At 67.6% G+C, this 40,789-nt stretch carries 37 protein-coding genes and 3 tRNA genes; 14 read left to right on the top strand and 26 right to left on the bottom strand.

The genetic code is table 11. The annotated features are described in order from the left end of the window. Positions 1-127: 127 nt before the first annotated feature. Positions 128-200: transfer RNA gene (locus tag ACTIL2_RS08395), tRNA-Glu, on the bottom strand. 133 nt (positions 201-333) lie between these two features. Here ACTIL2_RS08395 and ACTIL2_RS08390 point away from each other — a divergent pair. After that, positions 334-1,353, top strand: coding sequence for a winged helix DNA-binding domain-containing protein (locus ACTIL2_RS08390; protein WP_442337004.1), 1,020 nt, complete (start codon positions 334-336; stop codon positions 1,351-1,353). Between the two features lie 21 nt (positions 1,354-1,374). On the opposite strand, the gene ACTIL2_RS08385 is transcribed toward ACTIL2_RS08390, so the two are convergent. The 5 genes from ACTIL2_RS08385 to ACTIL2_RS08365 form a co-directional block, all read right to left on the bottom strand. Continuing rightward, positions 1,375-2,190 carry a histidine phosphatase family protein gene (locus ACTIL2_RS08385; RefSeq protein WP_442337005.1) on the bottom strand — a complete coding sequence of 272 codons (816 nt, stop codon included), beginning with the start codon at positions 2,188-2,190 and terminating at the stop codon, positions 1,375-1,377. 103 nt (positions 2,191-2,293) lie between these two features. Continuing rightward, positions 2,294-2,366, bottom strand: a tRNA-Glu gene (locus ACTIL2_RS08380). A 36-nt stretch (positions 2,367-2,402) separates the two neighbouring features. Further along, positions 2,403-2,474: transfer RNA gene (locus ACTIL2_RS08375), tRNA-Gln, on the bottom strand. 111 nt (positions 2,475-2,585) lie between these two features. Further along, positions 2,586-4,076: a glutamate--tRNA ligase gene (gene gltX, locus ACTIL2_RS08370; protein WP_442337003.1), complete on the bottom strand. Its 1,491-nt coding sequence runs from the start codon at positions 4,074-4,076 to the stop codon at positions 2,586-2,588. A gap of 27 nt (positions 4,077-4,103) precedes the next feature. Further along, positions 4,104-4,856: a TIM barrel protein gene (locus ACTIL2_RS08365; protein WP_442337002.1), complete on the bottom strand. Its 753-nt coding sequence runs from the start codon at positions 4,854-4,856 to the stop codon at positions 4,104-4,106. Positions 4,857-4,991: 135 nt separating this feature from the next. Between ACTIL2_RS08365 and ACTIL2_RS08360 the strand changes: the two genes are divergently transcribed. Further along, entirely contained in the window at positions 4,992-5,711 is a 720-nt protein-coding gene (locus ACTIL2_RS08360; protein WP_442337001.1) for an SDR family oxidoreductase, read from the top strand. A 56-nt stretch (positions 5,712-5,767) separates the two neighbouring features. After that, positions 5,768-6,910 (top strand): isochorismate synthase, encoded by a 1,143-nt coding sequence (locus tag ACTIL2_RS08355; RefSeq protein ID WP_442337000.1) that lies wholly within the window; start codon positions 5,768-5,770, stop codon positions 6,908-6,910. Here ACTIL2_RS08355 and ACTIL2_RS08350 read toward each other — a convergent pair whose 3' ends face one another. The 3 genes from ACTIL2_RS08350 to ACTIL2_RS08340 form a co-directional block, all read right to left on the bottom strand. Next, positions 6,911-7,717, bottom strand: a complete 807-nt coding sequence (locus tag ACTIL2_RS08350; RefSeq protein ID WP_442336999.1) for a fumarylacetoacetate hydrolase family protein — start codon at positions 7,715-7,717, stop codon at positions 6,911-6,913. It lies immediately after the preceding gene. Positions 7,718-7,808: 91 nt separating this feature from the next. Continuing rightward, on the bottom strand, positions 7,809-8,537 hold the full coding sequence (locus ACTIL2_RS08345) for an exonuclease domain-containing protein (RefSeq protein WP_442336998.1): 729 nt from the start codon (positions 8,535-8,537) through the stop codon (positions 7,809-7,811). Beyond that, entirely contained in the window at positions 8,534-10,459 is a 1,926-nt protein-coding gene (locus ACTIL2_RS08340; protein WP_442336997.1) for a DUF294 nucleotidyltransferase-like domain-containing protein, read from the bottom strand. Before ACTIL2_RS08340 ends, ACTIL2_RS08345 begins: the two co-directional genes overlap by 4 nt. A gap of 130 nt (positions 10,460-10,589) precedes the next feature. Here ACTIL2_RS08340 and ACTIL2_RS08335 point away from each other — a divergent pair, with 130 nt between their 5' ends. Further along, on the top strand, positions 10,590-11,198 hold the full coding sequence (locus ACTIL2_RS08335) for a PadR family transcriptional regulator (RefSeq protein ID WP_442336996.1): 609 nt from the start codon (positions 10,590-10,592) through the stop codon (positions 11,196-11,198). Then, positions 11,195-13,276: an FAD-dependent oxidoreductase gene (locus ACTIL2_RS08330; RefSeq protein WP_442336995.1), complete on the top strand. Its 2,082-nt coding sequence runs from the start codon at positions 11,195-11,197 to the stop codon at positions 13,274-13,276. The genes ACTIL2_RS08335 and ACTIL2_RS08330 overlap by 4 nt, the downstream gene beginning before the upstream one ends. Positions 13,277-13,451: 175 nt before the next feature. Here ACTIL2_RS08330 and ACTIL2_RS08325 read toward each other — a convergent pair whose 3' ends face one another. The 7 genes from ACTIL2_RS08325 to ACTIL2_RS08295 all read right to left on the bottom strand — a co-directional run bounded on the left by ACTIL2_RS08325 (position 13,452) and on the right by ACTIL2_RS08295 (position 21,245). Then, positions 13,452-14,636, bottom strand: a complete 1,185-nt coding sequence (locus tag ACTIL2_RS08325) for a uroporphyrinogen-III synthase (protein WP_442336994.1) — start codon at positions 14,634-14,636, stop codon at positions 13,452-13,454. Then, positions 14,633-15,916, bottom strand: a complete 1,284-nt coding sequence (gene cobA / locus ACTIL2_RS08320; protein WP_442336993.1) for a uroporphyrinogen-III C-methyltransferase — start codon at positions 15,914-15,916, stop codon at positions 14,633-14,635. Before cobA ends, ACTIL2_RS08325 begins: the two co-directional genes overlap by 4 nt. A 433-nt stretch (positions 15,917-16,349) precedes the next feature. Next, positions 16,350-18,248 (bottom strand): hypothetical protein, encoded by a 1,899-nt coding sequence (locus ACTIL2_RS08315; RefSeq protein WP_442336992.1) that lies wholly within the window; start codon positions 18,246-18,248, stop codon positions 16,350-16,352. Continuing rightward, positions 18,245-18,937 carry an ABC transporter ATP-binding protein gene (locus ACTIL2_RS08310; protein ID WP_442336991.1) on the bottom strand — a complete coding sequence of 231 codons (693 nt, stop codon included), beginning with the start codon at positions 18,935-18,937 and terminating at the stop codon, positions 18,245-18,247. Before ACTIL2_RS08310 ends, ACTIL2_RS08315 begins: the two co-directional genes overlap by 4 nt. Positions 18,938-19,027: 90 nt before the next feature. Further along, complete coding sequence (locus tag ACTIL2_RS08305; protein ID WP_442336990.1) at positions 19,028-19,294, bottom strand: hypothetical protein; 267 nt, start codon at positions 19,292-19,294, stop codon at positions 19,028-19,030. A gap of 68 nt (positions 19,295-19,362) precedes the next feature. After that, positions 19,363-20,625 carry an FtsX-like permease family protein gene (locus tag ACTIL2_RS08300; protein ID WP_442336989.1) on the bottom strand — a complete coding sequence of 421 codons (1,263 nt, stop codon included), beginning with the start codon at positions 20,623-20,625 and terminating at the stop codon, positions 19,363-19,365. Next, positions 20,622-21,245 (bottom strand): ABC transporter ATP-binding protein, encoded by a 624-nt coding sequence (locus tag ACTIL2_RS08295; protein ID WP_442336988.1) that lies wholly within the window; start codon positions 21,243-21,245, stop codon positions 20,622-20,624. Before ACTIL2_RS08295 ends, ACTIL2_RS08300 begins: the two co-directional genes overlap by 4 nt. A gap of 111 nt (positions 21,246-21,356) precedes the next feature. Between ACTIL2_RS08295 and ACTIL2_RS08290 the strand changes: the two genes are divergently transcribed. The 5 genes from ACTIL2_RS08290 (at position 21,357) to ACTIL2_RS08270 (ending at position 24,389) form a co-directional block, all read left to right on the top strand. After that, complete coding sequence (locus tag ACTIL2_RS08290; RefSeq protein WP_442336987.1) at positions 21,357-22,559, top strand: histidine kinase; 1,203 nt, start codon at positions 21,357-21,359, stop codon at positions 22,557-22,559. Then, positions 22,556-23,203 carry a response regulator transcription factor gene (locus tag ACTIL2_RS08285; RefSeq protein ID WP_442336986.1) on the top strand — a complete coding sequence of 216 codons (648 nt, stop codon included), beginning with the start codon at positions 22,556-22,558 and terminating at the stop codon, positions 23,201-23,203. Before ACTIL2_RS08290 ends, ACTIL2_RS08285 begins: the two co-directional genes overlap by 4 nt. 73 nt (positions 23,204-23,276) lie before the next feature. Beyond that, the gene (locus ACTIL2_RS08280; protein ID WP_442336985.1) at positions 23,277-23,543 is read left to right on the top strand and encodes a hypothetical protein; all 267 of its coding nucleotides are present in this window, start codon (positions 23,277-23,279) and stop codon (positions 23,541-23,543) included. Continuing rightward, positions 23,540-23,797: a CopG family transcriptional regulator gene (locus tag ACTIL2_RS08275; RefSeq protein WP_442336984.1), complete on the top strand. Its 258-nt coding sequence runs from the start codon at positions 23,540-23,542 to the stop codon at positions 23,795-23,797. The genes ACTIL2_RS08280 and ACTIL2_RS08275 overlap by 4 nt, the downstream gene beginning before the upstream one ends. Before the next feature lies 1 nt (position 23,798). Then, on the top strand, positions 23,799-24,389 hold the full coding sequence (locus ACTIL2_RS08270) for a GNAT family N-acetyltransferase (RefSeq protein ID WP_442336983.1): 591 nt from the start codon (positions 23,799-23,801) through the stop codon (positions 24,387-24,389). A 43-nt stretch (positions 24,390-24,432) separates the two neighbouring features. Here the strand turns inward: ACTIL2_RS08270 and ACTIL2_RS08265 are convergent, their stop codons facing one another. After that, positions 24,433-24,612 (bottom strand): hypothetical protein, encoded by a 180-nt coding sequence (locus ACTIL2_RS08265; RefSeq protein WP_442336982.1) that lies wholly within the window; start codon positions 24,610-24,612, stop codon positions 24,433-24,435. 77 nt (positions 24,613-24,689) lie between these two features. Further along, positions 24,690-25,751, bottom strand: a complete 1,062-nt coding sequence (locus ACTIL2_RS08260; protein ID WP_442336981.1) for a 3-isopropylmalate dehydrogenase — start codon at positions 25,749-25,751, stop codon at positions 24,690-24,692. A 162-nt stretch (positions 25,752-25,913) separates the two neighbouring features. Here ACTIL2_RS08260 and ACTIL2_RS08255 point away from each other — a divergent pair, with 162 nt between their 5' ends. Next, positions 25,914-27,233 carry a glycosyltransferase 87 family protein gene (locus ACTIL2_RS08255; protein WP_442336980.1) on the top strand — a complete coding sequence of 440 codons (1,320 nt, stop codon included), beginning with the start codon at positions 25,914-25,916 and terminating at the stop codon, positions 27,231-27,233. Here the strand turns inward: ACTIL2_RS08255 and ACTIL2_RS08250 are convergent. From ACTIL2_RS08250 to ACTIL2_RS08215, 8 genes are all read right to left on the bottom strand, one after another. Then, a complete protein-coding gene (locus ACTIL2_RS08250; protein ID WP_442336979.1) occupies positions 27,181-28,401 on the bottom strand; it encodes an MFS transporter in 1,221 nt (406 codons plus the stop codon). The two genes, ACTIL2_RS08255 and ACTIL2_RS08250, sit on opposite strands and share 53 nt — an antisense overlap. After that, on the bottom strand, positions 28,398-28,871 hold the full coding sequence (locus tag ACTIL2_RS08245) for a MarR family winged helix-turn-helix transcriptional regulator (protein ID WP_442336978.1): 474 nt from the start codon (positions 28,869-28,871) through the stop codon (positions 28,398-28,400). The genes ACTIL2_RS08250 and ACTIL2_RS08245 overlap by 4 nt, the downstream gene beginning before the upstream one ends. A gap of 85 nt (positions 28,872-28,956) precedes the next feature. Further along, positions 28,957-30,552: a phosphoglycerate dehydrogenase gene (gene serA, locus ACTIL2_RS08240; protein WP_442336977.1), complete on the bottom strand. Its 1,596-nt coding sequence runs from the start codon at positions 30,550-30,552 to the stop codon at positions 28,957-28,959. 174 nt (positions 30,553-30,726) lie between these two features. Further along, on the bottom strand, positions 30,727-31,701 hold the full coding sequence (locus ACTIL2_RS08235; RefSeq protein WP_442336976.1) for a cation diffusion facilitator family transporter: 975 nt from the start codon (positions 31,699-31,701) through the stop codon (positions 30,727-30,729). 389 nt (positions 31,702-32,090) lie between these two features. Next, positions 32,091-32,294: a cold-shock protein gene (locus ACTIL2_RS08230; RefSeq protein WP_442336975.1), complete on the bottom strand. Its 204-nt coding sequence runs from the start codon at positions 32,292-32,294 to the stop codon at positions 32,091-32,093. A gap of 233 nt (positions 32,295-32,527) precedes the next feature. After that, positions 32,528-33,541 (bottom strand): ketol-acid reductoisomerase, encoded by a 1,014-nt coding sequence (gene ilvC, locus ACTIL2_RS08225; protein WP_442336974.1) that lies wholly within the window; start codon positions 33,539-33,541, stop codon positions 32,528-32,530. A 68-nt stretch (positions 33,542-33,609) separates the two neighbouring features. Beyond that, on the bottom strand, positions 33,610-34,116 hold the full coding sequence (ilvN, locus tag ACTIL2_RS08220) for an acetolactate synthase small subunit (protein ID WP_442336973.1): 507 nt from the start codon (positions 34,114-34,116) through the stop codon (positions 33,610-33,612). Continuing rightward, positions 34,116-35,978, bottom strand: coding sequence for an acetolactate synthase large subunit (locus tag ACTIL2_RS08215; protein WP_442336972.1), 1,863 nt, complete (start codon positions 35,976-35,978; stop codon positions 34,116-34,118). Before ACTIL2_RS08215 ends, ilvN begins: the two co-directional genes overlap by 1 nt. Positions 35,979-36,324: 346 nt before the next feature. On the opposite strand from ACTIL2_RS08215, the gene ACTIL2_RS08210 reads away from it, so the two are divergent. The 3 genes from ACTIL2_RS08210 (at position 36,325) to ilvD (ending at position 40,667) form a co-directional block, all read left to right on the top strand. Beyond that, positions 36,325-38,007 (top strand): mechanosensitive ion channel family protein, encoded by a 1,683-nt coding sequence (locus ACTIL2_RS08210; RefSeq protein WP_442336971.1) that lies wholly within the window; start codon positions 36,325-36,327, stop codon positions 38,005-38,007. A 67-nt stretch (positions 38,008-38,074) separates the two neighbouring features. Next, positions 38,075-38,713 (top strand): PH domain-containing protein, encoded by a 639-nt coding sequence (locus ACTIL2_RS08205; RefSeq protein WP_442336970.1) that lies wholly within the window; start codon positions 38,075-38,077, stop codon positions 38,711-38,713. A gap of 100 nt (positions 38,714-38,813) precedes the next feature. Continuing rightward, positions 38,814-40,667 (top strand): dihydroxy-acid dehydratase, encoded by a 1,854-nt coding sequence (gene ilvD, locus ACTIL2_RS08200; protein WP_442336969.1) that lies wholly within the window; start codon positions 38,814-38,816, stop codon positions 40,665-40,667. Positions 40,668-40,789 lie beyond the last annotated feature (122 nt).

Below are 40,789 nucleotides of genomic sequence, written 5' to 3'. Positions count from 1 at the left end.
TGGGGTGGCCTGCTGTGTAGTGCCGAACCCGGACACGCATTCTGACCATTAACCCACCGAAGCCATGGCTCCCCCGGAAACAGGAGAAGTCCCACACCACCAACGTGATGCGGGACTTCCCGTCTTGTACCCCGTACGGGATTTGAACCCGTGTTACCGGCGTGAGAGGCCAGCGTCCTAGGCCGCTAGACGAACGGGGCAGGACGTGCACTTTGCGGCCCGTGGCCGCGCTGTGCAACGGGAAGAACTATATAGGACACTCCCCGACTGCACCTAATCACCATTGTGACCTGCACTGACATGCCCTCCTGATTCGGTCTAGGCTGGTCGGTTGTGAACACAGTGAACCCGGAGTCCCCGGCGATGCCCGCTGCCGATATCCGCGCCCGCCGACTGATCGCCCAGTTGCTCGCGCCCTCGGCGGCGCGTCCTGCCGTCGGGACCGTGGTGCAGGACGTTGCCTCGCACATGCTCGCCGTCCAGGCACAGAACCACTCCGCGGGCCTCGACGCCCTGTCACTGCGCAGCGGGGCGGACCGGGACGCCGCGCAGGAGGCTCTGGCGGGCGGCAGCATCCTCCGCAGCTGGTCCCAGCGTGGTACCCACCACTACCTCGCAGCCCGGGACGTGCGGTGGATGACCCTGCTGTGCTCACCGCGTGTCCAGGTCGCGTCCGCGAAACGCCGGGCAGGGATCGGGCTGGGAGATGCGGACATCGACGTGTGCCGCACCGCACTGCTCGACCACCTCGCCGCATCCGGGGGCACCGGCACCCCGGTCACCCGCAGCGCGGCCTACGGGGTCTTCGCTGCCGCGGGGGTGGATCCCACAGGCAACCGTGGGCCACACATGCTCCGCCATTTCGGCGGCGAAGGGGATATCGTCCAGGGCCCGCGCAGCGCCGGGGAGGACACGTTCGTCCTCCACGACGCGGTTGTCCCCGACCCGGTCGACCTGACGGGTGAGGACGCCCTGCGCGAGCTCGGCATCCGTTACCACCGCTCCCGTGGCCCGGCAACCGTCAAGGACCTCGCCTGGTGGTCGGGTTTGACCGTTCGGGACGCGACGAAGGCCACCGAGCTCGCCGTCGCGTCCGGATCGGTGGTGGCGGCGGTGACCGGGGGCGGGCGCACCGTCCACCTCGCCGACTGGCAGCAGGACGTGACGCCCTCCGAACTGGCGGACGCACTGGACCTCCGGGCCGCACTGCCGGCCTTCGACGAGTACCTTCTGGCGTACACCGACAGATCCGACGTGATCACGCCCGGGGTCGCAGCACAGGTGGGACCGACGAAGAACGGGCTGTTCCACGCGTGCCTCGTGCAGGACGGGATGGTCACCGGACGGGTGTAGCCCACTCTGCTGCCGCCCCGGCTACTCCTCCGACAGCAACCGGGACTGTTCCTCGGCGATGGCCGCGAGGTCCCCGTTGCTCAGGTAGTCGCGGTCGAAGAACTCCCAGTCCTCCTCGACCATCCGCCACCCGCCGTTGACCCGGTCGGGCCATGGGTGCGCCTGGCGCACCCACCGCATCCACGGGGCGATCTCCCCGGTGACCGGGTCCACCCGCGTGTAATGGACCACCGTGCAGTTGAAGATCGTCAGGGAGGGGTCCTGGTCGTAGTGCAGGAACTCCTCGTCGCTCCAGCGTTCCAGCACCAGACGGGTCGACCACATGAAGTCGCCGTGCGTCACCACCAGCACGTTCTGCTCGCTGGACTCGCGGTGCAGGGTGCTCAGCAGGTTGCGCACGCGGTTCTCCGCCACATTCGCGATGGACTCCCCGGCCGGGGGAGCCCAGTACAGCGGGTCCCGTTCCTTCAGCAGTGCATTGTGGGCGTACTGCTCCTCGAAAACCTTCCTGGGCAGCGGGGAAATCTCACCCCAGGACCGCTCGCGGACCACGCGGTTCTCCTCCCACCGCGCCTCCGGCAGCCCCAGGTTCGCCGCGGTCTCACGGGTACGGACGAAGGGCGAGGTGATGCAGCGGTCGAGGCCCTCCACATTGCGTTGGATCCAGTCCCCCGCCGCCTGCGCCTGCGCCACCCCGGCCGCGGTCAGCCGCCAGGAACGGTCGGCGACCAGCATCGTTTCCTCGCTGAACAGCGCCTGGTCACCGGCCTTGTCGGCCTTCTGGATGACATTGGCTTCACTCTGCCCGTGGCGGACGAGGATCAGGTTCTTCGGCATGGTCACCTGGCCCACCCTACCCGCGGTGCACGGCCCCCATGCACACGGGAAAGCCCCGCACCGTCGACACGGTGCGGGGCTTTCCCGACTTCTAGCGTTGTTGTACCCCGTACGGGATTTGAACCCGTGTTACCGGCGTGAGAGGCCAGCGTCCTAGGCCGCTAGACGAACGGGGCAAGAAAACAAACTGCACATCGTGTTCAGCGTTTCCGCTGGCCTACCAGGACTCGAACCTAGAACGACGGTACCAGAAACCGCTGTGTTGCCAATTACACCATAGGCCATTCATTGCCGGACACCGCAGGTTCCCCCGCGCTGCGCTGCAACGGTGGATACTATAACCAGCACGCACCCCGACAGGCAAACTGCCAGGTCAGGGAACCACCGTCAGCGGACTACTCCGCCACCTGGTAGGGCGTGAGCGCGCGGGCGGCCCGCAGCCGGGCCAGCGTCGAATCCTTGCCCAGCAGCTCCATCGACTCGAACAGCGGCGGGGAGATCGCCTCCCCGGAGATCGCCACACGCAGTGCCCCGTAGGCCTTGCGCGGCTTGAGTTCCATGGCCTCGATCAGCCGTGCCGACAGAGCAGCCTCCAGCGTCGCGGTCACGAACTCCCCCTCACCGATGCCGGACAGCTCCTCGATGGCCGCGTCCAGGACCGCCACCGCGTCCTCCTTGAGGTTCTTCTTCGCGGCCTTGGCGTCCAACTCCAGGTCACCGTCCGCGGTGATGAGGAAGCGTAGCAGACCATCGGCGTCCGACAGGGTCTTGATGCGGGTCTGCACCAGCTCGGCGGCGAAGGCGAACTTCTCTGCCGGGTAGGACGCCGGGAACCCCTTCTGCTCCTCCAGGTAGCTGCGCAGGCGTCCCGTGAAATCATCCAGCTCCAGCAGACGGATGTGGTCGGCGTTGAGCGCCTCGAGCTTCTTCTGGTCGAAGCGGGCCGGGTTCGGCTTCACGTCGGCGACGTCGAAGTTCTCCACCAGCTCCTTCACGCCGAAGACGTCCTCGTCCGCCGACAGGGACCAGCCCAGCAGCGAGAGGTAGTTCAGCATGCCCTCGGGGATGATGCCGTTGTCGCGGTGGTTGAACAGGTTGGACTCCGGGTCCCGCTTGGAGAGCTTCTTGTTGCCCTCCCCCATCACGAAGGGAAGGTGTCCGAAGGTCGGGGTGGCCTCGGCAACCCCGATGCGCACCAGCGCCTCGTACAGGGCGAGCTGGCGGGGGGTGGACGGGAGCAGGTCCTCGCCGCGCAGGACATGGGTGATCCGCATCAGGGCGTCATCGACCGGGTTGACCAGGGTGTACAGCGGCTGGCCGTTGGAGCGGGCAACCACGAAGTCCGGCACGGTGGTCCCGTCGACCTCCATGTCGCCGCGCACCAGGTCGTGCCAGGCCCAGGTCTTCCGCGGCATCCGCAGCCGCCAGACCGGCGCACGTCCTTCCGCCTCGAACGCGGCGATCTCGTCGTCGGTGAGTTCACGGTCGTGGTTGTCGTAGCCCAGCTTCGGGTCGCGTCCGGCGGCCTTGTGCCGCTCCTCGACCTCCTCGGCGGTGGAGTACGCGGGGTAGACCTCGCCGGCCTCCTTCAGCCTGGCCAGGACATCGGCGTAGATGTCCATGCGCTGGGACTGGCGGTAGGGGCCGTGCGGCCCGCCGGGCTCGCCGACACCCTCGTCCCAGTCCAGGCCAAGCCAGGTCAGGGAGTCGACGATGGCCTGGTAGGACTCCTCGGAATCACGGGCGGCATCGGTGTCCTCGATGCGGAACACCAGTGAGCCACCGGTATGGCGGGCGTAGGCCCAGTTGAACAGCGCGGTGCGGACCATGCCGACGTGCGGGGTCCCGGTCGGCGACGGGCAGAATCGGACGCGAATGTCACTCATGGTTGTCTATTCCACCACATGCGCCCGTCACCACACCCACTCCCCTGCGACGTCTCCGGTGTACCCGGCCTCCCGCAGGGGCCCGACCCAGTCGCCCAACGGCAGCCACCCGGAGCCCGGCGCACCCCGGTCCGGGTCGTCGGCGATCTGGACGTGGGACGGCAGCTGGCCGGAGTCGGTGATGGCGTCCAGCCAGTGGAGGATCCCCTCGGCACCCTCGGTCTCGTTCAGGTGCCAGAAATCGGCGAGCAGCCCGGTACCCGGGGTGGTGACGATGATCTCGTAGGCGTCGTCGAAGGTCTGGACGGGGTAGTCCGCCGGACCCTCCCCCGGGCTCATGCTCGGTTCGACGAGCACCGTTCCCAGACCACGGTCACGGACGGAGGCAGCGACGTCCGCCACCCGGTCTCGCTGGGCGCCCGTGGCAGCACGGCCACCGCGTCCGACCAGCAGGTTGAACATGTCGGCGCCGGTCTTCCCCGCCAGCCTGGCGTGGGCGTCCAGGTGGCGTTGGCTCAGCGCCCGGTCGTGCAGGACGCCGCGTTCCCCGGCGGAGGTGTCGCCGCCCCAGAAGTTCAGGGCGGTCAGGGTGAGGTTCCGCCGTGACAGTTCGTCGACGAGGTCATCCACCTGGGCATCGGTCGGTTCAGGTGTGTCCCACGGCCACCACAGCTCGATGCGGTCGAGACCGAGCACGTCCGCCCGGTCAAGGTCCGGGTCACCGAGGGGGCGTCCGACCGAGCAGTTGATCGCGGTCACGAGGTTGGCGGTATCGTCCATCCCCCCAGTATCCATGATGGCCCGGGCGGGAATCATCTCCTTTTGACCGGATCCGTGGCACTGATCCCGGGAATCCGTGATGCTAACCTCCCGGCCTGCCCCGGCGGAGGACACGTGACCACATAGACTCGTCCCATGACCACCAACACCAGAGTTGCCCTAGTCACCGGCGCCGCCGGCGGTATCGGCAGCGCCTTCTGCACGGCCCTCACCGACGCCGGATGGACCGTCGTCGGCTGGGGTCGCACAGCGTCGACGCTCCGGAAGCTCACCGACAACGGCTCCGCTGACCACGTCACCGTCTGCGACATCACCGACGACGCGTCCGTCCACCGCGCCCTGACGGAACTCACGGACCGTTACGGCCGCCTCGACCTGCTGGTCAACAATGCCGGCACGCCGGGGCCGAAGGGCCGCATCGACACAGTCGACACCGCCGGGTTCGAGAGGACCATCACCACCAACCTCACCGGCACGTTCCTGTGCACCCGGGCCGTGTTCGCCTGGATGGCGGACCACGGCGGCGGGCGGATCATCAACAACGGTTCGATCGCCGCCCACGCGCCGCGGGCCGGGGCAGCGTCCTACGCCGCGTCCAAGGCGGCCGTGGCGTCCCTGACCGTGTCCACCGCCCTCGATGGACGGGACGTGGGGATCACCGCCACGGAACTGGATATAGGCAATGTGCGCACTGACCTGCTCGGGACATTCAATTCAGCGTCGAACCCCGAGCCGGTCTTCGATGCCGGTGACGCCGCCCGGCTGCTGGTCACCGTCGCTGACCTCCCCGGTGACGTCAGTGTGGACCATGTGACTGTCACGGCGGCCGGCATGCCGTACCTCGGCCGGGGATAGCGGAACGGGAGCAAGACAATTCGGTCTACTCCGTGCCACTGGGTACGGTTGGATGCGTGATCCACCATGATCGCCCGTCAACGGCGCCGGACTTTCTCCTGTCCCGCGCCTCGGGCAGCATCCGCACCCAGGGGAGCACTGCGTCCTACCCCGACCCGTTCGAGGCGGCGACCGCACTGCGCGACGGGCAGATGGGCCTCCTTGTCGGCGCGGTCCCCTTCGACACGGGTAACAGGGCGGCACTGTCGGTTCCGGAATCCGTGGTCAGGTCCGAGGGGCCCCTGGAGCCGCCGGCGCACTACCGCGGACTCGACCACGGGAACCAGTTGGACGTTGTCAGTGTCACCCCGTTGACCAGTCCGGAGGAGCACCAGTCGACCGTCGCCGCGGCGATCGGGACGATGCAGTCCACGGGGCTGCAGAAGGTGGTCCTGGCCCGGGCGGTGGACGTCGAGTTCGCCGAGGAGATCGACCCGCTGCTCATCGCCGCGCGCCTGATCGACCTCTCCGCCCACCGCGACGGCTACGCGGTGGACCTGTCCACCACGGGGCGTGCCGACGACCGGGGGACGATGCTGGTCGGCTCCTCCCCCGAGGTGCTGATCCGGCGCAGGGGCCACACCGTCGAGGCACAGCCGCTCGCCGGGTCCGCGGCGCGCCTGGCCGACCGGGACGCCGACACGGCGGTGGGCCGCATGCTCCAGGAATCCGCCAAGGACCTCACCGAGCACCGTCTGGTCGTCGACCACTACCGGCAGGTACTGTCCGGGGTCTGCACGGAACTCAGCATCCCCGATGCGCCGGAGCTGGTGAAGACCAACGAGATGTGGCACCTGGCCACACCGGTCCGGGGCGTCCTGCCGGACCTGAATTTCTCGGCGCTGGACCTGGCGCTGATGCTGCACCCGACCCCCGCGGTCGGCGGCACGCCCACCGGTGACGCCATCGGCATCATCAACGAGGTCGAGGAGGAACGGGAATTCTACGCCGGCTTCGTGGGCTGGTGCAACGACGACGGCGACGGCGAGTACATGGTCTCGATCCGCTGCGCCGAGATCGCCGGGGCCATGGCCCGGGCGTGGGCCGGCGGCGGGATCATCGCCAGCTCGTCGCCGTCGGCGGAGGCCGCGGAGACCACCGCGAAGCTGCAGACCGCACTGCGGGCGATGAACGTGCCCGCGGCGATGCGCGCGGTCTAGCTAGTACGCCTCGACCGGGTTCACCAGGTGCCCCAGGCCCGGGATCTCGATGTTGATGGAGTCCCCCGGGACCATTTCGGCGGTGCCGGCCGGCGATCCGGTGCAGATGACGTCGCCGGGCAGCAGGGTGAACGCCTGGGAAACCCACTCGACGATCTCCGGGATGTCCTTGATCATCTGGTCGGAGTTCGAGTCCTGCTTCGTCTCCGTGGTGTCCTCGTGGGTCAGGTGCGCCTTGATCGGCAGGTTGTCGAGGTCGGTGAAGTCCAGGTCGGTCTCGATCCAGGGACCCAGCGGGCAGAAGCTGTCCAGGCCCTTCGCCCGGGACCACTGGCCGTCGGCGAACTGCAGGTCGCGGGAGGAGACGTCGTTGACGATGGTGAAGCCGAGGACCACGGACTTCCAGTCCGCCCGGCTGACGTCCTTGCAGGGCTTGCCGATGACGATGGCGAGCTCGCCCTCGAACTCGACACGTGTGGCCCATTCCGGCTTGCGGATCGGCGCGCCGGTGCCGACGACGGCTGTCGGCGGCTTCAGGAAGATCGTCGGCGGCAGGTGCTCGGCCGACTTGTTGAAGACCTCCTTGACGTGGTCGGCGTAGTTGCGTCCCACGGCGACGACCTTGGAGGGCAGGATCGGGGCGAGCACCCGGACGTCCGCGATGGGCCAGCTGCGGCCGGTGAACTCCGGCTCGCCGAAGGGGTGGCCCGCAATCTCACGGCAGGTAGCACCCGTGCCGTCCGGCTCCCCCCCTTCCAGAACAGCGAAGGCCATGCCTTCGGGATGGGCAATTCTAGAGATTCGCATGGTCACACACACTACATAGGGCAGACTGCCCCGGGCGACCCCGCCCCGCCTGTTGCGGGCGCCCCCTGCCGGCGGTCCTGCGGCCGCGCGGTCAGTCCTGCAACGACCCCAGTGTGGAGTACCGGGACTGCGGGGCGTGCTCCCTGTCCGGGACCGACTCCGGGGCGGTGATGGCCAGGTAGAGTTCGGCGCACGCCAGCGCATCGGTCACTGCCCGGTGACTGTGGTAGACGGGCAGTCCGTAGCGTTCCCTGACCCGTGGCAGGCGCAGGTCCTCCCCGCGCGGCATGGTGGAGCGCCGTTCCATGCGCCGTCGCTCCAGTGCCAGCGTGTCCACCACGGGCACCTCCAGTTTCGCCCCGAAGAGATGCTGGCACGCGGCGGACAGGAAGCCGGTCTCCATGGGTTCGAAGTGCACCAGCATGGCGCGCCCCGCCATGGCCTCCAGCAGCCGGCCGAGGGCGTCCGCGGGGGCGGCCCCTCCGGCCACGTCGTCGTCGGTGAGACCGTGCACGGTGGCGGACTCCCCGACCCCGTCATCGTCCGTGTCCTCCCCCGCCGGCTCCCCGAGGACGATCTCGGTGGCCCCGGCCAGGTCGATGACCTTCCCGTCGACCGGCACCCAGCCGATCGACAGCAGCCGCTCGTTGCTGGGGTCCAGGCCGGTGGTCTCAACATCCACCGCCAGCAGCGGAAGGTCAGCCAGCCGGGTCCGGTCACCGGGGAACGGCACCGCGTAGAAGTCCGCCAACGGGCCGGTGGCGTTCCCGGCCGCCCGGGACACGGCGCGGTCGAACCGGCGTCGTCTGCCCCAGCTCATGTGTTCCGCACCGGGTAGTTGACGGCCAGCGACCCCTGGATCTCCTTCACGATTCCGAAGGCGTCCCGCAGATTCACCCGGTCGAGCTTGCCCAGGCTGTCCGGTGCGATGCGGTAGTCGGGCTTGTTCCCGCGGCGCAGCTGGGAGGCCTGGTGCCGCAGTGACAGGGACGTCAGGAACTCGAAGGCGTCGGCGAGGTCGCGGGCACCCTTGCGGGAGAGCACCCCGGCCTCGACCGCGGCCGTCAGCCGTGCCCTGGTACCGACCTCCGGGGCACCGGCGACGATCCCGTAGAGCCTGGCGATCTGGACCAGCGCCGCCGTGCCACCGGCCTTGACGTGAAGTGTCTTGGCGTACTCGCCCTTGCGGTCGACCACCAGGCCACGGAACACGCCCAGCGGCGGCTCACTGCGCACCGCCAGGGCGGCGAGTTGCGCGTGGAGCCGGCGGGAGCCCAGCGCGGTCTCCACGGCGTAGCGGTGCACCTGGTCGACCAGGTCCGGCGGGCCGTGGACGATGCGCATGTCGAAGAAGATCTGGGCGTAGAGCAGGGCCTCGGGCTTCGGCGCGGTGATCCATTCGTGGAATGTGGCCCGCCACTGGGTGACCGTCTTCCGCCACTTCGGGTTCGAGGCCATCATGTCGCCCGGGCAGTAGACCTGCCCGGCCTCGTTCAGGCTGTCGCACACCCGGCGGGTCAGGGTGGCGAAGTACTCGCCGTGGGCGTCGTCGTCGTAGTCGTCGGACAGGACCAGGGCGTTGTCCTGGTCGGAGGCGAAATTGATGGCACGCCGCCCCTGGGAGCCGACGACCACGAAGGCGTAGGGCACCGGCGGTGGCCCCAGCTCCTGCTCCGCCAGGGTAAGCACCCGGCGGGCCAGGGAGTCGAGACCGACGGTGAGCAGGCCGGACACCTCGTCCGGGGACGCGCCCCGCTCGATGAAGCCGGCGGACATCTCGGCGGTGTCCTCGACGATGCGGTGCAGTTGCGTGGGGTCGGACGCCTTGGCCAGGTCCGTGGTCAGGTAGATGGGGTCGGTGCGCATCTGGCGTACCACGTCGGTCGCGGCGATCACGGAGAGCACGCCGCCGTCGGGGCCCAGCACGGGCAGGTGGTGGATGCCGATGTCGCTCATCTGCAGCATCGCCTCGAAGACGGTGGCGTCCAGGTCGGCGCCGACGGGGTCGGGGGTCATGATCTCGGAGATCGGAGTGTCGCCGGGGCGTTCGGCGGCGACCACGCGACGGCGGAGGTCGCGGTCGGTGACGATGCCGACGAGGGTGTCCGGGCCGTCCCCTTCCCCCGTCCTCACCACGGGCAGGCAAGAAACGTCCTCGCGGACCATCACCTGAGCGGCGCCGGTGACGGTTGTCACCAGCGGGATCGTCACAGCGGGACGCAGGCCGCGTTCGGTACCCGGCAGCAGGTCGGCGAGCCGGGTGCGCAGGACGTCCGCCCCGGAGCGCTGGCGCAGGCGGTCGGCGGTGGCACGGATGCGGGCGGACAGCCCGGCGAAGTAGCGGGCGACCTCCGGGTGGCGTTCCACCAGTGCGGTGACCTCCCCGCGGGGCGCTGTCAGCAGCAGGCTGTCCTCGACGGCGACCATGGTGTAGCGCGAGGGGCCGGGGGTCCAGTCCGGACCGGCATCCGGCCCGGCGGGCAGGATCGTGGAGTAGCCGAAGGAGCGCCCGGTTTCCCTGCGATCGAGCAGGACGTCCTTGTCGTCGAGGACGTCGACAGCCCCGGAACGGATGAGGTAGAGGAGATCATTGGGGCGTCCGGCGGAGATGATGGTTTCCCCCCGCCGGACGTAGATGATCTCCATCCTCGCCGGGAGGGTGTCGAGTTCATCCTCCGGGAGGTGACTGTAGGGCTCCTGTTCGGCGAGGAACCGCCGAACCTCGTCGAGTTCCACGCTCATGTCCCCGAGTCTAGTGGTGTGCCCGGTTCACCCGTCGACACTGCCCGATCGGGGGTGATATGCAACTCGTTGCACAACAATTCATGGAATAGTTCGGTTCCACGCTGTGACGTGGATTACGGTGAGGACCATGGCGTTGGAACATGCGATCATGGTCTCCCTGGCGGAGCGCCCCGGCACCGGCTACGAGTTGGGCGGGCAGTTCTCGACCTCCCTCGGCCACTTCTGGCCGGCGACCCGCCAGCAGATCTACCGCACGCTCGCCCGCCTGCAGGACGGCGGCTTCATCACTTGCCGTGACGTCGCCCAGGACGGCCGCCCGGACAAGAAGATCTACACCCTGGCACCTGCCGGACGCGACGCCCTGCACGACTGGATCGCAGAACCCTCGGCGGTGATGAAGATCCGCGACGACCTCGCGGTGAAACTCCGCGGTGCCGAGCACGGGGACATGGACGATGTCCTCGCCGACGTCCGCAACCACCGGCAGGCCCACACCGACCGTCTCGCCCTCTACCGCAGCTACGAACGCACCCAGTTCGGCACCGACAGCGCAGACAGCACCGCCGGCACCGACCACTCCGGCACTGCGCCCCTGACCGGCCGCAGACTCCACCAGTTCCTGGTCCTGCGCGGAGGCATCCGCATCGAACTGGCCTTCGTGGACTGGTGCGACGAAGTCATCGACGCCCTGTCCACTACTGCCCTGACCACGACCGCACAGAGAAGAACACCATGACTGCACCCACCTCATCCACCGCGTACCCGAACCTCTTCCGCCCCCTGACCATCGGCGGCATGACCCTGCCCAACCGCTCCGTGATGGGCTCCATGCACACCGGAATGGAGGACCGCATCTGGCACGCCGGCGAGCTCGGCGAGTTCTACGCCGAGCGTGCCCGTGGCGGTGTGGGACTGATCGTCACCGGCGGTATCACCCCGATCCGCAGCGGCGACCTGATGCCCTTCGGCGGGCGGATGGCCACTCCCCTCTCCGTCCTGCACCACCGGCGGGTCACCTCCGCGGTCCATGAGGCCGGCGGCAGGATCGCCATGCAGATCCTGCACGCCGGACGCTACGGCGTGACCCCGTTCAAGGCCGCACCGGGCTCCGAGCCGTCACCCATCCACCCGTTCAAGCACATCCGGATGACCGAGTCGATGATCCGCCGGACGATCCGTTCCTACGGGCGGGCGGCACGCCTGGCCCGCAAGGCCGGCTACGACGCCGTGGAGATCATGGGCGGCGAGGGCTACCTGATCAACCAGTTCCTCTGCCCGCACACCAACGACCGCACCGACCGCTGGGGCGGGTCCACCGCCAACCGGCAGCGGTTCCTGGTCGAGGTCATCGACGAGATCCGTCGCCAGGTACCCCGGGAATTCCCGGTGATCCTGCGCCAGTCCGTCGCCGACTTCGTGCGTGACGGGCAGACCTTCGACGAGATCGCGATCATGGCCCGGCGCGCCGAACGCCACGGGGTCGACGCGATCAACACCGACATCGGCTGGCACGAGGCCCGCGTGCCCACCATCGTCACCTCCGTGCCGCGCGGGGCGTTCGTGACCTTCACCGAGCGGCTGCGCGACGAGGTGTCCATACCGCTGATCGCCTCCAACCGCATCAACACCCCCGAGGTCGCCGAGGATATCCTGACGAACCGGCGGGTGGACGCCGTCTCCATGGCGCGGCCCTTCCTCGCCGACCCGCACTTCATGTCGAAGGCCTCGGACGGACGCGGCGACGAGATCAACACCTGCATCGGCTGCAACCAGGCCTGCCTCGACCACGCTTTCGTGGGGAAGAAGGTCTCCTGCCTGGTCAACCCACGTGCCGGGCGGGAGACCACGCTGGTGCTCTCCCCCACCCGCAGCGCGAAGAAGGTCGCCGTCGTCGGCGCCGGGCCCGCCGGACTGTCCGCGGCGGTCTCCGCCGCCGAGAAGGGACACACGGTGACGTTGTTCGAGGCCCGCGACGCCATCGGCGGGCAGTTCTCCATCGCCGCCCGGATCCCCGGCAAGGAGGAGTTCCACGAGACGATCCGCTACTTCTCCACCCAGCTGGAGCGCCGTGGGGTGGATGTCCGCCTGAACACCAGGGCCTCGGTGGAGGACCTTGTGGCCGAGGGCTTCGACCATGTCGTCCTGTCCTCCGGGGTGACCCCGCGCGTCCCGTCGATCGAGGGCGTGGACCACCCGACGGTGATGACCTACGCCCAGGCGGTGCGCGGGGAGAGGGAGATCGGCTCGTCCGTGGCGGTACTCGGCGCCGGCGGCATCGGCTTCGACGTCTCGGAGTTCCTGACCACGCCCACCGGGGACGACTCGCCGACGGTGAACCTCAAGGAGTGGGAACAGGAGTGGGGGGTCACCGATGACCTGGAGACCCCCGGGTTCCTGACGACACCGCGCCCCACAGAACCGCTGCGGCAGGTCTACATGGTCCAGCGCAAACCCTCCCGCCAGGGCAGGACGCTGGGCAAGACGACCGGCTGGGTGCACCGGGCGTCGGTGAAGATGAAGAAGGTCGAGCAGATCAGTGGCGCGACCTACGAGAGGATCGACGACGAGGGCCTGCACCTGGCCTTCTACGACGAGGACAGGAAGTCCGGGGAGAAGACCCTGACGGAGCGTCGCGTGCTCGACGTCGAGAGCATCGTGCTGTGCACCGGCCAGGAGTCGGTGAAGGAACTCGTCGAACCGCTGGAGGCCGCCGGGGTCACCTACGACATCATCGGTGGCGCCGACCTGGCCGCGGAGTTGGACGCCAAGCGGGCGATCCTGCAGGGCACCGAGGTCGCCGCCGCCATCGCGTAGGCGCCACCTCGCTGTACACCCCCGGTTCAGCCCATTGACCGGCAACTTCGCACCGAAACGGGGGTTCGCACGTCAGTCGATGAGCCGAAACCGGTGCGCATTTGCCGTTGGAAACCCCTCCTGCCCCCAGTGCACCCCCTCTAGCGGACCCGGCGCACGACGTGAACACCCGCGCTCAGGCGCCCCGTGCCCCCTGCAGGTAATCCGGTTCCGGGGCGGCCAACCGGTAGCCACGCTTGTACACCGTCTGGATCAGGTCAGGCACACCCAGGGCACTGCGGATACGGGCCACGGTGACCTCCACCGACCGCTCGGAGGTCTGCCCGTCCGACCATCCCTCCGCCTGCGATGCGCCGCCCCCGGATGCGAGTTCCTGCACGATCTCCGCCCGCGACAGCACCTGTCCCGGACGTGCAGCCAGGACACGCAGGACATCCGACCCGGTGCGTCCCAACTGGTGGTAGGCGCCGTCCAGCAGCGCCCCGCCGGTGCGCACGTGCAGCGGCCCGAAGGCGGTGGACGTGGCGGTGTCCGGCCCGGCGAGATGATTCACCGTCTCGCGTACCAGGGCTCCCAGCCGGAACCGGTCCGGGATGACCGGCTCGATTCCCCGGGCACGCAGCGGCGCCGCGGTGATCGGGCCGACCGCGCCGAACAATGTACGCTCGCCGGCCATCTGCCGGACCGCGGGCAGCGTCCCGAGCCTCTCGGCGGTGCGCAGCCAGGCGCGCACACCCGGCGCGGAGGTGAACAGCACGGCATCCACGTCACCGGCGGCGACCATGCCGGTCGTGCGTCCCACCAGGTCAGGGTCCGGCGGCATGCCCCAGCGGTAGACGATCAGCCCGAGGACGTGCGCGCCCGCATCCTCGAGCGTGCCCTCCATGTGCGGGTCGCCGGCCCCGTGGTGCTGGATCACGATGCGCTTGCCGCGGACACCTTCGGCGAGGAGGAACTCAGTGAGCTCACTGGAGGTCTCCGACTCGGCGACCCAGTCGATGTCGAGGCCGACCTGCTGGACCGCACCGCGTGCCTTGGGCCCACGGACCAGGATCTGTGCCTTGCGCAGGGACGCGATGAGCTCCTCCTGGATGCCGTCCTGCTCGGCGGCGTCCATCCACCCGCGGAACCCCACCCCGGTGGTGGCGACAACGATGTCCGGCGGGGTGTCGACCAGGCTGCGGGTCTGGTCCAGGAGTTCGGCGTCGTCGAAGTGGGGGGTGATCGTCAGCGGCGGGGCGATGGTGATCGTCGCCCCGTGTCGCTGCAGGGCGGTGGCGAATTCGCCGGAACGCCGGTCGACCGGAAGCAGGATCTGGCAGCCCTCGAGGGCCTCGGAGAGTTGTCGTGCGCCACTCATGCCGGCACCCCTGCAGTCCCCGGTACCGCAGCCGCGGTGGACGCACCGGCGAGCAGGCCGGGACGTGCGGTCTCCCCGACCACGATCACCGCCGGATTCCGGACGGACTCGCGTACCGCGGTGTCCGCGACGGTCTCCAGCGTGGCGCGGACGCAGCGCTGTTCGGGACGGTGCGCGTTCTCGATGATCGCGACGGGACGCTCCCCCGGCGCGCCCGCACCGAGGGCGTCCGCGGCGAACCGCGGCAGCGTCGACACCCCCATCAGGACCACGACCGTGGCCGCGTCGTCCTGCAGGGCAGCCAGGGTCGAGGGGCTGAGGCTGCTGTCGCGTGCGCGGTGACCATTCACAACATGAACCGTATCGGCTACGCCCCGGTGTGTCACAGGCACGTCCGCCGCCTGCGGGGCTGCGATGGCACTGCTGACCCCGGGCACGACATCAACGGGGACGCCGGCCGCCGTGCACTCCCGGACCTCCTCCCCGCCGCGTCCGAAGACGAAGGGGTCGCCACCCTTGAGCCGGGCGACCCGGAGACCCCGGGAGGCGCGGTCGACGATGATGCGGTTGATCTCGTCCTGCGGGACGGGGTGCTTTCCCGGTGCCTTGCCGACGTCGATGACCTCGACCCGGTCATCGACCGCGGCGAGCACGCCGGTGGGCCCCAGACGGTCGTGGATGATGACATCGGCCTCCAGCAACAGTCGGTGACCGCGCAGGGTCAGCAGGTCCTCCGGGCCCGGGCCGCCGCCGATCAGGCTGACGTGGCCCTGCTCCGGCGAGCGGACCCGGCGGGTGGGCAGCAGGCCATGGTCCAGGAGGTCCTGGACGGCACCGCGGACCCGGGCGCTGCGGCGCGGGTCGGGCGCCCCGGTGGAGACCGCGCCGACCGCCAGGTCGCCCTGCCTGGCCTCGGCGGCCATACGGGCCGAACCCCGAGAGGCATCAGCGGCGTCCCCGGCGTCGATGCACCAGATCCGGCGTCGGCGGCAGGCGTCATCCACCGCCAGGTCAACCTCCGGCTCACCGGTGGCGGTGTGGACGAGCCAGGCTCCCTCCACGTCGTGCTCCCGGAACTCCCTGGGGAGCCACTCGGTCCGTTCTGCCCCGTCCGTGGTCCCCTGCGTGTTCTCGAGCAGTGCCGCAGTGCGGGCGGACACGTCCGGGGCGACGATGCGCAGCACCGCCCCTTCGGCGTGCAGGCGTTCGGCGCGCCGGGCGGTGACGTCACCACCGCCGACGAGCACGACGAGCCTGTCCTGCACATCAAGTCCTGTCATCACGAGCGTCACGGTCGCCTCCAAGTCACTGGGGTGGATCCTTCGTCGGTGTGCAACGCTATGCACCCGGTGTTTCACTCCCCGCTCACCCGGGCTACAGATGTGCGACAAAGTTCTTGCAGGGGCCCGGGCGGCGGTGTGAGATTCCTTCCTCCGTGTGTCCGCCCACGGGGAGCTCCACCCGGTCCCACTCTTCTTCTCCTGCCCTCTGCGTCTTCTCCCCGGAGAGATTCGAGATTGTTCTACGCCCGTGTCGGCGCCGACATCCTGGTTCACCACTGACCTGCGGTTATACGCGGCCCCGCCAGCGACGATGTGCACGGGTGTAGAACAATCCCAGCGAGAACGGGACGTAGGACGAGATCTACTGAACGGTCGACAGTGATGACTGCAAAATCCCCTGTGTGTTGGCAACGCGAACACCATTTCGCAGTCAATGCTGCGGCCCCGGATCCCGCACACCCGCGCGGCCGCTCCACGGAAGCGTCGGAACCGCCGCGCGTACCGGCTGTGCGGCCATCCCGGCCACACTCGCGACGACCACCACCGCCCACAACCCCAACAGAAGCGGCCACGGGACATCCATCGCCGTGGTCACGCCGAGGTCGGTGAGCATCCCGGACAGTGCCCACTGCGCCACTGCCAGAGCCGCCGCAGAGATCACCCCGGCAGCCAGCCCCACCGTCACCCCGAGGCCACCGAACACCCCGGTGACGCGCGCCCAGGAGAAGCTGATCCGTCGCAGACGTGACTGCGTCCCGCGCAGGTCCGAGGCGAATCCGATGACGGCATGCAGCAGGGCCACGACCGCGACCACACCGATGCCGCCGACCATCCCGGCAAGCGTGGTCATCTGGTCGTGCTGCGTCATCCCGATGCCCTCATCGAGTTCGTCGCTCCTACTGGTCCATTCCACGCCCGGCACCGCAGTACGTACCTCGGACAGTTCGCCCGAGGCATAGGTCCTCTCATCGACGCCGGACGCACTGACCGGGAAGGACGCCGCATCCACGGTGATCCCGCTGCCCAGGTCCGACTCCCGGTCCAGCGTGGCGACAACGCGCACCTCCCGGTGCAGGCCACCGTCGTCACGTATGTGCACCGTCTCGCCCACCTCGTAGCGGTCATCGGCGGCAACGCTGTCCCCCGCCACGTCCGCCAACGATCCGGCGGTGACGGTGCCGGGGAGCAACAACCGGTCCATCGGTTCCGGATCCACCCGGTTGGCGGGGACGGCATCCACCGAGTTCTCCCCTTCCAACCACCCGGCGTCGGTGTCCAGCCGTGACACGGTAATCCCGGCGTCCTGTGCCGCCACGGTCTGTTCCGGGGTCAGAGCCTGCCGGGTCACCGCGTCCGACTGCAGGGATGCCGCACCCTGGTACGTCGACCCCGTACTGCTCGCCAGGGCGGCGAAGGATGAGGTCCCACCGAGCACGATGAGCAGTGCGGCGATCAGCGACATCCCTGCGATGCGGCGCCCCTGGGACGAGGCCACACCCCCGACGATCATCCGGCCGGTCCCGGATCGGCGCAGGAGCCAGCCGATGCCGCGCAGCACCGGTGGGGTGAGCGACCAGACAACGAAGAGGGTGCACAACGCGATCCCGAAGGACATCTCGTTGTAGTTCTCCATGGTCATCTCGCTTCCGAGCATCGCCCACAGCCCGACGCCGGCGGCAATACCCACGCCATAGCGCAGTGGGGTGGCCAGCAGCTTCGCGATGCGTCGGGTGGTGGTGGGGACGGGGATGTCCGCCTCGATCCCAGCGAGACGGCGTGCCTGCCACCACACCGAGCACACACCCCACACCAGCAGAGATGCCCCGGCAAGCAGTGTGGGCTGCGTCATCCATGTACTGCCGAGTTCGGCGACGGGCATCCCGGCACGTTCCAGGATCCAGCGGAAGGCGACCGCGACAAACGGCGCGAGAGCTGTGCCCAGGGCCAGTGCAAGGGCACTGACCGCCGCCGTGGCGAGGGTGAGTCCGTACCGGATCCGGCGCCGCGATGCGCCCAGCAATCGCAGGCCCCTCGAGGTCGCGGCCACACCGGCGACGGTGAACTGGGCGACCGAGGACAGCAGGACCATCCCGACGATGCAGGCCAGCGCGGCGACCAGGAAAGTGTAGTCGGCGGTGCCCTTGTAGTTCGCCCACTGGGCCGCCGTGTCCGTGGTGACGTTCCCCGCGTCACGGAACCCATCCGCCGCTTGTGTGGCACGGATCGCGGTACCGATGACGCCACCGGCCAACGCGGTGAGCAGGGTGCCGACGGTCAGAAAAGCGGTGAGGACGGACCGGTGGCCGGATAGCAGCAGCCGGAGCATCATGATGCCGCACCTGCCAGGGAGGACGCCTCGACCGTGCCGTCGCGCAGGGTGAGCGTGCGGTCAGCGGCCCGGGCGATGCTGGCGTCATGGGTGACCATGACGACGCTGGTCCCGGACTCCACCAGTTCGCGCAGCAGTTCCACCACAATGCGCCCGTTGTGCTCGTCGAGGGCACCGGTGGGTTCGTCGGCGAAGATCACGTCCGGCGAGGACGCGACGGCCCGGGCGACGGCGACGCGCTGGCGCTGACCTCCGGACAGCTCATCCGGACGTGTGCTCAGGTACTGCCCCATCCCGACCTGTTCCAGGGCGTCCTGGACCCGGGCCGTCGTGACGTGCCTGCCAGCCAGGCGCATCCCCAGCGCAAGGTTCTCGCGCACGGTCAGGAAGTCGAAGAGGTTGTACTCCTGGAAGACCGTCGCGGTGCCCGACGCCCGCAGGCGGGAACGCCGGGTGTCCGTCAGCGACCAGAGATCGGTGCCGTCGTAACCCACCGTTCCGGACGTGGGACGCACGATGCCGGCGAGCATGTTGAGCAGCGTGGATTTGCCTGAGCCGGAGCGTCCCATCAGGGCGAGGAAGGATCCGGCGGACACGGTGAGGTCGAGTCCTGTCTCGTCGGCCCCTCCGATGACCGGGCCGTCCTGCTCCCGGTAGGTCTTGGTCAGTGTCTCAGCGGTGATGTCCATGACTCCACTGTGTGGCGGACAATCCTTGACGAACAGGGGAAATAGCGGAATCGGGAGTTGGCTCCACCCCCGTCGATCCCGCCGTCGCACCTACACGGCGACGAGGAACACCATCAGGACACCGAAGAGGACAACCGCCGAACCGGAGACGCCCAGCGCGGCCTTGAGCCGGGACCGGTCCTTCGGCAGGTCACTGGTCCTCAGCATCATGCCGGACGCAATGGCGACGACGACCGCCAGCACACTGGCCAACGGGGTGATGATCAGCGCCAGCAGGGACACGAACCCGCCGACCATCAGCACCACCGGCCACGTTGTGGACTCCTGGGATGACGTGGCGGGCGGGTTAGTGGGCACGGTCGATTCCTCCTTGAGGATGTGGGCGCGTCAGGGATTCAGACGCCCAGTTTAGGGATGACCGGGATTCACCGGCGAACCAGTGCCGTGACCGATGCGACCAGCAACCACATCACCGCGAGGATGGCGGCGAACGGCGCCCAGAGAATGTCCGTCCACCAGTCCTGTGGCCAGACTGTTCCGTAGAGGGCGTCATTCGCCGCCGCTGTCCCGGCCACGGTGTAGAGCAGCGTCAACAGTCCCGCGCTCACCACCACCGCCACGGATTCCCACCCCACAATCCTGCTCAGGTGCCTACGTCCCGCCCCGGCACGGTGCATCACCAGGGTGTCCTGCCTGGCACGCGGAGCCATCACCAGTGTCGATGCGATCCCCGCCACCAACGGCGGCAGGACGGCCGGAGCAAACATGGGTACGAGCAGATCCACCCCGGTGATCTCTCCGCCACCGGCGTTGACCACGACTATCATCGTTGAACCGATACCAACGACCATCCCACCGACGAGGAACCACGGGACGACCTGGGCACTGGTGAATGCCGAGCGGACACGCACACTGTCCGCCGCAACCCGGGCTGCGGGGCCGAAGAACCTCAGGACGCGCGTCCACTGCAGAACCGGGTACATCAGCCACCCGGTCAGCGGGACGACCGCCAGCAGCCCCATGACGTGCACGCCGATTACTGATCCATTCTCCGAGAGATCCTCGGTTGAGGCGATGGCCACTACGGCCGCAGTCATCATCAGGCCAAGACCGGTGGCGAGGACGCCGGGACGTGCTACCGGCACCACGGCCGCACGCAGTGCCGCGGTAGGACGTACACGCGAGACCGCGAACACTTTCCCCAGCACTCCGAGAAGTGCTGCGCCGACGCAGATGACGACCGACCACGCAAGTACCGCACCGGTGACCTGCGGATCGCCGAGAGGTGTGCCCCGCTGGGCCATGTACTCGGCGGCCGGTGTCACCACCGGGACCGCAAGAAGCGCCCCCGGTACAGAGGCCACCACGGCAACAACCAGTACCTGCAGCATCACCACGACGAAGACGTCGGGGCCGGGCAACCCCAGCAGCTTCCAGCGTGCGCAGGTGCGCCGGCGTTCGTTGACCGCCAGTCCACTCACCGATGCCACCGCCGAGGCGATGCCGATGATCGCCATTCCCAGCATCGTCCCGCCGAGCTCACCGGCGTCCTCCTCCCCTTCTATGAGGAAAGCCATCGCGTACGCGGCCCCGGTCCCCGAGACGAACAGGGTGCACGCCACTGCCAGCCAGGACAGCCGCGCCGCCCGCATGTCGGTCCGGACCAACCGCAGCACCGCACCGATCATCGTGCAACGGCCTCCGTTCCGATCCTCCCGTTGCCGACCTCCACCACCCTGTCGGCGATGCGCAACGTCTCGTCCTGGTGGCTGACGAGCAGCACCGTGGCACCGCGGTCGGCAGCACCGCGGAGGTGATCGAGCACGATCGCCGCACTGTCCGGGTCCAGCGCACCGGTCGGCTCGTCGGCGAAAACGTAGGGCACCCGGGCAAGCAGGACCCGGGCGACAGCAACGCGCTGCTGCTGACCGCCGGACAGCTGGTGCGGCAGACGACGTTCCAGCCCCTGGAGGCCTAGAGCCCCGAAGATTTCACTGACCTCGCTGCGGGACGTTCTGCGCCCCAGCAGCCGGGCTGACAGCCTCGCATTGTCCTGCGCGTTCATCGCCTCCAGCAGGTTGTAGTCCTGGAAAATGAATCCTCGCTCACGGCGCCCCGGCGCAGTCACCGTGCCCGAGGACGGTTTCTCCAGACCCGCCAAGAGGTTCAGCAGTGTGGTCTTCCCCGCGCCACTCGGCCCGACCAGGGCGGTGACCTCGCCCGGAGGCACCGTCAGGGTGAGGTCGTCGACAACGGTGGTACGGCCGAACCGCTTCGTGAGGTCAGTACAGGTGATGGGTGATGTCATGGCGGCCATGACACCCCGAAAGGGAAGGTATTCCCATGGACCAGGCTCCCGACGAAAGGTGGACCTGGCTCCACCGCGGGAGATGGGGCAACCGCGATAGGGTCATGCACTGTGACTACCGCCCCCACCCCTGCGATCCGCTACTGGCCGGAAGGCTTCAACGCCCGACCCTGGCGGTTCATCAGCCATCAACCGGTCTGGCGTGCGGTGTGCTGGGCGGCGCTGCTCACCGTCCTGTTCCTCCCTGCACTGGTTGCCACACTGGTCCTGCTGCCGTGGCTTCCGCTGAGTGCCCGGGCGTCCGATATTGTGGGACGCCTCGGCGCGCGGTGGATGCGGGTGCCGGTGCAGGACCGCAGGGTGAGTCGCTGGTTCGACTGGCGGCAGACCATGGAACTGCTCGCCCTGCTGGTCATCGGGTTCGTCGCATTCGTGGTGATCGGTATGGTCGGCCTGGTGACCGGGGTCCTGGCCGTCACGCCGTTCGCCGTAGCACAGCAGGGCGTGACCGGCCCGATACTGGACCTGGGCTTCTGGCAGACCGATTCCTTCGTGGTGCTCACAGCCATCTGCGCAGTAGTGACGGTCCTCGGTGTACTGATTCTGCTGTACGCCTGCTGGGTCATCACCGGGTGCGCGGTTGCGGCGACCGTGGCGTCCAACACCACCACGGCGCAAGAGGTGGAGGAGCTCACCCGCTCCCGTGCCGTCCTCACGGACGCCTTCACTGGCGAACGGCGACGAATCGAGCGCGAGCTGCACGACGGTGCCCAGCAGTACCTGACCGCACTGCAGCTCAATGTCGCGACCCTGGAACTGACCGCGGAGAAGGGTGGTGACGTGACCCCTCCTCTCACCGACGTCAAGACCAATGCCCGGCAGGCGCTGGACGCCCTGCGCAGTACCGTCCGCGGGATCTACCCGCAGGTGCTGGCGGACAAGGGGCTGGTCGAGGCGGTCCGGGAGCTCGTCGCACACTCCGGCGTCGACGGCAATGTTATGGAGCGCCTCTCCCCCGGTGCCGACGGCCAACTGTCCGACACCCCCGCGCTTCTCCTCTACCACTGCGCCTCCGAGGGACTCACCAACGCCGTCAAGCACGGGGAGGCGTCCTGTGTCCTGGTCACCATCTCCTTCAATCGGGACGCCACCGTCCTCACCGTCGACGACGACGGAGCGGGCTTAACCAGTCGAGGTGTGGACGGTACCGGTATCGCCGGACTCACCGAGCGTGCCGCCACCCTGGGCGGGACGGTGTCGTTGGGTGACATCCCCGGTGACTGGAGCACCCGGCTGGAAATGAGGCTGCCATGAAGATCCTCCTCGCCGAGGACACGGCCCTGCTGCGCGAGGGGCTGGCAGGGCTGCTCCGTGCCGCGGGACACGTGGTCACCGCGGTCGCTGACGCCGACGAGCTCCTCACCGCCGCGCGGGAGGGACGCCCCGACCTCATCGTCAGCGATGTGCGCATGCCCCCGACCATGTCCGATGACGGTCTCGCCGCCGTTCACCAGCTCCGCGAGGACGCGCGGGCGTCCGGTGAGGTGCAGCCGGCGGTGATGCTGTCGCAGTACGTTGCTGCGGCGTACCTTGATGACCTGCTGGACCACGGCGGTTTCGGCTACCTGCTCAAGAAGCGGGTAGCCGATGTCAATGACTTCCTCACTGCCATCGCCAGTGTCGCCGAGGGCGGGACTGTGGTGGACCCGGATGTGGTCAAGACACTCATCAGTGCACGAAAGAGCGGTATCGCGACGCTGACCGACCGCGAGCGCGAGGTCCTGGAGCGCATGGCCGCCGGCGATTCCAACACGCAGATCGGTGATGCACTGTTCCTCTCCCCCGGCGCTGTGAGCAAGCACGTCGCGAACGTGTTCATGAAGCTGGGCATGGCCCCCTCCGACGAGAATCGGCGGGTCCGGGCCGTCCTCGCCTGGCTGCGGCATACCGGACAGTAGAAAACAGGCCCTCCCATTCACCACAATTGCGTACTACATTTCGACGTAGTACGTAATGACTGCGAGGTAGCGCATGGAAGTTCGGGTCCACCCCCGGGTGATGGAGAAACGGCAGGAGATCACAGTGGAAGACGTGATCACCGCCTTCCACGGCTCGCTTCGCTCACGTGCAAGGGACACCGACCCGGTCCAGTGGGGTGGCGTCGGAATGGACAGCCACGGAAGGATCCTTGAGTTCGTTGCCGCTGAGACAGCTGACCATGACTGGCTGGTGTTTCACGCAATGGCCGCAACAAAGAAGACTCTTTACGAAGTAGGGCTCAGGAGGAAGGAGACATGAGCAAGTACACCGCAGCAAATGGCACCGAGTTCACCAGCGAAGACATCGAACGTTGGGCACACCAGTCGGAAGAGGGGTACACAGGTGGCCATCTTGGGTCATCGAATCCTGGGCGGCCAGTGAGCATCGGAGAGGAGGCCCGTCCATTCACCCTGAGACTTGACGCCACGCGTCGGGCGAAGCTCAATCGTATCGCGCGTGACCGACACACCAGTGCGTCACAGGTCATGAGGGACCTGATCGATGAGCTCTGACATGAACCTCGAAACCGTCGAGTTCACCGGGGATCTCGTTCGTCTCGAACCCCTCTCCCACAACCATGAAGATGGCCTCGCCGAGGCTGCGACGGACGGCGAACTCTGGAAACTCTGGTACACCAGCATCCCCACCCCGGCTGGAATGCACGCCGAGATCACACGCCGTCTCGCACTCCAGGAGGCTGGGTCCATGATCCCCTTCACCACCCGTGACGTGAGAACCGACCGCATCATCGGAATGACGACATACATGAACATCGATGCCTCTTTACCCAGGGTCGAGATTGGATCCACCTGGAACTCGGCCAGCAGCCAGGGATCAGGCACCAACGCGGAATCGAAGCTGCTGATGCTCAGCCACGCCTTCGATGTATGGGAGTGCCCGGCGGTGGAGTTCCGAACCTCCTGGCACAACCAGCAGTCACGCACGGCGATTGAACACCTCGGAGCGAAGCTCGACGGTGTTCTGCGACAGCACACACGGACGGCCGACGGCTCGCTGCGGGACACCTGCGTCTACTCGATCACGGCCGCCGAGTGGCCACAGGTGCGCACATCGCTGCGCTACCGGTTGGGGCGCGAGGTCTGAACGGGACCGCGTCGACTGAGCGACCGGCCGAGTGCTGCGACGGTCACCACGAGGGCGGGTGCGAGCCGTAAGGCTCATCGGTAGACGACTTCTCCACCGATGACTGAGCGTCCTGGTCCGGGGAATTCTGGTCCGGAGCGTCCCCGGAAATCCAGCCGCGGACCAGTGATGCGAGCGCCACCACCATCGCAACGACCCCGACGGTGATGTATCCGATTGCCATGGGGTTCCTCTTCCCGGTTATCCGGAATCGGCTCCACCATCCACCGTAGGTGACTCACCGAGTGAACCGGTGATGAATCAGCCAGCCACCGCCGCGGCGATGCGGTCCCCCACCTCAGTGGTCGCGATCGGCGAGCCATCCCTGGAACCGGCCTCGGCCAGGACCGCGTCCTCGATCCTCTCCGCCTGGGCGATGCGTAGGGTGGCGTCCTGCCCCTCGTCACCGGCGAGGTGACGCAGCAGCAGCGCGACCGACAAGATCGCCGCACACGGGTCAGCGATGCCCTGGCCTGCGATGTCCGGGGCGGATCCGTGGACCGGTTCGAACATCGAGGGGCTCCTCCTGGACGGATCAATGTTGCCCGATGCCGCCAGGCCGATTCCGCCAGTCACCGCGCCCGCGAGATCGGTGAGGATATCGCCGAACAGGTTGTCCGTGACGATCACGTCGAAGCGCGCGGGATCCGTGGCCATGTAGATGGTGGCGGCATCGATGTGGCAGTAGTCCACCGTGACCTCGGGGAACTCGCGCGCGATCGTGTCGACGGCACGCTGCCACAGTCCACCGGCATTGACCAGAACATTGGTCTTGTGCACCAGGGTCAGTTTCTTCGACCGTTCCTGGGCGCGGTGGAAGGCGTCGCGCACGACCCGCTCCACGCCGTACCAGGTGTTCTGGCTGACCTCGCTGGCCACCTCCTGCTCCGTCCCCTCGCGCAGCGTGCCGCCGTTGCCGCAGTACAGCCCCTCCGTCCCCTCACGGACAACCACGAAGTCAATGTCGCCGGGCTCCGCCAGCGGGGAGGACGAGCCGGGGTACAGCTTCGCGGGACGCAGGTTCACCGCATGGTCGAGCTTGAACCGCAGCGGCAGCAGCAGGCCACGCTCCAGGATGCCGGCCGGGACAGAGCGAGGGTCACCGATGGCGCCGAGGAGGATGGCATCGTGCTCCTTGAGGGACGCCAGGTCCTCATCGGTGAGCAGCTCACCATTGCGGAGGTAGCGTCGGGCACCGAGGTCGTAGTCTGTGGTGTCGATGGTCTCGTCACTGGTCGCACCGGTCACGGCCTCAAGAACCTTGAGCGCCTCGGCGGTGACCTCGGTACCGATACCGTCCCCGGCAATGACAGCCAGTTTCATTGTGTGGACTCCTTTGTCTCAACCACTGGGTAATGTCCTGGCACCAGACTATCCGCCGCCGCCGTACGGGTGGAGGCCTACCCCCGCAATCCTCCGCTCCCACAGGAAACGGTCCTACACTGGTTTCCATTCTCACACGGACAGTTACAGGATGTGACCTGCATGGAAACAGACTCAACCAGGCCCCTGCGCGGCAGGCTCGTCCTCACCTGCGCCCTCGCGGCGGTTCTGGTCGTGGTTGCGTACCGCGAGACCCGGCCGTTCGTGTTCGGACGGATGCTGGACCTGTACAAGGTCCCCACCGACTTCATGGTCTACTACCGCGCCGGCGAGGCGATGGCCACCGGCGGCCACCTCTACGACGGCGCATTGTACGGCCCCCTCCCCTTCACCTACCCGCCGTTCGCCGGCACGGTGTTCCGTGCCCTCGCCACAGCGCCTCCGGAGATGTCCGCGTCCTTCTGGCAGCTGGCGTGCGTGGGCGCCCTCGTGGCTGTGATCCTCGGTTCCCTCGTGCATCTCGGGTACCGCCTCGACACGGCGACGATAGTGCTGGGCGTTGCCGCCACCGTGGCGACCCTGGCCCTGTCGCCGGTCCGCGACAGCTTCTTCTACGGGCAGATCAATATCCTGCTGATGCTCCTGGTGTCCCTCGACTTCCTCCGGAGGCGCGACCGTTTCACCGGGATCGGTGTGGGGATCGCCGCAGGACTGAAACTGACGCCCGCCTTCTTCATCCTGGTCTTCCTCATGCAGCGCCGCTGGCGGGACGCCGCCACCGCGACGGCGACATTCATCGCCACGATCGCCATCGGCCTGGCCACCGTGCCCGACGCGTGGACGTTCTGGACGTCCGCGGTCTTCGACTCCTCGCGGGTGGGCAGCGACACGGTCTCGGCGTCCCAGTCGCTGAAGGGGTTCACCGAACGTCTCTTCGGCGACTCCACCGGTGGGGTCATCCTGTGGGCGGTGCTGGTGTGCGCCCTGCTGGCGCTCCTCTGCATCGCAGTGCGCTGGGCCACCCGGCAGGGCAACCAGGCGCTCGTCATGTCTGTCGGTGGCGTCGCGGCGTGCCTGGTGTCCCCGTTCTCCTGGCACCACCACTGGGTGTGGCTGGTTCCCCTCGCCGTCTGCATCGTGGACGCCGGGCAGCACGCGGCACGTTCCCTCCACCGCAGGACGTCCTCCCGCGCGGCGGGATGGGTGACCGACCAGGCCGTGGTGCTACTGTCCGCCGCCGCGGTCGTCGTCGTGATGATCCCCTACTGCAGCCACCAACTGTCCTACAGGTTCTCGTTCATGGGACAGCCCGGGCTCCCCGTACCCCTGAACCACATGTGGGTTCTGTGGGGCGTGCTGATCGTGACCGCCGCCGCTGTACCGGGGATCACGGGGCTCCTGCGGCGGCGCCGCGGTCATGAACCCCCGGTCAGACCGCTTCCGGACCGTGCACCTCGACATGGTTCCGGGACACCAGCATGACCGCGATCGCGATGACGGCGACGGCCGCGGCCACGTAGTACGGAACCGACACCCCGACGATCTCGCCGAGCTTCGTCGCGGTGAACGGGGCGATCACCCCACCCATCCAGCGCACGAAGTTGTACCCGGCCGAGGCCACGGGCTGTGGAGCGTCCGAGACGCTCATCGCCATCTCGGTGTACATCGTGTTGTTGATGCCCAGCAACGCACCGGACACCACGACCAGGACGACCACGACACCCACCGAGTCGTGGAAGACCCCCAGCAACAGGTAGATCAGCAGCAGGCCGGCCAGTGTGGCCATGGTGGTGTTCGCCGCGCCGATACGGTTCTGGATCATCGGGGCGATGAACACGGAGAACACCGCCAGCGCGCAGCCCCAGCCGAAGAAGACCGCACCGATGCCGATCTCCCCGAAGCCCAGGATGAAAGGTGTGTACGCCAGCACGGTGAAGAAGCCGAAGTTGTAGAACAGCGCGGAGAAGGAGACCCCGAACAGACCCTTGTGTGACAGAGCCTTCAGCGGCGCGGCCAGGCTGGTCTTCTCGGCCGGCGGCGGGGTCTCCGGCAGCTTGAACAGCAGAACGACCAGGGCGATGAACATCAGTGCCGCGGTCCCGAAGAACGGCCCACGCCAGTTCAGTGCACCGAGGACGGCACCGAGCAGCGGGCCGGCGGCCATGCCCAGTCCCAGCGCCGCCTCGTAGAGGATCACGGCGACGGCGCGTCCGCCGCTGGCCACTGAGACGATCACGGCGAGTGCAGTCGCCACGAACAGGGCGTTGCCCAGTCCCCAGCCAGCACGGAAGCCGACCAGGGCACCGACGCTGTCGGAGGTCCCGGCCAGACCGGCGAACGCCACGATCAGTGCGAGACCGGTGAGCAGGGTCTTCTTTCCACCGATGCGGCTGGAGACCGCGCCGGTGACCAGCATCATCACCGCTGTCACGGCGAAGTAGCTGGTGAACAGGAGGGAGACCTCGGACGGTCCGGCGTCGAGGTTCTCGGCGATGGCCGGGAGGATCGGGTCCACCAGGCCGATGCCCATGAAGGCGAAGACGCAGGCCAGGGCGGTCGCCCACACGGCGATCGGCTGGCGCATCATCGATTGTTTCTCGGATTCGAGTGTCGCGCCCTCGAGCGTGGCCTCCTGCCCGTCTTTCCTCATTCGTGCTTCTCCTCGCTTCTGCGTTGGACGTAGGACGCGGCGAACACCGAGAACGGCCCCAGCGCATCCTGGATCCGTTCCCGGTCGCTGTCGCTGATCAGGTCAAAGTGGCTGGACAGGGCGGCGTCACGCAGCAGGTTGTCCCGTGCGCGGGTCTCCCCACCCAGGTCCGTGAGCTCGACCATGGTGACCCGGGCATCCCGCGTGTCTTTCACGCGCCGGACCATGCCGGCGCTCTCCAGCTTGTCGATCTGCTGGCTCATCCCCGGTTGCGTCATCCCGGAGATCCGGGCGAGCAGTCCTATGGGGTGCGGGACGGAGGCGAGGGTGTTGAGGATGCCGATCTGGGTCAGCGAGAGTTCCCCCTCATCCTCGAGGAACCGCACCATGTGCACACCGTCTCGGACGGCGTCACGGATGGCGCGGGCTAGTTCATGGTCAGGGTTGGCGGCTGGGTTGTTGTCAGTCACAGCCCCCATCCTAATGCATAAGCGGCTTAAATATCAAGGAGTACCCTCCCCTCCACCGGCGCCCCGACGCCGGTGGGCCCCTCTCCTAGCTCAGGTCGAGCAGCACCGCACGGGACGCATCCAGGGCGTCCGCGACCTGGTCGACCAGGTCCTGCCCGATCTCCTTGTCCACGCGCAGCACCAGCGTGGCGGACCCCTCACCCTCATTCTGGGACAGCGCGGCGGCATCGATGTTGATGCCCGCGCGACCCAGGAAGGTACCGACGGTGCCGAGCGCACCCGGCTGGTCGTTGTAGGTCAGGAACAGGTTCAGACCCTCAGCGCGCAGATCCAGGCCTCGGTCGTTGATCCGGACGATCTTGTCCACCCGGTCCAGCCCCGTCAGCGCACCGATCACGGAGACAGACGCACCGTCGCCGGTGACCACGGTGACCTCGAGCACGGAACGGTGGGTCACGGACTCGTCGGCGGTGGTCACGGTCAGCTCCACGCCACGCTCCTGCGCGATCTGCGGGGTATTGACGAAGGTGACCTGCTCGTCGACGACACCGGCGAACACACCGCGCAGGGCGGACAGCCCCAGGGCGTCGACGGACTCACCGGAGAGCTCTCCACGGGCCTCGACATTGACGGCGGTGACCGGGGCGTCCAGCAGCCCGGTGGCAACCGTGCCGAGCTTGGCGGACAGACCGAGCCACAGCGCGACCTCCTCGGAGACCGTGCCGCCGGTGACGTTGACGGCGTCCGGCACGAAATCGCCGGCCAGCGACTTCAGGACGGAGGCGGCGACGTCGGTGCCGGCGCGGTCCTGGGCCTCCTCGGTGGAGGCGCCCAGGTGCGGTGTCACGACGACCTCGTCCAACTCGTACAGCGGGGAGTCCGTGCAGGGCTCGGTGGCGTAGACGTCGAAGCCGGCACCGCGGATGCGACCGCCCCTGATGGCGTCCGCCAGGGCCTGCTCGTCAACGAGTCCGCCACGCGCGGCGTTGATGATGATCTGGCCCTGCTTGGACTTCGCCAGCAGCTCGGCATTGAACATGCCGGCCGTCTCCTTGGTCTTCGGCAGGTGGATCGTCACGAAGTCGGAGCGGGAGACCAGCTCGTCCAGGTCCACGAGCTCGACACCGAGCTGGGCGGCACGGGCCGGGTTGGCGTAGGGGTCGTAGGCGACGATCTCGGTCTCGAAGGCGGCCAGGCGCTGCGCGAACAGCTGCCCGATGTGGCCGAAGCCGACGATGCCGACGGTCTTGCCGAAGATCTCGACACCCTTGAAGGAGGACCGCTTCCACTCGTGGTCGCGAAGGGTCTTGTCCGCGGCGGGGATCTGGCGGGCGGCGGACAACAGCAGCGAGATGGCGTGCTCGCAGGCGGAGTGGATGTTCGAGGTCGGGGCATTGGCGACCATCACGCCCTTGGCGGTGGCGGCCTCGATGTCGACATTGTCCAGGCCGACACCGGCGCGTCCCACGATCTGCAGCTTCGGGGCCGCGGCGAGAACCTCGGCGTCGACGGTGGTCGCGGAGCGGACGAGCAGGGCGTCCGCCTCGGGGACGGCCTCCAGCAGTTCAGGACGGTTCGGACCGTCAACCCAGCGCACCTCGACGGAGTCGCCCAGGGCGTCCACGGTGGACTGGGCGAGCTTGTCGGCGATGAGGACGACGGGACGGGAATTCTGACTCACAGGTTCTCCTGACAGGTGTGCATTTCCCGCACTCCTCCGGCACGACCGCGTCGAAGGGGCGGGGCCCACGCCTTACTGCCCGGCACTGTGCCACAGCGCAGGGGTGACGTACGACATGGACAGCTTAGTACGTCCCTGCCCACCGGGTGGGGAAAGCCCTCCCCCAACTACCCCTCAGTGCTCCTCGCCCGCCTCGACCATGCTGCGGCCCAACGGTGAATCGCAGATCCCGTGCTCGTGGCCCCGGTGCGTGGGTTCCTCGATCTGGACGGTGGCATGGCCGATACCGTAGCCGGTGAACACCTTCTGCACCTCGTCGAGGACCCGCCCCTCGCGGTCCGAGGACACGACATGGACCGTGGCCATCGACGATTCGCCGTCCACCGACCAGATGTGCAGGTCGTGCACCTCCTCCACGCCGGACGTGTCTAGGACCGAATCGCGCACATCGACCGGATCCACACCGACCGGGACCTGCTCCATCAGTACGGACCCCGCCTCACGCATCAGCGACCAGGCGCGCGGCAGGATCAGCGCGGCGATGATCAGGGAGGCCACCGCGTCGACCCACACCCAGCCGGTGACGTGGATGACCACACCGGCGACGATCACGGCCACCGAGCCCAGCAGGTCGACGAGGACGTGGAGGTACGCCCCGCGCATGTTGAGGGACTCGCCACTCGACCTGCTCAGGATAATCGCCGAGATGAGGTTGGCGACCAGGCCGACCAGCGCGACGATGAGCATCAGCCCGGTCTGGATCTCCTCCGGGCCCTCCCCGAGCCGGCGGACGGCCGCCACCGCGATCCACACCCCGATCACCGCGACGGCGCCGGCGTTCACTGCCGCGGTGATCACCTCCGCCCGCCGGAAGCCGTAGGTGGACCGGGAGGTGGCGGCCCGCGAACCGATCATCATCGCCAGCGCGGCGACCAGAAGACCGCCGGCGTCCGAGAGCATGTGTCCGGCATCGGCGAGCAGTGCCAGCGAACCGGACACCACGCCACCGATGACCTGGGCGACGAAGATCGTGGCGGTCAGTGCAATGACGAACCACAGCGCCCTGCCACGGACATGTGAGTGGCCATGGTCATGGGAATGCCCGTGAGCGTGGCCGTCGGCATGATCGTGGCCGGAATCCTGTGTCACCGGTTACCTCCGTTTTCATTAACGTACGTCTACGACGGTAGTTGTAATGACGACGCAGGTCAAGGGTATTTTTTGGTGATCATAACCATTTTCAACAAGGGGGACTGTCGCATACGGGACGATCGGTGCCCGACCATCACACCAACACCGGTTTTCGGGGCCGGAGCGCCGGTGAATGCGATGGTTCGGTACCAGAGGGGGTGTCCCTATCTGGATTGTCAACCCCTCCCCCGAACGGCCCGAGCCGCCGACACCGTTAAGCCGCACCTGCGCCGATCCGCGTGCCCCGCCCATGCGCCCATGCAGAAACCCCCGTCGCCAACCCTCAAGCGGGTCGGGACGGGGGTTCGAGTGGCTCCGGTGTGACCGGGCCTACCGAGTTCCCTGTATTACAGGACGGTGACGGACACGGCGGCCGGGCCCTTGGCGCCCTGCTCGGTGTCGAACTCGACCTTCTGGTTCTCCTCGAGGTTGCGGAAGCCGCGGCCCTCGATGGCGGAGTAGTGGACGAAGACGTCGGCGGAGCCGTCGTCGGGAGCGATGAAGCCGAAGCCCTTTTCGCCGTTGAACCACTTCACGGTGCCCTGGATCATGTGTTTTGCCTTTCTTAAGGTGTACGGGAGGACGAATGTCCACTCCGGGTAAACCGAAACGTCCGCCACCTTCTCAGCGAGGAACGTTTTCGCGACTTTTTCAACAACTTCCGCGAAACTCGTTCCTCCCCTGAGGGAGGTAAAACAACTCAGAAACTGTAACCAAGAAAGGACTCTACGCCGGACGGCCCGGAAAGCCAACAGCCCTCCGTGCCAGCCAACCCCGGGGGTAGTTACGCGGTGGCGTCGAGCGGGTTCTTGACCCAGCTCATCAGGTCACGGAGCTTGGTGCCGGTGGTCTCGATGGGGTGCTCCGCGAAGTCGGCGCGCAGTCCCTCGAGCTCCTTGTTGCCGCCCTCGACGTTGGCGATCAGACGCTTGGTGAAGGAACCGTCCTGGATGTCGGACAGGATCCCCTTCATGCGGACCTTGGTGTCGGCGTCGATCACGCGCGGGCCGGACAGGTAGCCACCGAACTCGGCGGTGTCGGACACCGAGTAGTTCATGTTGGCGATGCCGCCCTCGAACATGAGGTCAACGATGAGCTTGAGCTCGTGGAGGCACTCGAAGTACGCCATCTCCGGCTCGTAGCCGGCCTCGGTGAGGACCTCGAACCCGGTCTTCACGAGCTCCTCGGTGCCACCACAGAGCACGGCCTGCTCACCGAAGAGGTCGGTGACGGTCTCAGCCTCGAAGGTGGTCGGGATGACACCGGCGCGGGCGCCACCGATGGCGGCGGCGTAGGACAGGGCGAGGTCGCGGCCCTCACCCTTGGGGTCCTGCTCAACGGCGATGAGGCACGGCACACCCTTGCCGTCGACGAACTGGCGGCGGACCAGGTGGCCCGGCCCCTTCGGCGCGGCCATCGCCACGGTCACGGTCTCGGCCGGCTTGATCAGCTCGAAGTGGATGTTCAGCCCGTGGCCGAAGAAGATGGCGTTGCCGTCCTCCAGGTTCGGGGCGATGTCCTCGGTGTAGACGGAGGCCTGGGTGGTGTCGGGGACCAGCACCATGATGACGTCGGCCCAGGCGGTCGCCTCGGCGTTGGAGAGGACCGAGAAACCGGCCTCCTCCGCCTTGGCGCGGGACTTGGAGCCCTCACGCAGACCGATGACGACCTCGACACCGGAATCACGCAGGTTCTGGGCATGGGCGTGGCCCTGGGATCCGTAGCCGAGCACGGCGACCTTGCGTCCCTGGATGATAGACAGGTCGGCGTCGTCGTCGTAGAACACGTCAATTGCCATGGTATTTGTAGCCTTTCAACTGGGGGTGGCTGTTGTTTCTGCAGCCGATAGTAACAGGGGGGAAGGTACTAGAGCTTTGCGGGGTACATGGCCTTCTGGCCACGGCTGACCGCCGTCAGGCTCGACTCGACGAGCTCGCGGATGCCGAAGGGCTCCAGCACCTCGAGCAGCGCCTGGAGCTTCGTCGGCGTACCGGTCGCCTCGATCACCAGCGACTCCGGCCCGACGTCCACCACGTGGGCGCGGAACAGTTTCGCGGCCTCGACGACCTGGGTGCGGTTGGCGTTGTCGGCGCTGACCTTGACCAGCATCAGGCCCCGGCACACGATCGAATCCGGGTCGTGGCGGCTGACCTTGATCACCGGGATCAGTTTGTTCAGCTGCTTGGTGATCTGCTCGATCACGTGGTCCTCGCCCTCCACCTGGATGGTGAAGCGGTTGACTCCGGCGACCTCGGTGCGTCCCGAGGCGATGGAGATGATGCTGAACGCCCGGCGGGTGAACATGCCGGTGATGCGCGATGCGATGCCGTCGACGTCCTCACACAGGACGCTCAGGGTGTGGACTTGAGACATCAGTTCTGCTCGCCTTCCTTGATCGTCTTGTGGATCTCATCCGGGTCCTCGGCCGCCGAGTTCTCCTCATCGAACAGGGGGCGCAGGTCGCGGACGTACTGGACCTCGTCGTTGGACGAACCGGCGGAGATCATCGGCCAGACCTGCGCGTCCTCACCGACGATGAAGTCGATGACCACGGGCCGGTCATTGATCTCACGGGCCTCGGCGATCACCTTCGCCACGTCGTCCTTCTCCGTGACGCGGAACGCCGCGCAACCCATGGATTCGGCCAGTCCGACGAAGTCGGGCAGGTACTGCTCCCCGGGCTTGAGGTTGGTGTGGGAGTAATGGCCGTCGAAGAACAGCGTCTGCCACTGACGCACCATGCCCAGGTTGCCGTTGTTGATCAGCGCGACCTTGATGGGCAACCCCTCGACCGCGCAGGTCACGAGCTCCTGGTTGGTCATCTGGAAGCAACCGTCGCCGTCGACGGCCCAGACCTCGGTGTCCGGGGCTGCGGCCTTGGCGCCCATCGCGGCAGGCACCGCGTAGCCCATCGTCCCCAGCCCACCGGAGTTCAGCCACGTCCGCGGCTTCTCGAAGTCCAGGAACTGTGCGGCCCACATCTGGTGCTGGCCGACACCGGCGACGTAGATGGAATCCGTGCCGGCGGCCGCGGTGAGCTGTTCCAGGACGAACTGGGGTGCCAGCTTGCCGTCCTCCGGTTCATCGTAGCCGGGCGGGAAGTCCGCCTTGAGCCCGTTGAGGTAGGCGTTCCACCGCTCGACGTCCGGATTCGGCAGCCCGAGACTGGTCATTGAACGGCGCAGCGCGCCGAGGACCTCGCGGGCGTCGCCCACGATGGGCACCTTGACCTCGCGGATCTTCCCGATCTCGGCCGGGTCGATGTCAGCGTGAATGACCTTGGCGCCGGGCGCGAAAGACTCGACGTCGCCGGTGACCCGGTCATCGAAGCGGGTACCGATGGCCAGGAGCAGGTCGGAACGCTGCAGCGCGGCGACCGCCGGGACGGTCCCGTGCATGCCGGGCATCCCCAGGAACTGCGGGTGCGACTCCGGGAAAGTGCCGAGCGCCATCAGGGTGGTGGTGACCGGGATGCCCGTGGCTTCCGCGAATGCCAGCAGTTCATCGTGCGCATTGGCCTTCAGGATACCGCCGCCGGCGTAGATCACCGGCTGCTTCGCCTCCGACAGCAGGCGTGCCGCCTCCTCGATCTGCCGGTTGTGCGGCGTGGTGACCGGGTGGTAGCCGGGCAGCCGGTAGCTCGGCGGCCAGACGAAGTCGAGCTCGGCGTTCTGGATGTCCTTCGGGACGTCGACGAGGACCGCCCCGGGGCGTCCGGTGGACGCGACGTGGAAAGCCTCCGCGATCGCGGCCGGGATCTCCTCGGGGCTGGTGACCATGAAGCTGTGCTTGGTGATCGGCATCGTGATGCCACGGATGTCGGCCTCCTGGAAACCGTCGGTTCCCAGCAGGTGGCTTCCGACCTGGCCGGTGATGGCCACGATGGGCACGGAGTCCATGTTCGCGTCCGCCAGCGGGGTCACCAGGTTGGTGGCACCCGGGCCGGACGTGGCGATGCACACCCCGACCTCGCCGGAGACCTGGGCGTACCCGGTTGCGGCGTGCCCTGCGCCCTGCTCATGGCGGACGAGGATGTGGTTGAGCTTCTCGGACCCGTAGAGGGCCTCGTAGAGCGGCAGGACAGCTCCGCCGGGAAGACCGAAGACGACGTCGGTCCCCAGTTCCTCGAGGGAACGGACTACCGCCTGGGCACCGTTGATGCGCTCGGGCCGACGGCCGCGTCCGGACGCGGCCAGGGTGGCGGGACTGGGGTGTGGGCGTGAGGTGTCATTCACCGTCCGTGCACTCCTTTGATGGTCATTGGTTGTGGATGTCCGACGCCGAAGAACCGACTGTCTTGAACCGACTGTGCCCCCGCTACCCGATGATTCGGGGCGGGGGCGCCAGAGGAGTTCCGCGTACTTACCGCAGGGGCTCTAGCGCCCGGCGGTTACGAGAATCAGGAACGTCGTCATGGGGCACGACACTAGCCGACCCTGCCCCCGTGGTCAACGGAAAACGCGATATTTTCCCACCCGCTGATACCCCCCTTCCCACAGAATGGACGCGTTGACGGGGTGCCGAAAGGTGGCCCCGGGGCCTGTCAGCGAACACCAATCATCAAGTACTACGGTCATCCCCATGGACGTAGGTTACTTCTTATTCTCGCTGTGGGACTGGGTCATTGAGCATGGCCTCCCACTGGCAACACTGCTGCTCATCGCCATTCTCATCCCCCGCATCGGACGCCAGGTCGTCCGCGTGCTCACTGACCGGTTCGAGCACGGGGAGGAGGAGACGAAGTCGAAGCTGGCGCTCGTGGGCGCCCTGGTCTACATCCTCGAGATCGTCGCCTACTTCGTCATCGTCCTGTTCGCCCTGACCAACCTCGGCGTACCTGCCCTCGGTGCCGCGGTTCCGGCCACCGTGGTCTCCGCCGCCGTCGGTTTCGGCGCGCAGAACATCATCGGCGATTTCCTGACGGGCTTCTTCATCATCTCGGAGCGCCACTACGGCGTGGGGGACGTGGTCGCCTTCGACGACACCAGCGACGGGGTCAGCGGCACCGTCGTGAAGCTGACGCTGCGTTCCACCCAGATCCGCACGGGCAACGGCGAACTCGTCACGATCCCGAACAGCAAGGCCACCGTGACGATCAACTACTCCAAGAAGTGGTCCAAGGCCGTCGTCGACCTCGATCTCCCGCTGACCGACAACGAGTCGATGGCCGACCTGGTGGACAAGGTCACCGCCGCGTCCCACCAGGCCGTGGAGTCCGCGGGCGTGAGCGACCAGATCCGGGGCGAGATCAGCGTCCTGCCCGCCCTGAGCATCACCCCGCCCACCGCGGCGGGCCTGCCCTGGTCAGTGGGCATGGAGGTCAATGTAGAGACCAGACCCGCCGCCCAGTGGGGGGTCGAGCGCGCCATCCGCGCGAACCTCGTCAACAGCTTCTGGGACCGTTACCAGGCCCCTGGCGAGCTCCCCGCTGGCCCCGCCGGTGCAGCCACTCCCCAGCTCCCGTCGGCGGGAACCGACACGTCCGGTTCCGCCCCCTCCCCGGAGGAGACGGACCGGGTGGTGGCCGCGGCAACATCGGGGTCGGACCTGGACACCACCACCGATTCCGGCACCGCGGACGCGCCCGACACCGGGGACGACGGCACAGCCACCGACGCCGAGACCACAGTGATCCCCACCTACGGCGCGTCACAGCAGGACTCCGACACGGAGGACGGCGAGGGCAAGCACGAGAAGGACGCCGACGGGAACGCCGTCCCCGGCCCGTACGATTCCCAGGCGAAGAATGCCCTGAGCATCGGCGGACGGTTCCGCCCGTCAACGACCGGACTGTTCATCGGCCTCGTCGTTGTCGGCCTCCTGGCCCTGTTCTCCACGAGCCCCGAGGACGCCAACCCGGGATTCCTCTCCCCGGACCGGTGGCGCAACTCGGGCGCCGCAGTCGAGACCACCGAGACGCCGGCGCCGCAGACACCCACCGAGCAGGACGAACCGCCCGTCACGGATGACACCGGCAGCACCGATGACGGCACCGGGGACACCGGCGACACCGGTCAGCAGGACACCCAGGACGATTCCAACCAGCAGAACAACCAGAACCAGGACAACACCGACACGACCGGGACCGACGACGGCAGCGGCAACAGCAACAGCGGTGACTCCGGCAGCAGTGGCAACACCGGGGGCTCCGGTGCCGGCGGCACCCAGGGCGACCAGAACATCGGACCGCAGGGCGACCAGCAGGAGAACCAGAGCCAGAGCGCCGGAGACGGTGAGACCGTCGAGGAGCCCACGGCAGGATAGTTCCCCGTCCGGTGGGCAGCGGACCTGATGTGGGCGCGCCGCCCGCCACCTGATTAAATGGACCACCATGAGTTCCCCGGAGTCAGCGGCGTCGCCCGAACCACCGGCGTCACCAGCACTGCCCTACCATGTGCGGACCGATCAGGGACACCTGATCGCCGCCGTGATCATGCTGGTGATGAGCATCGTGGCCATCGCCTACGCGCCGCAGTACCTGTTCTGGCTCCCGGTGTTCCCCGTGCTGTTCATCGTCTGGATCAAGCGCTGCCGCACGACGTTCGACGAGGACGGCATCTCCGCCCGCTACCTCCTCCGCCCGTCGAGGTCATTGGCGTGGGACGAGTTCGACGCACTACGATTCACCCGTGGAGGCAAAGCCCTCGCCGTCCGCAAGGACGACACATCATTCCCCCTGCCGGGCGTGAGCTTCAATTCGCTGGTGACCCTGGCTGAAGTGACCGACGGCAGGATCCCCGACCCGGTGACCCCGGGTCTGACCGCCATCGACGAAAGTGTGCGGGTGGTCGAGCGGGACAGCGGCGTCGGCGTGCTGATGGACGAGGACGAGTACCAGGAGTACGAGGCCTCCCGCCGTGCCAGCCGCATGGCCCGCGAGGAACTCGCCCGGCGACAGCAGGCCAACGAGGACGAGGACTCCGCCGAACCCACCGGCGACCCCACCGATGACACACCGCGGGACACCTGACTACTGTCCCGGCGTGCGCCACAATTTCACAGATCCACAAGACTGCCCCGCAGGTCGGGCAGCGAAGAACTTGGCCTGACGAGAGGACGTATCTTCCGATATGAACCAGATCCCTTTCCGGTCATCGGTGACCACCCAGGGGCGCAACGCCGCAGGCGCGCGCTCCCTGTGGCGCGCCACGGGCATGAGCGACAGTGACTTCGACAAGCCGATCATCGCGATCGCGAACTCCTACACCCAGTTCGTCCCCGGCCACGTCCACCTCAAGGACGTCGGCGACATTGTCGCTGAAGCCGTGAAGGAGGCGGGTGGCGTCGCCCGCGAGTTCAACACCATCGCCGTGGACGACGGCATCGCCATGGGGCACTCCGGCATGCTGTACTCCCTGCCGAGCCGTGAGATCATCTCCGACTCCGTGGAGTACATGGTCAACGCCCACCAGGCCGACGCCATCGTCTGCATCTCCAACTGCGACAAGATCACCCCCGGCATGCTGAACGCCGCGATGCGGCTGAACATCCCGGTGGTCTTCGTCTCCGGCGGCCCGATGGAGGCCGGCAAGGCCGTGGTCGTCGACGGTGTCGCCCACGCCCCCACCGACCTGATCACCTCGATCAGCGCGTCCGCCAGCGAGCAGGTCTCACGCCAGGGGCTGATGACGGTCGAGCAGGCCGCCTGCCCGACCTGTGGTTCGTGCTCGGGCATGTTCACCGCCAACTCGATGAACTGCCTGACCGAGGCACTGGGTCTGTCCCTGCCGGGCAACGGTTCGACCCTGGCGACCCACTCCGCCCGCCGCGAGCTGTTCAGCGAGGCCGGACGCAACATCGTCGACCTGTGCAAGCGCTACTACGGCGAGGGCGACACCTCCGTGCTGCCGCGCAACATCGCCACCAAGGAGGCCTTCCAGAACGCCATGGCGCTGGACATGGCCATGGGCGGCTCCACGAACACGGTGCTGCACATCCTCGCCGCCGCCCAGGAGGGTGGCGTCGACTTCGACCTGCAGGACATCGACGACCTGTCGAAGACCGTGCCCTGCCTGTCGAAGGTCGCACCGAACTCCGACTACCACATGGAGGACGTGCACCGCGCCGGTGGCATCCCCCGCATCCTCGGTGAGCTGTGGCGCGGCGGCAAGCTCAACGAGGGCGTGCACACCGTCCACTCCCCGAGCCTGGCGGAGTGGCTGGAGGACTGGGACGTCAGTGCCGCATCCCCGAAGCAGGAGGCCATCGACCTCTACCACGCCGCACCCGGTGGTGTGCGCACCACCGAGCCGTTCTCCACGGACAATGTGTGGGACAACCTGGACCTCGATGACGAGAACGGCTGCATCCACTCCGTGGAGCACGCCGTCACCGTCGACGGTGGCCTGGTGATCCTGCGCGGCAACCTCTCCCCCGACGGCGCGGTCATCAAGGCCGCCGGCATCGACGAATCCCTGTGGCACTTCTCCGGCCGGGCGCTGGTCGTCGAGTCGCAGGAGGAGGCCGTGGACGTCATCCTGAAGAAGAAGGTCCAGCCGGGCAATGTCATCGTGGTGCGCTACGAGGGCCCGTCCGGTGGTCCGGGCATGCAGGAGATGCTGCACCCGACCGCCTTCCTGAAGGGCTCCGGCCTGGGCAAGAAGTGTGCGTTGATCACCGACGGCCGCTTCTCCGGCGGTTCCTCCGGGATCTCGGTCGGCCACATCTCCCCCGAGGCCGCCGACGGTGGGCTGATCGGCCTGGTACAGGACGGTGACCCCGTCACCATCGACGTGCACAACCGCCGGATCTCCCTGGATCTGCCGGACGAGGAGATCGAGCGCCGCCGTTCCGCGATGGATGCCTCGGGGAAGCCGTGGAAGCCGGCGTCCCGCCAGCGCAAGGTCACCAAGGCCCTGCGTGCCTACGCGAAGATGGCCTCCAGTGCCGACAAGGGCGCCGTGCGCGTCCTCGAGGACGACTAGGAACCCCTCTTCCCCCAAACCCAGGCCGAAATTTTCATGCCCCCAGGCCCGCTTTCTCCCCGGAGGCGCGTGTAATCTCCCAGGACATCGGTGACACTTCTAGATCAGGACATCGGTAACAG

This window comes from Corynebacterium sp. (genome assembly GCF_052107835.1).
Lineage (GTDB): Bacteria > Actinomycetota > Actinomycetes > Mycobacteriales > Mycobacteriaceae > Corynebacterium.
This window is presented reverse-complemented; position numbering and strand designations above follow the sequence as displayed.

Bases quoted from the DNA above. Each gene is read 5' to 3' on its own strand.
- ACTIL2_RS08385 (WP_442337005.1), bottom strand. From the start codon at position 2,190: ATGCCGAAGAACCTGATCCTCGTCCGCCACGGGCAGAGTGAAGCCAAT.
- gltX (WP_442337003.1), bottom strand. From the start codon at position 4,076: ATGAGTGACATTCGCGTCCGATTCTGCCCGTCGCCGACCGGGACCCCG.
- ACTIL2_RS08365 (WP_442337002.1), bottom strand. From the start codon at position 4,856: ATGGACGATACCGCCAACCTCGTGACCGCGATCAACTGCTCGGTCGGA.
- ACTIL2_RS08360 (WP_442337001.1), top strand. From the start codon at position 4,992: ATGACCACCAACACCAGAGTTGCCCTAGTCACCGGCGCCGCCGGCGGT.
- ACTIL2_RS08350 (WP_442336999.1), bottom strand. From the start codon at position 7,717: ATGCGAATCTCTAGAATTGCCCATCCCGAAGGCATGGCCTTCGCTGTT.
- ACTIL2_RS08345 (WP_442336998.1), bottom strand. From the start codon at position 8,537: ATGAGCTGGGGCAGACGACGCCGGTTCGACCGCGCCGTGTCCCGGGCG.
- ACTIL2_RS08340 (WP_442336997.1), bottom strand. From the start codon at position 10,459: ATGAGCGTGGAACTCGACGAGGTTCGGCGGTTCCTCGCCGAACAGGAG.
- ACTIL2_RS08335 (WP_442336996.1), top strand. From the start codon at position 10,590: ATGGCGTTGGAACATGCGATCATGGTCTCCCTGGCGGAGCGCCCCGGC.
- ACTIL2_RS08330 (WP_442336995.1), top strand. From the start codon at position 11,195: ATGACTGCACCCACCTCATCCACCGCGTACCCGAACCTCTTCCGCCCC.
- ACTIL2_RS08325 (WP_442336994.1), bottom strand. From the start codon at position 14,636: ATGAGTGGCGCACGACAACTCTCCGAGGCCCTCGAGGGCTGCCAGATC.
- cobA (WP_442336993.1), bottom strand. From the start codon at position 15,916: ATGACAGGACTTGATGTGCAGGACAGGCTCGTCGTGCTCGTCGGCGGT.
- ACTIL2_RS08315 (WP_442336992.1), bottom strand. From the start codon at position 18,248: ATGATGCTCCGGCTGCTGCTATCCGGCCACCGGTCCGTCCTCACCGCT.
- ACTIL2_RS08310 (WP_442336991.1), bottom strand. From the start codon at position 18,937: ATGGACATCACCGCTGAGACACTGACCAAGACCTACCGGGAGCAGGAC.
- ACTIL2_RS08300 (WP_442336989.1), bottom strand. From the start codon at position 20,625: ATGATCGGTGCGGTGCTGCGGTTGGTCCGGACCGACATGCGGGCGGCG.
- ACTIL2_RS08295 (WP_442336988.1), bottom strand. From the start codon at position 21,245: ATGACATCACCCATCACCTGTACTGACCTCACGAAGCGGTTCGGCCGT.
- ACTIL2_RS08285 (WP_442336986.1), top strand. From the start codon at position 22,556: ATGAAGATCCTCCTCGCCGAGGACACGGCCCTGCTGCGCGAGGGGCTG.
- ACTIL2_RS08280 (WP_442336985.1), top strand. From the start codon at position 23,277: ATGGAAGTTCGGGTCCACCCCCGGGTGATGGAGAAACGGCAGGAGATC.
- ACTIL2_RS08275 (WP_442336984.1), top strand. From the start codon at position 23,540: ATGAGCAAGTACACCGCAGCAAATGGCACCGAGTTCACCAGCGAAGAC.
- ACTIL2_RS08270 (WP_442336983.1), top strand. From the start codon at position 23,799: ATGAACCTCGAAACCGTCGAGTTCACCGGGGATCTCGTTCGTCTCGAA.
- ACTIL2_RS08265 (WP_442336982.1), bottom strand. From the start codon at position 24,612: ATGGCAATCGGATACATCACCGTCGGGGTCGTTGCGATGGTGGTGGCG.
- ACTIL2_RS08260 (WP_442336981.1), bottom strand. From the start codon at position 25,751: ATGAAACTGGCTGTCATTGCCGGGGACGGTATCGGTACCGAGGTCACC.
- ACTIL2_RS08255 (WP_442336980.1), top strand. From the start codon at position 25,914: ATGGAAACAGACTCAACCAGGCCCCTGCGCGGCAGGCTCGTCCTCACC.
- ACTIL2_RS08250 (WP_442336979.1), bottom strand. From the start codon at position 28,401: ATGAGGAAAGACGGGCAGGAGGCCACGCTCGAGGGCGCGACACTCGAA.
- ACTIL2_RS08230 (WP_442336975.1), bottom strand. From the start codon at position 32,294: ATGATCCAGGGCACCGTGAAGTGGTTCAACGGCGAAAAGGGCTTCGGC.
- ilvC (WP_442336974.1), bottom strand. From the start codon at position 33,541: ATGGCAATTGACGTGTTCTACGACGACGACGCCGACCTGTCTATCATC.
- ilvN (WP_442336973.1), bottom strand. From the start codon at position 34,116: ATGTCTCAAGTCCACACCCTGAGCGTCCTGTGTGAGGACGTCGACGGC.
- ACTIL2_RS08210 (WP_442336971.1), top strand. From the start codon at position 36,325: ATGGACGTAGGTTACTTCTTATTCTCGCTGTGGGACTGGGTCATTGAG.
- ACTIL2_RS08205 (WP_442336970.1), top strand. From the start codon at position 38,075: ATGAGTTCCCCGGAGTCAGCGGCGTCGCCCGAACCACCGGCGTCACCA.
- ilvD (WP_442336969.1), top strand. From the start codon at position 38,814: ATGAACCAGATCCCTTTCCGGTCATCGGTGACCACCCAGGGGCGCAAC.